The sequence below is a fragment of the Rhizobium sp. PK7-22 genome (genome assembly GCF_056530405.1).
This window is the reverse complement of sequence record NZ_CP096514.1, coordinates 855,491-911,561: the sequence shown is the minus strand read 5'-3', so window position 1 is coordinate 911,561 and position 56,071 is coordinate 855,491. Positions and strand designations below refer to the sequence as shown.

55 protein-coding genes and 1 other RNA gene (1 of these 56 only partly in view) are annotated in these 56,071 nt (G+C 63.7%); 41 read left to right on the top strand and 15 right to left on the bottom strand.

What is annotated here, in order from left to right; translation table 11 throughout:
* From M1E10_RS09075 to M1E10_RS09060, 4 genes are all read left to right on the top strand, one after another.
* On the top strand, positions 1–790 hold the 3' portion of the coding sequence (locus M1E10_RS09075) for a glucokinase (RefSeq protein ID WP_499176030.1). The gene continues 233 nt to the left of window position 1, outside the view; 790 of the gene's 1,023 nt are visible here — the last part of the coding sequence; its start codon lies beyond the left edge, outside the window; it ends in the stop codon at positions 788–790.
* A 69-nt stretch (positions 791–859) separates the two neighbouring features.
* Positions 860–2,695 carry an ABC transporter ATP-binding protein gene (locus tag M1E10_RS09070; RefSeq protein ID WP_499176029.1) on the top strand — a complete coding sequence of 612 codons (1,836 nt, stop codon included), beginning with the start codon at positions 860–862 and terminating at the stop codon, positions 2,693–2,695.
* Positions 2,696–2,714: 19 nt separating this feature from the next.
* Positions 2,715–3,536, top strand: a complete 822-nt coding sequence (gene dapB / locus M1E10_RS09065; RefSeq protein WP_499176028.1) for a 4-hydroxy-tetrahydrodipicolinate reductase — start codon at positions 2,715–2,717, stop codon at positions 3,534–3,536.
* A gap of 24 nt (positions 3,537–3,560) precedes the next feature.
* Positions 3,561–4,196, top strand: a complete 636-nt coding sequence (locus M1E10_RS09060; RefSeq protein WP_499176027.1) for a 2,3-bisphosphoglycerate-dependent phosphoglycerate mutase — start codon at positions 3,561–3,563, stop codon at positions 4,194–4,196.
* A 32-nt stretch (positions 4,197–4,228) separates the two neighbouring features.
* Here M1E10_RS09060 and phnF read toward each other — a convergent pair whose 3' ends face one another.
* Positions 4,229–4,966, bottom strand: coding sequence for a phosphonate metabolism transcriptional regulator PhnF (gene phnF / locus M1E10_RS09055; RefSeq protein ID WP_499176026.1), 738 nt, complete (start codon positions 4,964–4,966; stop codon positions 4,229–4,231).
* Between the two features lie 83 nt (positions 4,967–5,049).
* On the opposite strand from phnF, the gene phnG reads away from it, so the two are divergent.
* The 14 genes from phnG to phnN all read left to right on the top strand — a co-directional run bounded on the left by phnG (position 5,050) and on the right by phnN (position 17,459).
* Complete coding sequence (phnG, locus tag M1E10_RS09050; RefSeq protein ID WP_499176025.1) at positions 5,050–5,523, top strand: phosphonate C-P lyase system protein PhnG; 474 nt, start codon at positions 5,050–5,052, stop codon at positions 5,521–5,523.
* The gene (phnH, locus tag M1E10_RS09045) at positions 5,523–6,140 is read left to right on the top strand and encodes a phosphonate C-P lyase system protein PhnH (RefSeq protein ID WP_499176024.1); all 618 of its coding nucleotides are present in this window, start codon (positions 5,523–5,525) and stop codon (positions 6,138–6,140) included. The genes phnG and phnH overlap by 1 nt, the downstream gene beginning before the upstream one ends.
* Entirely contained in the window at positions 6,131–7,240 is a 1,110-nt protein-coding gene (locus tag M1E10_RS09040) for a carbon-phosphorus lyase complex subunit (protein ID WP_499176023.1), read from the top strand. The genes phnH and M1E10_RS09040 overlap by 10 nt, the downstream gene beginning before the upstream one ends.
* A 146-nt stretch (positions 7,241–7,386) precedes the next feature.
* Positions 7,387–8,286 (top strand): alpha-D-ribose 1-methylphosphonate 5-phosphate C-P-lyase PhnJ, encoded by a 900-nt coding sequence (locus M1E10_RS09035; RefSeq protein ID WP_499176022.1) that lies wholly within the window; start codon positions 7,387–7,389, stop codon positions 8,284–8,286.
* A complete protein-coding gene (phnK, locus tag M1E10_RS09030) occupies positions 8,283–9,059 on the top strand; it encodes a phosphonate C-P lyase system protein PhnK (RefSeq protein ID WP_499176021.1) in 777 nt (258 codons plus the stop codon). The genes M1E10_RS09035 and phnK overlap by 4 nt, the downstream gene beginning before the upstream one ends.
* Before the next feature lie 8 nt (positions 9,060–9,067).
* The gene (gene phnL, locus M1E10_RS09025; protein ID WP_499176020.1) at positions 9,068–9,775 is read left to right on the top strand and encodes a phosphonate C-P lyase system protein PhnL; all 708 of its coding nucleotides are present in this window, start codon (positions 9,068–9,070) and stop codon (positions 9,773–9,775) included.
* A complete protein-coding gene (locus tag M1E10_RS09020; RefSeq protein ID WP_499176019.1) occupies positions 9,772–10,389 on the top strand; it encodes an LbetaH domain-containing protein in 618 nt (205 codons plus the stop codon). The genes phnL and M1E10_RS09020 overlap by 4 nt, the downstream gene beginning before the upstream one ends.
* Before the next feature lie 112 nt (positions 10,390–10,501).
* Positions 10,502–11,356 carry a phosphonate ABC transporter ATP-binding protein gene (gene phnC, locus M1E10_RS09015; protein ID WP_499176018.1) on the top strand — a complete coding sequence of 285 codons (855 nt, stop codon included), beginning with the start codon at positions 10,502–10,504 and terminating at the stop codon, positions 11,354–11,356.
* Between the two features lie 82 nt (positions 11,357–11,438).
* Positions 11,439–12,347: a substrate-binding domain-containing protein gene (gene phnD, locus M1E10_RS09010; RefSeq protein ID WP_499176017.1), complete on the top strand. Its 909-nt coding sequence runs from the start codon at positions 11,439–11,441 to the stop codon at positions 12,345–12,347.
* A gap of 79 nt (positions 12,348–12,426) precedes the next feature.
* Positions 12,427–13,386 carry a PhnE/PtxC family ABC transporter permease gene (phnE, locus tag M1E10_RS09005; protein WP_499176016.1) on the top strand — a complete coding sequence of 320 codons (960 nt, stop codon included), beginning with the start codon at positions 12,427–12,429 and terminating at the stop codon, positions 13,384–13,386.
* Positions 13,387–13,398: 12 nt separating this feature from the next.
* The gene (gene phnE / locus M1E10_RS09000) at positions 13,399–14,904 is read left to right on the top strand and encodes a PhnE/PtxC family ABC transporter permease (RefSeq protein ID WP_499176015.1); all 1,506 of its coding nucleotides are present in this window, start codon (positions 13,399–13,401) and stop codon (positions 14,902–14,904) included.
* 109 nt (positions 14,905–15,013) lie between these two features.
* Complete coding sequence (locus M1E10_RS08995) at positions 15,014–15,727, top strand: DUF1045 domain-containing protein (RefSeq protein WP_499176014.1); 714 nt, start codon at positions 15,014–15,016, stop codon at positions 15,725–15,727.
* Positions 15,724–16,863, top strand: coding sequence for an alpha-D-ribose 1-methylphosphonate 5-triphosphate diphosphatase (locus tag M1E10_RS08990; RefSeq protein ID WP_499176013.1), 1,140 nt, complete (start codon positions 15,724–15,726; stop codon positions 16,861–16,863). The genes M1E10_RS08995 and M1E10_RS08990 overlap by 4 nt, the downstream gene beginning before the upstream one ends.
* A complete protein-coding gene (gene phnN, locus M1E10_RS08985) occupies positions 16,863–17,459 on the top strand; it encodes a ribose 1,5-bisphosphate phosphokinase PhnN (RefSeq protein ID WP_499177129.1) in 597 nt (198 codons plus the stop codon). Before M1E10_RS08990 ends, phnN begins: the two co-directional genes overlap by 1 nt.
* A gap of 7 nt (positions 17,460–17,466) precedes the next feature.
* Here the strand turns inward: phnN and polA are convergent, their stop codons facing one another.
* A complete protein-coding gene (gene polA / locus M1E10_RS08980; RefSeq protein WP_499176012.1) occupies positions 17,467–20,433 on the bottom strand; it encodes a DNA polymerase I in 2,967 nt (988 codons plus the stop codon).
* Between the two features lie 377 nt (positions 20,434–20,810).
* Between polA and M1E10_RS08975 the strand changes: the two genes are divergently transcribed.
* Positions 20,811–21,242 (top strand): MarR family winged helix-turn-helix transcriptional regulator, encoded by a 432-nt coding sequence (locus M1E10_RS08975; RefSeq protein ID WP_499176011.1) that lies wholly within the window; start codon positions 20,811–20,813, stop codon positions 21,240–21,242.
* A gap of 81 nt (positions 21,243–21,323) precedes the next feature.
* Positions 21,324–22,706 (top strand): M20/M25/M40 family metallo-hydrolase, encoded by a 1,383-nt coding sequence (locus tag M1E10_RS08970; RefSeq protein WP_499176010.1) that lies wholly within the window; start codon positions 21,324–21,326, stop codon positions 22,704–22,706.
* 372 nt (positions 22,707–23,078) lie between these two features.
* Here the strand turns inward: M1E10_RS08970 and M1E10_RS08965 are convergent, their stop codons facing one another.
* From M1E10_RS08965 to M1E10_RS08950, 4 genes are all read right to left on the bottom strand, one after another.
* Complete coding sequence (locus M1E10_RS08965) at positions 23,079–23,288, bottom strand: cold-shock protein (protein ID WP_029619029.1); 210 nt, start codon at positions 23,286–23,288, stop codon at positions 23,079–23,081.
* A 513-nt stretch (positions 23,289–23,801) separates the two neighbouring features.
* Positions 23,802–24,113 carry a hypothetical protein gene (locus tag M1E10_RS08960; protein WP_499176009.1) on the bottom strand — a complete coding sequence of 104 codons (312 nt, stop codon included), beginning with the start codon at positions 24,111–24,113 and terminating at the stop codon, positions 23,802–23,804.
* 95 nt (positions 24,114–24,208) lie between these two features.
* Positions 24,209–24,427 (bottom strand): hypothetical protein, encoded by a 219-nt coding sequence (locus M1E10_RS08955; protein ID WP_499176007.1) that lies wholly within the window; start codon positions 24,425–24,427, stop codon positions 24,209–24,211.
* A 238-nt stretch (positions 24,428–24,665) separates the two neighbouring features.
* The gene (locus M1E10_RS08950; protein WP_499176006.1) at positions 24,666–24,863 is read right to left on the bottom strand and encodes a hypothetical protein; all 198 of its coding nucleotides are present in this window, start codon (positions 24,861–24,863) and stop codon (positions 24,666–24,668) included.
* Positions 24,864–25,051: 188 nt separating this feature from the next.
* Between M1E10_RS08950 and M1E10_RS08945 the strand changes: the two genes are divergently transcribed.
* From M1E10_RS08945 to dnaJ, 4 genes are all read left to right on the top strand, one after another.
* Positions 25,052–25,309, top strand: a complete 258-nt coding sequence (locus tag M1E10_RS08945) for a YMGG-like glycine zipper-containing protein (protein ID WP_499176005.1) — start codon at positions 25,052–25,054, stop codon at positions 25,307–25,309.
* A 150-nt stretch (positions 25,310–25,459) separates the two neighbouring features.
* Positions 25,460–27,775: a transglycosylase domain-containing protein gene (locus M1E10_RS08940; protein ID WP_499176004.1), complete on the top strand. Its 2,316-nt coding sequence runs from the start codon at positions 25,460–25,462 to the stop codon at positions 27,773–27,775.
* Between the two features lie 204 nt (positions 27,776–27,979).
* A complete protein-coding gene (gene dnaK / locus M1E10_RS08935) occupies positions 27,980–29,887 on the top strand; it encodes an Hsp70 family protein (RefSeq protein ID WP_499176003.1) in 1,908 nt (635 codons plus the stop codon).
* Positions 29,888–29,976: 89 nt separating this feature from the next.
* Complete coding sequence (gene dnaJ, locus M1E10_RS08930; protein WP_499176002.1) at positions 29,977–31,110, top strand: molecular chaperone DnaJ; 1,134 nt, start codon at positions 29,977–29,979, stop codon at positions 31,108–31,110.
* A 77-nt stretch (positions 31,111–31,187) separates the two neighbouring features.
* Here the strand turns inward: dnaJ and M1E10_RS08925 are convergent, their stop codons facing one another.
* Together M1E10_RS08925 and M1E10_RS08920 are read right to left on the bottom strand one after the other, a co-directional pair.
* Positions 31,188–31,397, bottom strand: a complete 210-nt coding sequence (locus tag M1E10_RS08925; RefSeq protein WP_499176001.1) for a SlyX family protein — start codon at positions 31,395–31,397, stop codon at positions 31,188–31,190.
* 46 nt (positions 31,398–31,443) lie between these two features.
* Positions 31,444–31,728 (bottom strand): hypothetical protein, encoded by a 285-nt coding sequence (locus M1E10_RS08920; RefSeq protein ID WP_499176000.1) that lies wholly within the window; start codon positions 31,726–31,728, stop codon positions 31,444–31,446.
* Positions 31,729–31,934: 206 nt separating this feature from the next.
* Between M1E10_RS08920 and recF the strand changes: the two genes are divergently transcribed.
* From recF to M1E10_RS08905, 3 genes are read left to right on the top strand one after another with little or no spacing between them, the layout of a single operon-like run.
* Entirely contained in the window at positions 31,935–33,056 is a 1,122-nt protein-coding gene (gene recF / locus M1E10_RS08915) for a DNA replication/repair protein RecF (RefSeq protein WP_499175999.1), read from the top strand.
* Positions 33,057–33,097: 41 nt separating this feature from the next.
* A complete protein-coding gene (moeB, locus tag M1E10_RS08910; protein ID WP_499175998.1) occupies positions 33,098–33,865 on the top strand; it encodes a molybdopterin-synthase adenylyltransferase MoeB in 768 nt (255 codons plus the stop codon).
* On the top strand, positions 33,862–34,362 hold the full coding sequence (locus tag M1E10_RS08905) for a GNAT family N-acetyltransferase (RefSeq protein ID WP_499175997.1): 501 nt from the start codon (positions 33,862–33,864) through the stop codon (positions 34,360–34,362). Before moeB ends, M1E10_RS08905 begins: the two co-directional genes overlap by 4 nt.
* A 21-nt stretch (positions 34,363–34,383) precedes the next feature.
* Here M1E10_RS08905 and M1E10_RS08900 read toward each other — a convergent pair whose 3' ends face one another.
* Positions 34,384–35,388, bottom strand: a complete 1,005-nt coding sequence (locus tag M1E10_RS08900; protein ID WP_499175996.1) for a 2-hydroxyacid dehydrogenase — start codon at positions 35,386–35,388, stop codon at positions 34,384–34,386.
* Between the two features lie 180 nt (positions 35,389–35,568).
* Between M1E10_RS08900 and M1E10_RS08895 the strand changes: the two genes are divergently transcribed.
* Complete coding sequence (locus M1E10_RS08895; protein WP_499177128.1) at positions 35,569–36,108, top strand: SH3 domain-containing protein; 540 nt, start codon at positions 35,569–35,571, stop codon at positions 36,106–36,108.
* Between the two features lie 4 nt (positions 36,109–36,112).
* Here M1E10_RS08895 and M1E10_RS08890 read toward each other — a convergent pair whose 3' ends face one another.
* On the bottom strand, positions 36,113–37,105 hold the full coding sequence (locus M1E10_RS08890) for an adenosine kinase (protein ID WP_499175995.1): 993 nt from the start codon (positions 37,103–37,105) through the stop codon (positions 36,113–36,115).
* 182 nt (positions 37,106–37,287) lie between these two features.
* On the opposite strand from M1E10_RS08890, the gene M1E10_RS08885 reads away from it, so the two are divergent.
* Positions 37,288–38,232, top strand: coding sequence for an AEC family transporter (locus M1E10_RS08885; protein ID WP_499175994.1), 945 nt, complete (start codon positions 37,288–37,290; stop codon positions 38,230–38,232).
* Positions 38,233–38,326: 94 nt separating this feature from the next.
* Here M1E10_RS08885 and M1E10_RS08880 read toward each other — a convergent pair whose 3' ends face one another.
* Positions 38,327–39,148 carry a c-type cytochrome gene (locus tag M1E10_RS08880; protein WP_499175993.1) on the bottom strand — a complete coding sequence of 274 codons (822 nt, stop codon included), beginning with the start codon at positions 39,146–39,148 and terminating at the stop codon, positions 38,327–38,329.
* Between the two features lie 149 nt (positions 39,149–39,297).
* Between M1E10_RS08880 and M1E10_RS08875 the strand changes: the two genes are divergently transcribed.
* Positions 39,298–40,053: a 3-deoxy-manno-octulosonate cytidylyltransferase family protein gene (locus tag M1E10_RS08875; RefSeq protein WP_499175992.1), complete on the top strand. Its 756-nt coding sequence runs from the start codon at positions 39,298–39,300 to the stop codon at positions 40,051–40,053.
* A gap of 10 nt (positions 40,054–40,063) precedes the next feature.
* Positions 40,064–40,927: a prephenate dehydratase gene (locus tag M1E10_RS08870; RefSeq protein ID WP_499175991.1), complete on the top strand. Its 864-nt coding sequence runs from the start codon at positions 40,064–40,066 to the stop codon at positions 40,925–40,927.
* 18 nt (positions 40,928–40,945) lie between these two features.
* Here the strand turns inward: M1E10_RS08870 and nudC are convergent, their stop codons facing one another.
* On the bottom strand, positions 40,946–41,908 hold the full coding sequence (nudC, locus tag M1E10_RS08865; protein ID WP_499175990.1) for an NAD(+) diphosphatase: 963 nt from the start codon (positions 41,906–41,908) through the stop codon (positions 40,946–40,948).
* A 1-nt stretch (position 41,909) separates the two neighbouring features.
* Positions 41,910–42,317, bottom strand: coding sequence for an HIT family protein (locus M1E10_RS08860; protein ID WP_499175989.1), 408 nt, complete (start codon positions 42,315–42,317; stop codon positions 41,910–41,912).
* 84 nt (positions 42,318–42,401) lie between these two features.
* Between M1E10_RS08860 and ffs the strand changes: the two genes are divergently transcribed.
* The 3 genes from ffs to M1E10_RS08845 all read left to right on the top strand — a co-directional run bounded on the left by ffs (position 42,402) and on the right by M1E10_RS08845 (position 44,782).
* An RNA gene (ffs, locus tag M1E10_RS08855) (signal recognition particle sRNA small type) lies at positions 42,402–42,498 on the top strand.
* A 70-nt stretch (positions 42,499–42,568) separates the two neighbouring features.
* A complete protein-coding gene (locus M1E10_RS08850; RefSeq protein WP_499175988.1) occupies positions 42,569–44,443 on the top strand; it encodes a DNA polymerase III subunit gamma/tau in 1,875 nt (624 codons plus the stop codon).
* Between the two features lie 15 nt (positions 44,444–44,458).
* Positions 44,459–44,782: a YbaB/EbfC family nucleoid-associated protein gene (locus M1E10_RS08845; protein ID WP_499175987.1), complete on the top strand. Its 324-nt coding sequence runs from the start codon at positions 44,459–44,461 to the stop codon at positions 44,780–44,782.
* A gap of 7 nt (positions 44,783–44,789) precedes the next feature.
* Here M1E10_RS08845 and M1E10_RS08840 read toward each other — a convergent pair whose 3' ends face one another.
* Positions 44,790–45,407: an MOSC domain-containing protein gene (locus tag M1E10_RS08840; protein ID WP_499175985.1), complete on the bottom strand. Its 618-nt coding sequence runs from the start codon at positions 45,405–45,407 to the stop codon at positions 44,790–44,792.
* Positions 45,408–45,462: 55 nt separating this feature from the next.
* On the opposite strand from M1E10_RS08840, the gene recR reads away from it, so the two are divergent.
* Positions 45,463–46,068, top strand: coding sequence for a recombination mediator RecR (gene recR, locus M1E10_RS08835; protein ID WP_499175984.1), 606 nt, complete (start codon positions 45,463–45,465; stop codon positions 46,066–46,068).
* A gap of 9 nt (positions 46,069–46,077) precedes the next feature.
* On the top strand, positions 46,078–47,316 hold the full coding sequence (locus M1E10_RS08830; RefSeq protein ID WP_499175983.1) for a lytic murein transglycosylase: 1,239 nt from the start codon (positions 46,078–46,080) through the stop codon (positions 47,314–47,316).
* Between the two features lie 6 nt (positions 47,317–47,322).
* Here M1E10_RS08830 and M1E10_RS08825 read toward each other — a convergent pair whose 3' ends face one another.
* Positions 47,323–48,897, bottom strand: coding sequence for an MFS transporter (locus M1E10_RS08825; RefSeq protein WP_499177127.1), 1,575 nt, complete (start codon positions 48,895–48,897; stop codon positions 47,323–47,325).
* A 289-nt stretch (positions 48,898–49,186) separates the two neighbouring features.
* On the opposite strand from M1E10_RS08825, the gene rimP reads away from it, so the two are divergent.
* The 5 genes from rimP (at position 49,187) to kduD (ending at position 55,896) form a co-directional block, all read left to right on the top strand.
* Positions 49,187–49,777 (top strand): ribosome maturation factor RimP, encoded by a 591-nt coding sequence (gene rimP, locus M1E10_RS08820; protein ID WP_499175982.1) that lies wholly within the window; start codon positions 49,187–49,189, stop codon positions 49,775–49,777.
* 59 nt (positions 49,778–49,836) lie between these two features.
* Positions 49,837–51,444 carry a transcription termination/antitermination protein NusA gene (nusA, locus tag M1E10_RS08815; RefSeq protein WP_499175981.1) on the top strand — a complete coding sequence of 536 codons (1,608 nt, stop codon included), beginning with the start codon at positions 49,837–49,839 and terminating at the stop codon, positions 51,442–51,444.
* A complete protein-coding gene (locus tag M1E10_RS08810; protein ID WP_499175980.1) occupies positions 51,441–52,124 on the top strand; it encodes a YlxR family protein in 684 nt (227 codons plus the stop codon). The genes nusA and M1E10_RS08810 overlap by 4 nt, the downstream gene beginning before the upstream one ends.
* A 100-nt stretch (positions 52,125–52,224) precedes the next feature.
* Entirely contained in the window at positions 52,225–55,050 is a 2,826-nt protein-coding gene (gene infB / locus M1E10_RS08805) for a translation initiation factor IF-2 (protein ID WP_499175979.1), read from the top strand.
* 84 nt (positions 55,051–55,134) lie between these two features.
* Entirely contained in the window at positions 55,135–55,896 is a 762-nt protein-coding gene (gene kduD / locus M1E10_RS08800) for a Rossmann-fold NAD(P)-binding domain-containing protein (RefSeq protein ID WP_499175978.1), read from the top strand.
* Positions 55,897–56,071: the final 175 nt, after the last annotated feature.

The following is a 56,071-nucleotide window of genomic DNA, read 5'->3' as shown; positions in this document are numbered from 1 at the left end:
GGGCGACGAGATTGATCTGACCAATTGTGATTGGGTCGTCAGACCGCAGGCCCTGATCATGGAACTCGGCTTCGACGACGTCCTCGTGCTGAACGACTTCGAGGCACAGGCGCTTGCAGTCGCCTGCCTGGCCCAAGATTACCGTGAAGTCATCGGCTCCGCCGGCGAACCGGCGATCGCCTCGCGGGTGGTGCTCGGGCCCGGCACCGGCCTTGGCGTCGCCGGCCTCGTGCATGCCCGCGACACCTGGTTTCCGGTGCCCGGCGAAGGTGGTCATGTGGACATCGGGCCCCGGACGAAGCGCGATCTCGAGATCTTCCCGCATCTCGAGGCTATCGAGGGGCGGATTTCGGCCGAGCAGCTTCTTTGCGGCCGCGGCCTCGTCAACATCTACACGGCAATCTGCGCCGCAGACGGGGTAGAGCCTCGGCTGACCCTGCCCTCCGAGGTGACGGCCGGCTGGCAGTCCGGAGGCAATGCCGAGGCTGCCGAAACCATCTCGCTCTTTGCAACCTATCTCGGCCGGCTGGCGGGGGATCTGGCGCTGGTGTTCATGGCCAAGGGCGGCGTCTATCTGGCCGGGGGCATTTCGCAGAAGATCATCCCGGCGCTGAAACAGCCCGAATTCCGTGCTGCCTTCGAGGACAAGGCGCCGCATACGGAGCTGATGCGGCTAATCCCGACCTTCGTGGTCACGCATCCGCTGGCAGCCCTTGCCGGACTTGCCAGCTACGCCCGCACGCCCGGCGCCTACGGCATCTCAACCCAGGGACGCCGGTGGCAGCGCTGACCGCTTCCTTGGCAGGCGAGGTGTCTCTGCACTAGTCAAGTCGTACATCCCTCGGTATAGAGCCCGCAAATGCTGGCGGCACGCCTTCAGCGCTGTCTAGATACGGGATCATCCTTATTGGGCTCTGCTAAACACAAGAAGCGACACCACCTGGATTCGGGGACGGTGACAAGCGTGCTGAAGCGCGTGATCGCAGAAAACGGTCGCGAGCACGTGAAGGCCTATGCCTTTGCGATCTTCTGCCTCGTCGTGGTGGCCGCAACGACCGCCTTCACCGCCTGGATCATGGAAGCCGTCGTCAACGAGGCCTTCGCCAACCAGCGCGCGGACATCGTGTGGCTGATCTGCGGCGCCATCTTCCTTGCCTTCGTATTGCGCGGCCTTGCCACCTACGGCCAGTCGGTGACGCTGTCGAAGATCGGCAACAATATCGTCGCTGTCTACCAGCGCCGGCTCTACACGCATCTGATGTCGCTATCGGTCGGTTTCTTCAGCGAAAGCCGGTCCGCGCATCTTGCCGCTCAGATCAGCCAGAACGTCAACGGCATCCGGGACGTGCTGAACCTCACCGTCACCTCCACCGCCCGCGATTTCCTGACGCTGATCGCACTGATCGGCGTGATGTTCAGCAAGGACGCGGTGCTGTCGCTGATCGTCTTCGTCGTGGCGCCGCCGCTGATCTTCGCGCTGCGCTACGTCTCGCGCCGGCTGCGCAGCGCCACGCGTGAATCGATCGAGCTCAACAGCCATGTGCTGGGCGCCATGCAGGAGACGGTCCAGGGTATTGCCATCGTAAAGGCCTTCACGATGGAAGATCAGCTCGGGCGCAAGGTCGAGGACCTGATCTCGCAGGCCGAAAACCGCGCCAACCGGATCGCGCGGCTGACCGAGCGCACGGCGCCGCTGACGGAAACCTTCGCCGGGTTCGCGATTTCCAGCGTGCTTGCCTATGCCGCCTTCCGGTCGATCTATGACGGCGTACCGCCGGGTGCCTTCTTCGCCTTCGTCACCGCGCTTCTGCTGGCCTACGACCCGGCCCGCCGTTTGGCCAGGCTGCAGGTGCAGATGGAGCGTGCCGTCGTCAATGCGCGGATGATCTACGCGCTTCTCGACCAGGCGCCGCTCCAGCGCGACAAGCCCGGCGCCAAGGATCTGGTGGTTACCGAGGCAAGGATCGAGCTGCGCGGCGTCTCCTTCTCCTACGCCAGCGGCGACGCCATCCTGCGAGGTGTCGATCTCGTCGCCGAAGGCGGCAAGACAACGGCACTGGTGGGACCGTCGGGCGCCGGAAAGTCGACGATCATCAGCCTCATCCCCCGCTTCTACGACCCGTTGGCAGGCAGCATCTTGATCGACGGCCAGGACATCACCGACGTCACGAAGGCGTCGCTGCGGCGCCACCTCGCCTATGTTTCGCAGCAGCCCTATCTCTTCGAAGGGACAATCCGCGACAACATCCGCTACGGACGGCCGGAGGCGACGGATGCCGAGGTAGAGGAGGCTGCAAGGCTCGCCCATGCCCACGACTTCATCCTGGCGCAGCCCTTCGGCTACGACACGCCGGTTGGCGAGAACGGCGTGACGCTGTCGGGCGGCCAGCGTCAGCGTCTTTCGATTGCCCGGGCGCTGGTGCGCCAGGCGCCGATCCTGCTCCTCGACGAGGCGACGTCCGCGCTCGACAATGAATCGGAAGCCGCCGTTCAGAAGGCGCTGGAATCGGCCATGAGCGGACGCACCGTGCTGGTGATCGCGCATCGGCTGTCGACGGTGGTCAATGCAGACAAGATCATCGTCATGCACGAGGGCCGAGTGATCGAGGAAGGCACGCACGAGGTGCTTGCACAGCACAAGGACGGGCTTTACGCTCGCCTCAACAATCTGCAGGCGCCCGAAACCGCTGCATGAACATGAAAGCTACGCCGGCATGAGCGACAATCCGATGAAACTCGTGGTGGTGGGTGCCGGTGGCCGCATGGGACAGAGCCTCATCCGCGCGATCCACGAGACGAAGGGCGTCGTGCTGCACGCTGCCATCGGACGTGACGGTTCTCCCTTCATCGGCAAGGACGCAGGCGAACTTGCCGGTGTCGGAATGATCGGCGTGCCGATCACCATTGACCCGCTTCAGGCCTTCGTCGATGCCGAGGGCGTCCTCGATTTCACCCGCCCGGCCGCGACTGTGGAGTTTGCAGGCCTGGCCGCTCAGGCGCGCATCGTGCATGTGATCGGCACCACCGGCTGCTCGCTCTCGGACGACCAGAAGATCGAGGCGGCGTCTCGCCATGCCTGCATCGTCAAGTCCGGCAACATGAGCCTCGGCGTCAACCTGCTCGGCGTGCTCGTGGAGCAGGCGGCCCGGGCGCTTCCGGCTGACAGCTGGGACATCGAAGTGCTGGAGATGCACCACAAGCACAAGGTGGATGCACCTTCGGGTACCGCCCTTCTGCTCGGCGAGGCTGCGGCCAGGGGACGCGATATCCCGCTTCAGGCCAATGCCGTGAAGGTTCGCGACGGCCATACGGGCGCCCGTCCCGCCGGTACGATCGGCTTTGCGACGTTGCGCGGCGGCTCGGTCGTCGGCGACCATTCCGTCCTGCTAGCCGGCGAAGGCGAGCTGGTGACCCTCTCCCACAGCGCCCGCGACCGCTCCATCTTTGCCCGCGGCGCTGTCGCGGCGGCGCTCTGGGGCCGCGGCCAGAAGCCCGGCCTTTACGACATGCTCGACGTTCTCGGGCTTTCCCACTGATCATCATTCGGAGGATATGACTTCATGAGCGGCACCCTCGTCCTCGTTCGCCACGGCCAGAGCGAATGGAACCTCAAGAACCTCTTTACCGGCTGGCGCGATCCGGACCTCACCCCGCTCGGGATCCAGGAAGCCGAGACCGGCGGCCAGGCGCTCGCCGATGCAGGTCTCAAGTTCGACATCGCCTTCACCTCGGTGCTGAAGCGCGCCGAGGACACGCTGCGCATCGTTCTCGACAAGGTCGGCCAGCCGAACCTCGAAACGATCCGCGACGTGGCCCTAAACGAGCGCGACTACGGCGATCTTTCCGGCCTCAACAAGGATGACGCCCGCGAGAAATGGGGCGAAGAGCAGGTGCATATCTGGCGCCGCTCGTACGACGTCCCGCCGCCGGGCGGCGAAAGCCTGCGCGATACCGGCGCGCGCGTCTGGCCCTATTACATGACCGAGATCCTGCCGCGCGTGCTGCGGGGCGAGACGGTTCTGGTCGCCGCCCATGGGAATTCCCTGCGCGCCCTCGTCATGGTGCTCGACCGGATGAGCAAGGACGAGATCCTGAAGCTCAACCTCGCGACCGGCGTGCCGATGATCTACAAGCTGAATGCCGATTCCACCGTGGCCTCCAAGCAGGTGCTCGGGGACATGTCCGCCGCCCACTGAAGCTTCCAAGGGCGGCGCAACCGGCTCCGCCCTCAGTTCTCGATGGTGAACTGCACCCGGTCGGCCGGGAAGCGGCTGACCGCAAACTGGACGGGGACCCCCTCGGGGTCCGCGTTCAGGGAATGCGTGACGAGGACGATCGCGCCTGCAGACAGGCCCAATTCCTCCATCTCCGCTCCATCGGCATGGCTGGCGGTGATTTCCGTCGAGACCCGCACATAGTCCGATAGGCCGAGCACCCTGAAGGCAGCCGTGATCGAGCCGCTGGCACGATAGGCCTCCTGGATGCCGGCAAAGCGTTCTGCGGGAAACCAGGCAGTGGCCCGCGACACCGCCCGACCGTCCGCCTTGCGCAGCGTCTCCAGCCGGATGACCGCCGCGCCCGTCTCAAGCTGCAGGCGGCGCGCCAGATCGTCGGAGGCAGGCTCTTCGGCCGAGGCCAGCAGAAGCCCCTCCGTCTCTCGTGCCTGCGCGCCGATGCCCTCGTTGAAGCGGGTTCTTCGCGAGATCGGGAAGTTCAGCCGCTCCTTGCGCTCGATCATCGTGCCGATGCCCTGCACCGCCTTGACGATCCCCTCTTGCGCGAGGGCGGCAAGCGCGCTCCTTACCGTGTGCCGGTTAACGCCGAACTGCGCCGCCAGAATCATTTCCGGCGGCACGCGACCAGTCGCGTCGTATTCACCGCTGGCGATCGAGGCGCGGATGCGGTCGGCGATCTGGCGCCACAGGGCAACCCCGCTTTGTCGTTGAACGCTCGCCTGCACCGTCATGTCACACTCTTGTTATGTCTCGGCTGTAACTGTACAGTCAGATTGTATGGTTGTCTATAACAATAGACATTAGAAAGAGGCCGATGACTGTTCCCGCTCCCGACACTTCCCTCTCAGAGATCGAGGCCCGCAAGCGCGTAGCCGGCCTGCTTGCGCGTGCCAGTCGCGAAGAGCTGACCGGCGCCTGGGACGCGCTTGCCGCGAAACCGGACTATTCTCCGGTACGCGGTCCCGAAACCGGACTGGTAATGGTGCGCGGTCGCATTGGTGGCGGTGGCGGTCCTTTCAATCTGGGTGAGGCCACCGTGACGCGCGCCACGGTGCTGCTCGCCTCCGGCATTGCCGGACATGCTCATGCGCTGGGAACCGACAAGCCCAAGGTTCGGCTTGCGGCGATCTTCGATGCGCTCTGGCAGGACAATGATACCCGTCGCTTCGTCGAGGATGTGATTCTGACGCCGGTCGAAGCGCGGATCGCCGAGGAGGATCGCCAGCAGGCCGAAGAGACGGCGGCCACGCGCGTCGACTTCTTTACCATGGTGCGAGGAGACGACTGATGAGCATGAACGCGCAAGCCCTTGCCGGCGGCTTTTCCGACCCGGTCTTCGATTCGCAGGCGGTCTTTCGCCTCTTGATGGACGGCATGTCCCGCCCAGGCACGATCCAGACCGTCGGCATCGACGTGGAGCAGCCCCTGCCCCTCGGGCGGGCCGCAGGCGCCGTGGCGCTGGCGCTTTGCGATGCCGATACGCCGGTCTGGCTGCAACCGGGAATGGCCAAATCCGGTGCGCCACAATGGATCGCCTTCCACACCGGCGCGCCCATGGCAGCGGAAAAGAACGACGCCCGCTTCGCCTTCCTACAGGCGCCCGCCGGCATCTGCTCCTTCGGTCTCTTCGCGCTCGGCACACAGGAATATCCGGACCGGTCGACGACGCTGGTCATCGAAGTGGCCTCGCTTGCGGACGGACAGCCGCTGACGCTGTCGGGTCCCGGCATCAAGGACAGCGTCACCGTGAAGGTCACCGGCCTGCCGGAGGTCTTCCTCAGCATCTGGAATGACAACAGGGCGCTCTTCCCGCGGGGCGCCGACGTCATCCTCACCGCCGGCGATGCCCTGCTTTGCCTGCCCCGCACCACCAGGATTGCCGGAGGAGAAACCGCATGTATGTAGCCGTCAAGGGAGGCGAGGCCGCCATCAATGCAGCCCACCAACTGCTGGCCGACCGCCGGCGAGGTGACCGGTCGCTGCCGTCCGTCACCATCGAGCAGATCGTCGAGCAACTCGCGCTCGCCGTCGACAGGGTGATGGCCGAGGCATCGCTCTACGACCGGACGCTGGCGGCACTGGCCGTGCGGCAATCGCGCGGCGACATGATCGAGGCGATCTTCCTGCTCCGGGCCTACCGGACTACACTGCCTCGCTTTGGAAGCTCCGTGCCGATCGACACCGCGAAGATGCACATCGCCCGTCGGATCTCCGCGACCTACAAGGACCTGCCCGGCGGGCAGGTTCTGGGGCCGACCTTTGACTATACCCACCGCCTGCTCGACCCCTCGCTCCTTACGGACGAGGATGTCGACCTGCCATCGCGCAAGCAGCCGCTGCACGGCGCCTCCACCCGGGTGTCCGACATTCTGGCGACCGAAGGTCTGATCGAGGGAGACGGGCAACTGCCCGATGACCAGCCGCCGGGCGACCTGACGCGCGAGCCGATGGAATTCCCGATGGGACGCGATCTGCGCCTGCAGGCACTGGCGCGTGGTGACGAGGGCTTCCTGCTCGCGCTCGGCTATTCGACACAGCGCGGCTTCGGACGCAACCACCCGTTCGTCGGGGAAATCCGCATCGGCGAGGTGGAGGTGGAACTGGATGTACCGGAGCTCGGCTTTGCCGTTTCGCTGGGGCGCGCTCAGGTCACCGAATGCCAGATGGTGAACCAGTTCAAGGGGTCATCGAAGGCGCCGCCGCAGTTCACACGCGGTTACGGGCTGGTGTTCGGTCAGGGTGAGCGCAAGGCGATGAGCATGGCTCTGGTCGACAGGGCGCTAAGGGCGGAGGAACTGGGAGAAGATATCACTGCTCCGGCGCAGGACGAGGAATTCGTCATCTCGCATGCCGACAATGTTCAGGCCACCGGGTTCGTCGAGCACCTCAAGCTGCCACATTATGTCGACTTCCAGGCGGAGCTTGGTCTCGTCCGGAAAATGCGCGCCGATATCGAGGCGACACAAAAGATCAATACAGGCCCCATCCGCGATGCTGCGGAATAGACCTTCGCACGGCGACTAATTGTGGTCGGTTTCACCGTACCAATAGGCACAGCACAAACCGCTTGCTGCAAATACCGTAAAGAACATCGTGATCAGAAGGCCAGTATCCATGACTAATTGCTCCTTTTGCACTGGAGAAACACGCAATGCCTCCTGAGGTTCCGTCCGACAGTGGCCTGGCGACCTATAATTTCGCCTATCTCGACGAACAGACGAAGCGGATGATCCGCCGCGCCATCCTGAAGGCGATCGCCATTCCGGGCTATCAGGTGCCTTTTGCCTCGCGTGAAATGCCGATGCCCTACGGTTGGGGCACGGGCGGCGTGCAGGTGACGGCCTCCATCATCGGCCCTGCGGACGTGCTCAAGGTCATCGACCAGGGCGCTGACGATACCACCAATGCCGTCTCCATCCGCGCCTTCTTCCAGAAGGTCGCCAATGTTGCGGTGACCACGCATACGAAGGACGCCACCATCATTCAGACGCGCCACCGCATTCCGGAGCAGCCGCTTTCGGAAGGCCAGGTGCTGGTCTATCAGGTGCCGATCCCGGAGCCCCTGCGCTTTCTCGAGCCGCGCGAAACCGAGACGCGCAAGATGCATGCACTCGAGGAATACGGCCTCATGCACGTGAAGCTCTACGAGGACATCGCCCATAACGGTCGGATCTCGAAGACCTATGCCTATCCTGTCAAGGTTGCCGGGCGCTATGTGATGGATCCGTCGCCGACGCCGAAATTCGACAATCCGAAGATGCACATGTCGGATGCACTCCAGCTGTTTGGTGCCGGCCGCGAAAAGCGCATCTACGCCATCCCGCCCCATACGGAAGTGGTCAGCCTCGACTTCGAGGATCATCCCTTCGAGATCCAGAGCTTCGACAAGCCCTGTGCTCTGTGCGGTGCGGAGAACGTCTATCTCGACGAGGTCATCCTCGACGACCAGGGCGGCCGCATGTTCGTCTGCTCCGACACCGACCACTGCGAGGACCGGCGCGACCACGGCCATGCAGGGGCAATGCTGGGACGCCAGGAGGCTGCAGAATGAGCGATACACCGCTTCTGAAGGTGAAGTCCGTCTCGAAATTCTACGGCCAGCGGATCGGCTGCAAGGAGGTCTCCTTCGACCTCTGGCCGGGTGAGGTGCTGGCGATCGTCGGTGAATCCGGTTCCGGAAAGACGACGCTGCTGAACTGCATTTCCACGCGGCTGCTGCCGACGACGGGCAGCGTCGAATACACGATGCGCGACGGCAGCATCCGCGATCTCTACCACATGGCCGAGGCCGAGCGGCGCTTCCTGATGCGCACCGATTGGGGCTTCGTGCACCAGAATCCGGCCGATGGCCTGCGGATGACGGTCTCGGCCGGCGCCAATGTGGGCGAGCGGTTGATGGCGGTCGGCAACCGCCACTACGGCAACATCCGCGCCACCGCCACCGACTGGCTCGGCCGGGTCGAGATCGATGCCGATCGCATCGACGATGCTCCGCGCGCCTTTTCCGGCGGCATGCGCCAGCGCCTGCAGATTGCCCGCAACCTGGTGACTGGCCCGCGCCTGGTGTTCATGGACGAGCCGACCGGCGGCCTCGACGTCTCGGTTCAGGCTCGGCTGCTCGACCTGGTGCGGGGCCTCGTCAACGATCTCGGTCTCTCGGCGATCATCGTCACTCATGATCTTGCCGTCGCCCGGCTGCTGTCGCACCGGATGATGGTGATGAAGGACGGACATGTGATCGAGCAGGGCCTCACCGACCGGGTCCTCGACGATCCGCGCGAGCCCTACACGCAGTTGCTCGTCTCCTCCATCCTGCAGGTTTAGGACATCCCATGGCCACCCCCCTCGTCGTTTCGGAAGTGTTCAAGAGCTTCACCATGCATCTGCGCGACGGCATCAAGCTGCCGGTCGTCAACGACGTCAACTTCTCTGTCGCGAGCGGCGAATGCGTCGTGCTCGGCGGCCCGTCCGGCATCGGCAAGAGCTCGATCCTGAAGATGCTCTACGGCAATTATGCCGTGGACGCCGGCCAGATCCTGGTGGCGCACCGCGACCGGATCGTCGACCTTGCCCGCGCCGATCCGCGCACCGTGCTCGACGTCCGGCGCCAGACCATGGGCTATGTGAGCCAGTTCCTGCGCACCGTACCGCGGGTCTCAGCGCTCGACGTCGTGGCCGAGCCACTTCTGTCGCGCGGCATCGATGCCGCTGACGCGCGGAACAAGGCTGCCGCTCTGCTCTCCGAGCTCAACCTGCCGGAAGAGCTCTGGGGCCTGCCGCCCGCTACGTTTTCCGGCGGCGAACAGCAGCGCGTCAATATCGCCCGCGGCTTCATCACCGACCACAGCGTGCTGCTGCTCGACGAGCCGACCGCCTCGCTCGACGCGCGCAACCGCCGTGTGGTGATCGAGATGATCGCCGACAAGAAGCGCAAGGGCGTCGCGCTCCTCGGTATCTTCCATGACGAGGAAGTCCGCGAGGCGGTTTCCGACCGGGTGCTCGACGTGCTGCAGTTCTCACCACGAAGGGCTGCCGCATGAGCGTGAAGGTCGGTATCGAGCCCAGTATCCATCCGAGCGCCAGCGTCAACAACTCGAAGCTTGGCCGCTACACCGAGGTCTCCGAACGATGCCGCATCGACGAGGCGGAGATCGGTGATTACTCCTACATCATGCAGGACGGTTCGGTCTGGTGCGCCACGATCGGCAAGTTCGTCAACATCGCTGCGGCCGTTCGCATCAATGCCACCAACCACCCCACCTGGCGCGCCACGCTCCACCACTTCACCTATCGTGCCGCCAACTACTGGGATGATGCGGAGAACGAGGAAGAGTTCTTCGAATGGCGCCGCGAGAACCGGGTGACGATCGGCAACGATGTCTGGATCGGCCATGGCGCGACCGTTCTGCCGGGTGTCACCGTCGGCAATGGCGCGGTGATCGGGGCCGGCGCAGTCGTCTCCAAGGATGTCGCGCCCTATACGATCGTCGGCGGCGTGCCCGCCAGGCTTATCCGCGAGCGCTTTACGAAAGAAGTCGGAGAGCGGATGGACAGGCTTGCCTGGTGGAACTGGGACCATCTGAAACTGCGGACAGCGCTCGATGATTTCCGCGCCCTGACGGCCGAGGACTTCCTGTCCAGGCACGGCGGCTAAGGGTTTTTCCACCTGTCGCCAATTGTGACAACGGCGACATAAAACCGACATTCAGCCTTCATCTGCGGCCGCTAATGCCATCGCGAGATTAGACAGCGAGAAGGCCCCGAGCATGAAGTTCGAACTCAGGAACGTCACCCGCCGCTTCGGCGAACGAACGGCCGTCAACGACGTCACCCTCGAGATCCCGCAGGGGCAGATGGTCGGCATCATCGGCCGCTCCGGCGCCGGCAAGTCGACACTTCTTCGGATGATCAATCGCCTGACAGATCCCTCGTCCGGCTCGATCCATTTCGGCGATCTCGAGGTATCCCGCCTGCGCGGCAACGCGCTTCGTGGCTGGCAGCGCGATTGCGCCATGATCTTCCAGCAGTTCAACTTGGTGCCGCGGCTAGACGTGCTGACCAATGTCCTGCTCGGCCGCCTCAACCACCGTTCGACGGTGATGAGCCTCCTCAGCGTTTTCACCCGCGAAGAGCGCATCATGGCGATCGCCGCCCTGGAGCGGCTCGGCATCGAGCAGACCGCTCTCCAGCGCGCCGGCACGCTTTCGGGCGGCCAGCAGCAGCGCGTCGCGATCGCCCGCGCCCTGATGCAAGCCCCGAAGATGGTGCTGGCCGACGAGCCTATCGCCTCGCTTGACCCGCTCAACGCCAAGATCGTGATGGACGCGCTGCGCGACATCAACGAGCGCGAAGGCATCACCGTGATCACCAATCTCCACACGCTCGATACGGCGCGCGGCTACTGCGAACGGATCATCGGCATGGCCGACGGACATGTCGTCTTCGACGGAACGCCGTCCGAGCTGACGTCCGACGCCGTTCACGCAATCTACGGCTCGGACCGCGATGGTGCAGGCATCGACGAGTCGATGACCTCCACCAGCATCAATATTCCCGCAGCGGCCGAAAGGCCCGCCCGGCCATCTGTCAAGGTCAGCGCCCTGGCCGCCGCCAGCGTGTAACCCGACGTGAAATCGCATGCCTGCGTCAAAGGCAATTCACGCAAAGCCATCCGGACTGTCCGGACAAATAGGAGATGATCTCATGCTGAAGAAGACTCTGCTCGCCACAGCGGCCCTGGTTGCTCTTGCCGGCAACGTTATGGCCGAAGACCTCAAGGAATTCCGCATCGGCATTATCGGCGGCGAAAACGAAGCCGACCGTCTGCGCAACTTCCAGTGCATGACGGAACAGCTTCCCGCAGTTCTCGGCGTTGAAAAGGTCTCGCTTTTCCCGGCGGCCGACTACGACGGTACGATCCAGGGCCTTCTCGGCGGCACGCTTGACTACGCCGAGCTGGGCGCGTCCGGCTATGCCAAGATCTATCTCGAGAACCCCGATGTCGTGGAGCCGATCCTGACCACGGTGCAGACGGACGGCTCGATGGGCTATCACTCGATCATGGTCGCCCGCAAGGATTCCGGCATGACCAAGGTCCAAGACATCCAGGGCAAGAAGCTCGGCTTCGCCGATCCGGATTCGACCTCCGGCTACCTGATCCCGACCGTGACGCTCCCGGAAGCTTTCGGCGGCAAGCCCGTCAAGGAAGTCGTTGCCGAAACCGGCTTTGGCGGCGGACATGAGAACCTGGTCCTGGAAGTCCTGAAGGGCACTTTCGATGCCGGCACGACGTTCGGCTCGGGCGTTGGCGATTTCAAGGATGGTTACTCCTCGGGCAACCTCCGCAAGATGGTCGACAAGGGCGTTCTCAACATGGACGATCTGGTCGAACTCTGGAAGTCGCCGCTGATCCCGAACGGCCCGGTCGTCGTCCGCTCCTCCATGAACGATGACATGAAGGCGAAGTTCAAGGAATTCATGATGGGCTTGCCGAAGAGCGACCCGGCCTGCTTCTCCGCCATCCAGGGCGGTGACTTCACGGGCTTCGCCGAAGTCGACGTCGACTTCTACAAGCCGATCATCGACGCCCGCAAGGCAACGATCGGCGGCTGATCAGCCTCCTCGTCACAAGGCCGCCGGCGATACTCGTTCGGCGGCCTTTTCTTGAGCCGCAACATCCCGGGATAGCGCCATGTCGACCTCCGTCATCACCCCGACGCTCAGCGAGAGCGGAAAACTGGTCGAGCGCCACTGGCAACAGCTGGCGGGACAACGGCGCCTCTATACGGCACTCTCGGCCATTCTGTTGCTGGCTGTAGTTTCCGGATCCCTGTGGTTCGCGAACGAAACGAATTCCGGCAAGTTTCTGGACCGGCTCCCCTACTTCTTCGACTTCGTGGGACAACTCATTCCGCGCGACGGCATGGAGATCTGGCGGGCGCTGTTCGACCTGCCCTCCCCCTATGACGATGGCAGCCTGAAATACAATTATCCAGAGGGGCGGCTCTACCTCACGGAAAGTGTCTACCTTCCCGAATACTTTTACCAGATGCTGGTGACCGTCAACATTGCGATTGCTGCCACTGGTATCGGCGTATTCTTCGGCTTCATCCTGTCCTTCCTTGCGGCCAGGAACATGACTCCCAACCCCTGGATCCGCGGAACTGCACGCCGCCTGATGGAGCTGCTTCGCGCCTTTCCGGAGGTTGTCATCGCCGGCTTCTTCCTTGCCATCCTGTCGCTCGGGCCGCTGCCGGCCGTCATTGCCGTTGCCATCCATACCGTCGGGGCGCTCGGCAAGATGTTCTTCGAAGTGATCGAGAATGCCGACATGAAGCCGGACGAAGGCCTCAAGGCAGTGGGCGCCAATTGGGTGGAGCGGTCTTGGTTCGGCATGGTGCCGCAGGTCATGCCGAACTTCATGAGCTACTTCCTGCTGCGGCTGGAGATCAACGTCTGCGCCTCGACCATCATCGGCGCGGTCGGCGGAGGCGGCATCGGCGAACTGCTGCGCCTCTCGATCGGTCAGGGCCATGAAGCCAAGACGCTTGCCATCATCTTCCTCTTGCTGCTGACGATCATCGCGGTCGACCAGCTCTCCGCATGGCTCCGCCGCAAGCTGGTCGGCGACCAAGCATTTCAAGCAATCTGAACGGGGGTTGTCATGACCATTCTCAACACAGCCGAAATGGATGCCATCGCCGCCCGTCACCCGGCCCTCCTGCACCGTTCTGTGTGGCAGCGTTTTCGCGTGCCCATGATTGCTGCGGTCATCATCCTCTACTTCATGTTCGCCTGGTGGTTCTTTGCCGTCGGCAAGGTCCTCGGCACCGCCAACTGGGGCCTGGCCGGCAACTATCTGGCGGACTGGGTTTCCTACGAAATTCGCCCAGACCTCGAGATAGCCGCAGACGGAACGATCCAGATCGTCTATCCGCGCTTCGATCCCATCGGTCCGAAACCCAATCCGGACTGGCTCAAGGCGAAGCGCGAAACGGTCACGCGCACGATCGAGATCCCTGGCAGCACATCGACCGCTCCGGCACCATCTTCCTCGTCGAGCTTCAGCTTCATGGCGCCTGCCCCGGCGCAGCAACAGACGGCGGCGACAGCGCCGACGACGGAAAGACGCGTCGAAGAGGTCGTAACGGAAGCGCTTGTCGATATCGGACCGTCGCGCACCATCGATGTGAAGCCCTACCGGGTTGTACTGACACGTGGCGAAGAGACACTGACGCTGTTGCTCGACCGAAGTTCAGACGAAGTACGGGCGGAAGGTCCGCTTCCCGAATGGGCGGAGCAACGTTCTCCCGGAGCGCGGGTCATTGCCTATTTTGGCTTCTCCGGTTGGGCCGACATCAGCGCCGACCGCGTGCGTGTACGCAAGCGTTTCATTGGCTGGGAAAACTTCTTCTTCGACACGAACTCCGCCTTCTTCGGCAGGTCGCCGGGCGAGGTCGTCGACCTCGTGGTCAGCGGTGAGCGCCTTGATCCGGCGCAAAGCAATCTGTCGCTTGCCTGGAACGACATCCTCTACAATCCGTCCTGGCAGCATCTCGACGTCTGGACGAAGCTGCTGCAGACCATCGTGATGGCCTTCATCGGCACGCTGTTTGCCATGATCGTCGCCTTCCCGCTGTCGTTCATCGCAGCCCGCAACATCCTGCGCAACCGTCCGGTGAACCAGATCGCCAAGCGCTTCTTCGACTTCCTGCGGTCCGTCGACATGCTGATCTGGGCCCTGTTCTTCACCCGCGCCTTCGGACCTGGACCGCTCGCAGGTATCTCGGCGATCTTCTTTACCGACACCGGCACGCTCGGCAAGCTCTACGCCGAGGCGCTGGAAAACATCGACGACAAGCAGCGCGAGGGCGTGCGTTCCGTCGGCGCGCCGCCTGCTACGGTCCAGCGGTTCGGCGTGCTGCCGCAGGTCATGCCCATCTTCGCGTCCCAGGCGCTCTACTTCTGGGAATCCAACACCCGCTCGGCCACGATCATCGGTGCGGTTGGTGCGGGCGGCATCGGCCTGAAACTGTGGGAAGCGATGCGAACAAACTCCGACTGGGAGAATGTTGCCTACATGGTCCTGCTCATTCTTCTCGTGGTGTTCCTGTTCGACGGCATTTCCAATGCGTTGCGCTCTAGGCTGATGGGGACGCGATCCCATTAGTCTCGCCTTCCCCATCATCATTCTGTCATGGAAATCTTCTAGCGCAGGTCCTGTCTTGGCGCTCCTTCTCCGATAGGCTCCAACCAGCTCCCTGATTCTGGATATCACCTTGCGCTACGCCATCTATTTTGCACCGGCTCCCGAAAGCCTGTTGACGCAGGAAGCCAATCGCTGGCTTGGCCGCGACGCCTTCTCCGGCGAAATTCTTGGACCCCCGACCCCGCTCCCCTTCCCGGTCGAGGACTGGCAGGGTCTGGTGGCCGAACCCCAGCGCTACGGTTTCCACGCGACCCTGAAGGCGCCGTTCGAACTGCGCGAGGGACACTCCGAAGCCGAACTGGTGACCGCCTTCGAGCAGTTTACTGGTTCCGCGACGCCGCTGGAGATCCCGCGCATCGTCGTCGGTCAGCTGGGTCCGTTCTTTGCGCTCGTGCCGCATTCCCTCCATCCGCCGCTGCAGGAGTTTGTGGCGACCGTGGTGGAGGCCTTCGAGCCCTTCCGCGCGCCGCTGTCGGATGCGGATGTGGCGCGCCGTCGGCCCGATCGCCTGACGGAAACCCAGCGCGCTTACCTGATGCGGTGGGGCTATCCCTACGTCATGGACGAGCTGCGCTTTCACATGACGCTGACGGGCGCCGTCGAGAGCGAGATGGCGCCGCGGGTGCACAGTGAACTGCGACGGCGTTTTCGAGCCCACGAGGATGCGCCGCTCCCGATCGACGGGCTGGCGCTCTTCCGGGAGACGCGCCGGGGCGAACCCTTCACCATTCACAGCTGGCGACCGCTTGGCCTGCCGGACCAGAACAGAAAGATCCTTCCATGACCACCGAGACCGTTCTCTCGAACGCCCGCATCGTGCTTGACGACCGGATCCTCTCCGGGTCTCTCCTCATCCGCGACGGCAAGATCGTCGACATTTCCGAGGGGGCCGCTCGTTCCGGCGAAGATGTGGAAGGCGACTATATTATCCCCGGCCTGGTCGAACTTCACACGGACCACCTCGAACAGCACTACTCTCCTCGTCCCGGCGTTCGGTGGAACACCACGGCGGCCATTCAGGCCCATGACGCACAGGTTGCCACCTCCGGCATCACCACCGTCTTCGATTGCTTGCGGATGGGAGCCGACGAAGACGGTGGTTTCGAAGTCGGAGAAATGCGCGGCCTGGCGGACGCCATCCAGGCGGCGCAGAAGGATGGACGACTGCGCGCCGAGCACCTCTTCCACCTGCGCTGCGAAGTTTCTTCCGACAACGTGCTGGAGCACTTCGAGGATTTCAAACAGGACCCCAATGTCCGCCTCGTCTCGCTGATGGATCATGCCCCCGGCCAGCGTCAGTTCCAGTCGATGGATCAGTATGTCCTCTACTACAAGGAAAAGCGCGGCCTGAGCGATGAAGCCTTCGCCCATTTCGTCGCCCGCCGACAGGCGGCTTCCGCGCAGTATTCCGCACTTCACCGCGACGAACTCGCCCGCCTCTGCGCCGAGCGAGGCATCACGGTGGCGAGCCACGACGACGCCACCCTCGGCCACGTGGACGAAGCGATCGGCCACGGCGTGCGGCTTGCGGAGTTCCCAACCAGCTTCGAGGCTGCCGAGGCGTCCCACAAGGCCGGCATGAGCGTGCTGATGGGGGCGCCCAACATCGTGCGCGGCAAGTCCCACTCCGGCAATATCGCTGCCCGGGAACTGGCCGAGCGCGGCGTGCTCGACGTTCTGTCATCGGATTACGTGCCGCTCAGCCTGCTGCATGCACCCTTCGTGCTCTCCGACGATGTGGAGAGCATCTCGCTCCCGAAGGCCATGGCCATGGTGACCTCCACCCCGGCACGGACTGTCGGCCTCGACGACCGCGGCCGGATCGCGACGGGTCTGCGGGCCGATCTCGTTCGGGTGCAGCGCGACACCGGTGTGCCGGTTGTCCGCGCAACCTGGCGCGAAGGACGTCGGGTGGCGTGATGGATCGCGCGATCGCAGCCGAGGGCATCGCGGGCGGGCGCATGGTCGTCGTCGTCGGCCCCAGCGGCGCCGGCAAGGATACGCTGATGGCGTTCGCGGCCGAGCGGTTGCGCGGCCTTGCGCATATCGTGTTCGTCCGGCGCGTCATCACCCGTGACGGCGACGCCGGTGGCGAGGATCATCTCGCCGTCTCCGAAGCCGAATTCGAGCGCCGCGCACAATCCGGCGGCTTTGCGGTTTCCTGGGACGCGCACGGTCTGCGCTACGGTATTCCGGCTGGGACGCTGCAGCAGATCGCAGAGGGGCATGTGGTTATTGCCAATGGCTCGCGCTCGGCGCTGCCACACTTCCAGTCCGCCTTTCCATCGATGAAGGTGATCAACGTCACGGCGCGGCCGGACGTGCTTGCCGCGAGACTTGAAGCCCGCGGCCGCGAGAGCCGGGAGGAGATCCTGAGCCGTCTGCAGCGCAGCACGCCGACGCGCTTCGACGACTATGATGTCGTCACGATCGACAACAGCGGTTCGATCGAGGAGGCCGGCGAGGCCATGGTCGATGTCCTCGCCAAGTGTCTTCCGGTCAGTCACCCGCGCTAAAGCTTCCTCAGTGCGCCTCGTCCCAGTTGGACGCGGCGCGCGCATCCACCTTCAGCGGCACCCGCATCGAGATCGCCGGCATGGCGGCTTCTTCCATCGTGGCAACGATCACCGGAAGCGTCGCCGCGATCTCGCCGTCCTCGACCTCAAAGATCAATTCGTCATGCACCTGCAGCAGCATGCGGGCCGAAAGCTTGGCCGCCTGCAGCGTCGGCTCCATCCGGATCATGGCGCGCCGGATGATGTCTGCGGCCGAGCCCTGGATCGGCGCGTTGATGGCGGCGCGCTCGTTGAAGGCGCGTACCTGCGGATTGGACGAGCGGATCTCCGGATAATAGGCGCGGCGGCCGAAGATCGTTTCGACATAGCCATGGTCGCGCACGAAGGCCTTGGTGCTGTCCATGTAGTCGCGGATCCCGGGGAAGCGCTCGAAATACTTCTTGATGTATTCGCCTGCCTCGGAGCGCTCGATCGACAGCTGGTTGGCAAGCCCGAAGGCGGAGATGCCGTAGATGATGCCGAAGTTGATCGCCTTGGCGCGCCGGCGGATCTCGCTCGGCATGCCTTCGACGGGAACGCCGAACATCTCGGAAGCGGTCATCGCGTGGATGTCGATGCCGTCCGCAAAGGCCTGACGCAGCTGCGGGATGTCGGCGACATGCGCCAGCACCCGCAGTTCGATCTGGCTGTAGTCGGCCGAGACGAGCTTGTGGCCGGCAGTGGTAATGAAGGCGGTGCGGATCTTGCGGCCTTCGGTGGTGCGGATCGGAATGTTCTGCAGGTTCGGCTCGACCGAGGACAGACGCCCCGTGGTGGTCGAGGCGAGCGAATAGGAGGTGTGCACGCGCTTCGTCTGCGGGTGGATATAGCCGGGCAGCGCATCGGTGTAGGTGGATTTCAGCTTCGTCAGCTGCCGCCAGTCGACGATCTTGCGCGGCAGGTCGTGGCCCATGGCCGCCAGATCCTCCAGCACCTGCGCCGAGGTCGACCATTGGCCGGTCTTCGTCTTGGCGCCGCCGGGCAGGCCCATCTTGCCGAACAGGATGTCTCCGAGCTGCTTTGGCGAGCCGATGGTGAACCGTTCGCCGGCCGTCTCGTAGATCTCGTCCTCCAGCGCTGCAGCCTTCTGCGCCAGTTCCCCCGAGAGCCGCGACAGGATCTGCCGGTCCACGGTGATGCCGCGTTCCTCCATGCGTGCGAGCGTTGCGACCAGAGGCCGCTCCAGCCGCTCGTAGACCCGCGTCAGCTGATCTGAGGCCAGCCGCGGCTTCAGCACCATGGACAGGCGCAGGGTGAGATCGGCCTTCTCCGCCGCATAGGCGGAAGCGCGCTCGATCTCCACCATGTCGAAGCTGAGACCCGATTTGCCCGATCCCGCGACTTCCTTGAAGGAAGCCGGCATATGACCGAGCCAGCGATCCGACAAGGCGTCGAGGCTGTGGGGCCCCTTGCCTGCCTCCAGCACATAGGACATCAGCATCACGTCGTCGTAGCTGGCGATCTCGATGCCGTGCTGTTTCAGCAGCAGATAGGCGTATTTCAGGTTGTGCCCGACCTTCAGAACCGCCGCATCCTGCAGCAGAGGCTTGATCCGCTCCAACACCTCGCCGCTCGTCAGCTGATGTTCGGCAAGGCCGCTGCCGAGCAGGTCGTCGCTGCCGCTGCGGTGGCCGAAAGGAATATAGGCGGCGCGGATCTCGCGACCGGAAGGTGTGTGGGTGTTGTCGGCTAGCGCCAGGGAGAAGCCGGCAATCTCCGCCTGCATCGGATCGATCGACGTGCCCTCGGCCTCGAAGGCGATCACACCGGTCTCGCGCGCGGCGCGCATCCAGTCGTCGAGTTCTTCGACGTCGCGGATGGTGACGTAGCAGCTCCTGTCGATCTTCGCCGACGTGAAGGCCTCGGCCCGTGCCTTGGCGAGATCGGCCGGCGCCGCGGCAGCGTATATATCGGCGGCCACCGTCTTGCCCGAACCCACTCTCGCCGGCGCCTCTGAGGTGCCTGCGCCCGCGTCAAGGTCGGGACCGCGGGCCGCAGCACCCCATTGCACCTCGACATGGGAAGGCTCGATGGCGCTGGCGTCGCAGTCGCAGGCATCCGCGACGCGCCGCGTCAGACTGCCGAACTCCATCGCCTTCAGGAAGGCGATCAGCTTCGGCCCGTCCTGGGTTTCGAGCACCAGGCTGTCCAGCGGCATGTCGAGCGGCGTGTCGAGCCGCAGTTCGACAAGCCGGCGCGACAGGCGCGCGAGATCGGCATTGGCGATGATGCTTTCGCGCCGCTTGACCTGCTTGATCTCGCCGGCGCGGGCCAGGAGCGTTTCCAGGTCGCCGAATTCCTCCAGCAGCTGGGCAGCCGTTTTCGGGCCGATCCCCGGAATGCCCGGGACATTGTCGACCGAATCGCCGACCAGGGCCTGCAGGTCGATCATCTTTTCCGGCGGCACGCCCCATTTCTCGATCACCTCGGGAACGCCGATCTGCTTGTCCTTCATGCTGTCGTACATGTGGACATTGGGCGTCACGAGCTGCATCAGGTCCTTGTCAGACGAGATGATGGTGACGTCGGCACCGGTCGCCTCGGCCTGGCGGGCATAGGTGGCTATGATGTCGTCAGCTTCAAAACCTTCGGTCTCGATGCATGGCAGATTGAAGGCGCGGGTCGCCTGGCGGATCAGGCCGAACTGGGGAATGAGATCCTCCGGCGGCTCCGAGCGGTTTGCCTTGTAGGCGTCGTAGAGATCCTTGCGGAAGGTCTTGGACGAATAATCGAAGATCACCGCAAAATGCGTCGGCGTCACCCCGACCGAGGTGTCGCGCGCATCCGTCAGCAGCTTCCAGAGCATGTTGCAAAAGCCGGATACGGCGCCGATGGGCAGACCGTCCGACTTGCGGGTCAGCGGCGGCAGGGCGTGGAAGGCGCGGAAGATGAAACCGGAGCCGTCGACGAGGAAGAGGTGATCACCTTTTTTCATGGGCTATGGAATAGCTTGCAGCACTTCGCCAGTCCACGAAAACTTGATGGAAAACCGCAGCGCCGATGCCTGCCGCAGGCTCACCGGAACGTTACTGATTTGTAATTTGCGATTCCCTTGAAAAGCCGCGTTCGGCTGCGCATTTCCTGTCTACCGGCGAATGATCACGCCGCAGTCTGGCAGTCGGCTCATCCCCCGCCGCTCCAGACCGGACGAAGGCTCCATCCCCCCTCAGGGCCTCAGTCCATACATCGAACCGCTGCGGCCGATCCCCCTCCCGGCCGTGGCGGTTTTGCTTTTCTGCTCATCTGTTACGCAGGCTTGGCGAAAGCATGGAGCGCTATATATCGCCTGCATTCGTCAGGAAAGCTCCTCGCATGGCATTCAACCGCTCCCACTGCGCGACCTATCTCTCCGGCCAGCTGGCCAAGGGGTTCTCACGTTCCCTGCAGAGCCGGGCCGCAGACCTCGGCTTTTCTCCGGGCCAGTTTCCGGTGCTGCTGGAGCTTTGGCAGGAAGACGGCCTGACCCAGAAGCAGCTTCTCGATCGGCTGGAGGTCGAGCAGGCGACGCTTGCCAACACATTGGTGCGCATGGAACGCGGCGGACTGATCACGCGTGAGCCACACCCCCGCGATCGACGGGCCCAGATCATTCGACTGACGGAGCTCGGGCGCGAGCTCGAGCGGCAGGCCGTCGAGGCTGCGGCCGAAGCGGATGCTGTCCTGTTCGAGGGCTTCCGGCAATTCGAGCGCGAGCTGATGATGGAATACATGCGCATGGCCATCGACAACGCGCGCAAGCTCTAAGGACTTTCGCCCAACTCGGCTCTCGAAACGCAACAACCTTTGCACTAAGGTCGCCCCTGTTCTTGCAGACAGGATTTCCCCATGACCGAGCTTTCCCCCGTCCTCGACCGTGCCGACCAGAACCTCGAAAAAAGCCTTGAGCGGCTGTTCGAGCTGGTGCGCATCAAATCAATCTCCACCGATCCGGCCTACAAGGCCGATTGCCGACAGGCCGCCGAGTGGCTGGTTTCTACCCTTGCCGACATCGGCTTCGACGCCTCCGTGCGCGACACGACCGGCCATCCGATGGTGGTGGCCCATCACGCCGGCGCCACGCCGGATGCTCCGCATGTCCTCTTCTACGGCCATTACGACGTGCAGCCGGTGGATCCGGTGGATCTGTGGGAGAACGATCCCTTCGACCCGGCGATCAAGGACCTTGGCAATGGACGCAAGGTGATCACCGGCCGCGGTACGGCCGACGACAAGGGCCAGCTGATGACCTTCGTCGAGGCTTGCAGGGCCTATAAGGACGTTCACGGCAGCCTGCCGGTGCGCGTGACGATCCTGTTCGAGGGCGAGGAGGAATCCGGCTCGCCGTCGCTGAAGCCCTTCCTGGAAGCAAATGCCGCGGAACTGACCGCAAGCTGCGCGCTGGTCTGCGATACCGGCATGTGGGACGGGGAGACGCCGGCGATCGCCGCAGCACTTCGCGGTCTCGTCGGCGAGGAAATTACCATCACCGCCGCGGATCGCGACCTGCATTCCGGCCTCTTCGGTGGGGCGGCAGCCAACCCGATCCACATCCTGACGGAAATTCTGGCCGGGCTGCGCGACGAGACGGGCCGGATCACCCTTGAAGGCTTCTATGACGGCGTGGAGGAGACCCCCGCCAACATCAAGGCGAGCTGGGAGGCGCTCGGCCGCGATGCGGAAAGCTTCCTTGGCGAGGTCGGACTGTCGGTGCCCTCCGGCGAGAAGGGCCGTTCGGTTCTGGAGCTTACCTGGGCGCGGCCGACCTGTGAGGTCAACGGCATCTGGGGCGGCTATACCGGCGAAGGCTTCAAGACGGTGATTGCCGCCAAGGCTTCGGCGAAGATCTCCTTCCGGCTGGTCGGCGACCAGGATCCGGCCAAGGTTCGCGACGCGTTCCGGGCCTACGTCCGATCGCGCATCCCGGCGGACTGCACAGTAGAGTTCCATGAACACGGCGGCTCGCCGGCCATTCAGCTGTCCTATGATTCACCTGTGCTGACAAAGGCAAAGAATGCCCTCTCGGACGAATGGGAAAAGCCTGCCGTGGTCGTCGGCATGGGCGGCTCTATCCCGATCGTCGGCGATTTCCAGAAGATGCTCGGGATGGATTCCCTGCTGGTCGGCTTCGGCCTCGTCGATGACCGTATTCATTCCCCCAACGAGAAGTACGACCTGAAGTCGTTCCACAAGGGTATCCGGTCCTGGGCCCGGATCATGGCGGCGCTCTGAGCGTGACGAGAACGGGACCGGCTTGCCGGTCCCCAAAAACGAAAAAGGCCGGGCAAGCCCGACCTTTCTACTCTCGATTCTGTCTGTGCCAGTACATCCGTGGTCACCCAGGAATCGAGACAGGCATTTCCGGCGCGTCCGCTTCAGGCAATGTGCCCATTGCGGCCCTGGCGATCATCATCGCTCCAACTGGTTAACATCTCGTAAAAGACGAATATGGTAACCGTTTCATCGATGGCGCGGTTTCCCGCATTTGCTCACTGCGCCGGAAATGCTGATGATCAGCAGATGGTAGCCTGATCGTTAATTTGCAATAGCTAACATAAAAAAAGGCCGGACAAGCCGGCCTTTCCGATCGCGTCTGCGCCAGACTTATGCAGCCTGCAGGTTGTCTGCAGCGACCTTGCCGGAGCGGCGGTCTGTGACGAGTTCGTACGACAGCTTCTGGCCGTCGTTGAGTGAACTCATGCCAGCGCGTTCAACAGCGGAGATGTGAACGAAAATGTCTGCTGAGCCATCATCCGGCTGGATGAAGCCATAGCCCTTGGTTGCGTTAAACCACTTTACGGTACCGGTAGCCATGTCGATGTCTTTCTCTTGCAAATAGCGGCGATGTTCCAGCGAACCGGAACGGGGTGGTCTCGTATTTGAAGGAAGGGTGTCGAGAGCACCGGAGGTGCTTAGAGCAGTCTTGTCTACAAATAGCGATGCGGGGGAGATAGAAGCGAGGTGCCTCTCTGTCAAGGTTTGCGGCTTACGCTAATTCTCGAGGATTCACCCAAAAAGCAGAAAACCCGGCGCGGGAGGAGGTGCGCCGGGTTTCCGAAACTGACCAGCAACCGGGAGGAGGAGGTGTTGCTAGTCCCATCGAAGAACGCTGGGAGGAGGAGTGCGTGCTTCGATGTTCTGATCATACAGTGGGCATGCCTGAAAAACAGCCTTAATTTTGCAGCGCAGCAATGCGATTTACGCATAGCTTCAGCTCTGACGTCGGGACGGCACCAAAGGCACAGGTCTTAAGCCGAAGCGGCGCAACGAAAAAGGCGGACGTCGATAGCGCCGGCGTCCGCCTTTCAAGGAGATAATCTATAGACGCTAAGTGTAGCGACGGTACCAGGCACTGCGGTTTTCGACCGACTGCGCGCCGACGAGATAACCGATCGCAAATCCGATCGTGCCGATCAGCGTAAAGAGCGTCGTTGCCGTGGCAGGATGTTCGCGGATCGCACCGGCGACTGTCGCGGCTTCGTCCTGGACATAGGAGGCGGCGGTTCCGGCACGCTCACTCAAGCGCGCGCTCAACGAAGCGATCTCGGCGCGCAAGGTGGCGATTTCCTGGCCCATCCTGTCGCTGTCGAGCTGGTCCAAGCTGCCCATCGGCTTCACGTTTCCTGTAGATTCGGCCATCGAAAGCCTCCATTTTGTTCCAGTTGATCCGTAAACGGGTCAACTGGCGATAGGTTCCACTTCAGGAACATTGCTCCATTCGCCAAGAACGAAGGTCATGCGCCGCGGCTCTCCGCGAGGATGTGAGCAAGTGACTCCAGCTTTTCCTTTTCGCTTAGCCCCTTTTGCATGGAATGCACCAGGATAAGGGCCAGAGCCTCGCCGTCTGGACTGGACTTGCTGATGTTGTGTTCAACACATGCTTGATCGAACACCTGCTGCAGCATGTTCAGTTGATCCGGATTGACCGGATTGCGAACCAGTTGTGTCGGCACACCAACCTCCCCATGCTGTTAAGCCGTGCAGGCTTTTTCGGACCCAGTCCCTGAGATATAAATGATCGCGCGAAAATTGGCTTTATAAAGGCCGTCTTGTGTAGAACTTACGCATGATGCGCAGCAATGTAAAATTGCCGTTACGAGCTGTCGCAGATCCCGAAGCTCGCTACCATTGTGATCCGAGCGACAGGACGGCAACAGACGGATCGCCGCCTGTTGCCGAATATAAGATCCGTTAAGCTGCTCCAGCGGGATCGCCGATCGGCATCAGGGCGGGATCGAGATTGGGGTCCTGCGGGTTCTTGGTGTCACCGGGATCCTGGGCAGGCGTGAGGGGCGGCTTGCCCTGTGTTCGGTCGGGAATGCCTGGCGTAGAGGTTGGCCCGCGAGGGGTTTCCGGCGCTGGGTTCTGGATGGGGTCTCTGTTCGGCATCGTCGTTCTCCCTTGTTGCTTATGCAGCCGAACGGTGCCGCCCGAGCATTGTTCCGAAATACCGTCTCGGGTTTTCTCAAACCCGCACAAGATCCCGCGGCGTTGTGACCATGGAACTTTTTCCAGCCCGAATGAAACTACCAGACGCCCGGGCGGTTATCTCCATCGTCAACCAAGGGAGAAAATCCATGAAAAACATTCTCGCAATCAGCTTTATGAGCTTGTCGCTGGCTGCCTGCACGGCGACCGAACGCGGCGCCGGCATTGGCGCGGCGACCGGAGCAGTGGTCGGCGGCGTCGCAACCGGCGACGTCCGTGGAGCCGCGGTTGGCGCAGCGGTGGGCGGTGCCGGCGGCGCACTGATCGGCAGCGTTCAGGACCAGCCAGGGCGCTGCTACTACCGCGACCGCTACGGCAACCGCTACGTGGATGAATGCCGCCGTTAGTCCTTTATTCGGGCCGACCACTTTGGTCGGCCCGGCCAGTCTCCCTTAACACCCCCTTAAATCGCCGCATTTAGAGTCCAGCGAAAGCTTGGGCGAATATCTGATCACCGGCCTTGGCCGGCTTTGAGAATTGGGGGCTACCGACGCGGCATGGCAGCCAAGGGCAAATCGCGACACAGGGTCGAACCGTCTTTCGAAGACGAGGACGATCACTTCGAGGACGATCTGCGGCTGGGGTCTGACGATCGGATTGTCGGCGGCCGCCCCAAGCGCAAGTCTGGCCCGCCGAAAAAGTCCACCGCCCCCAACTCCCGGAAGAAAAGCAAGGCGCGCCGCCAATCACGGGGCCTTTTTGCGCCGGTGCGCTCGCTCCTCTACTGGTGCGTGGTGCTTGGGATCTGGGCAGGCATCGCAGTTGGTGGTCTTGTCCTTTACTACGGCGCGCAGATGCCTGCCGCCAGCGCCTGGTCGATTCCCGATCGGCCGCCCAACATCAAGATCGTCTCTACCAACGGCTCGGTCATTGCCAACCGCGGCGCCACCGGCGGCGAAGCGCTGTCGCTGGAGGAGATGTCTCCGTTCATTCCGCAGGCGGTGATGGCGATCGAAGATCGACGTTTCTATTCGCATTTTGGCGTCGACCCGTTTGGACTGGCTCGCGCCTTCGTCAACAATCTGACCGGCCAGCCCATCCAGGGCGGCTCCACGATCACTCAGCAATTGGCGAAAAACCTGTTCCTGTCGCCGGAGCGCACCTTCGAGCGCAAGATCCAGGAAGTCCTCCTCGCCTTCTGGCTGGAACACAAGTTCAACAAGGACCAGATCCTGGCGATGTACCTGAACCGGGTCTTCTTCGGGTCGAATGCCTATGGCGTCGAGGCAGCCTCGCGCCGCTATTTCAATACATCGGCACGTGAGGTCAATCTCGGCCAGGCAGCATTGCTGGCAGGTCTTCTGAAGGCCCCATCGCGGCTGTCGCCGGCGCGCGATCCGGAGGCTGCCGAAGCGCGTGCCCAGGTGGTTCTCGGCGCGATGCAGGAAGAGGGCTATGTCACCGAGGACGAGATCAAGTCGGCGATGTCGCAGCCGCCGACGAAAGCGCGCAGCTACTGGTCCGGGGCCGAGCACTACGCCGCCGACATGGTTCTCGACGAGGTGACGAAACTCGTCGGCGAGGTGAAGCAGGATCTTGTCGTCGAGACGACGATCGACCTGTCGCTGGAGCGGAAGGCGGAGGAGACCCTGACGGACATCCTCGACGACGAGGGCAAGACGCTCAATGCGTCGCAGGCCGCACTCGTCTCGATGGATGCGACCGGTGCGATCCGCGCGCTTGTCGGCGGCAAGGATTATGCCCAGAGCCAGTTCAATCGGGCCGTGACGGCAAAGCGCCAGCCTGGTTCGGCCTTCAAGCCTTTCGTCTATGCCGCCGCGCTGGAAGCCGGCATCCGGCCGGATTCGATTCGCAACGACGCACCGGTGCGGATCGGTAAATGGACCCCGGAAAACTACGATCAGAAGTATCGTGGCGAGGTGACTGTTTCATCCGCGCTTGCCCAGTCGCTGAACACCATCGCTGCACAGCTCGTCATGGAGGTGGGACCCCAGGAGGTCGTCAGCCTCGCGCACCGGATGGGGATCGAGCAGGAGCTGCAGCCGAATGCCTCTATCGCGCTTGGAACATCTGAAGTGCCGCTGGTGGAACTGACGGCGGCCTATGCGCCCTTCATGAACGGCGGCTACAAGGCAACGCCGCACATCGTCCGCCGCATCCTCGATGCCGAGGGCAACACGATCTACGAGACGGGCTACGACAGCCCGCCGCGGGTGCTGAGCGAAACGGTAGTTGCCACGATGAACAGCATGTTGACGCGGGTCATCGAGAACGGAACCGGCAAGGCGGCAAAGCTCAAGGACTGGCAGGCGGCGGGCAAGACGGGCACCACCCAATCCTTCCGGGACGCGCTCTTCGTTGGCTACACCAGCGTCATGACCACCGGCATCTGGTTCGGCAATGACGACGGCACCTCGATGAAGAAGGTGACAGGAGGCGGCCTCCCCGCCAAGGCCTGGAAAGAATACATGACGGCAGCGCTGGACGGCTATTCGCCAACTCCACTGTTTGGAAGCCATGGCGGCTTCGACCTGCCGCCTGCGGCCGTCGAGCCGGAGCGCGAGCCGCCCAGCATCGGCGACATCATCTCCGGAGTGCTGCCCGGCGTCGGTCGGCAGGACGAGTATCCCGCTCCGCCGGCGGACGATGTCTATGTGGAAGGCCTGACGCCGGACCAGATGCCGGTGCGGGACTACCGCGAGTATCGCGGCCCCTATGATGATTTCGATGGTCGCCCCGTGCCACCCGCGGAGGTCGGCGGCAGGCCGATGCCGCCAGCGGATGTCGGCACGACCGCGTCCACACGTCCGCCGCGCCAGACGACGCTCTACGACCTGATCATGGGTCAGTGAGCCACAGGCTGCCGTGTTCACATTCCCGTGTTTTTTTGCAGACATCAGAGGCTTGTCCTGCCTTGCAGTCCAAAAAACCCGTCCTTATATACGCCGCATGACGCAGCGCATGCTGCGAGAATACAGTAGACCATCCCAGTCGAGGAACTGTCAGCGGAATGCCTGAGCGGGGTTCCGACGGTTCGCTTAAAGGAGAGAGAAAAAATGGCTAAAGTAATTGGCATCGACCTTGGTACGACGAACTCCTGCGTTGCCATCATGGATGGCAAGGACTCCAAGGTGATCGAGAACGCCGAAGGCGCTCGCACCACCCCTTCCATGGTCGCCTTCACCGAAGACGGTGAGCGTCTCGTCGGCCAGCCGGCGAAGCGTCAGGCCGTGACCAACCCGACCAACACCTTGTTTGCCGTCAAGCGCCTGATCGGGCGCCGCTATGAAGATCCGACCGTCGAGAAGGACAAGGGCCTTGTTCCGTTCGAGATCGTCAAGGGCGACAATGGCGACGCTTGGGTTCAGGCCCAGGGCAAGTCCTACTCCCCGGCCGAAATCTCCGCGATGATCCTTCAGAAGATGAAGGAAACCGCTGAATCCTATCTCGGCGAAAAGGTCCAGAAGGCCGTCATCACGGTTCCGGCCTACTTCAACGACGCCCAGCGCCAGGCCACGAAGGATGCCGGTCGTATTGCCGGTCTCGAAGTGCTGCGCATCATCAACGAGCCGACCGCGGCAGCGCTTGCCTATGGCCTGGACAAGACCGAAGGCAAGACGATCGCCGTCTACGACCTTGGCGGCGGTACCTTCGATATCTCGGTTCTCGAAATCGGTGACGGCGTCTTCGAAGTGAAGTCGACCAACGGCGACACCTTCCTCGGTGGCGAAGACTTCGACATGCGTCTCGTCGAGTATCTGGCGGCCGAGTTCAAGAAGGACAACGGCATCGACCTGAAGAACGACAAGCTTGCCCTGCAGCGCCTCAAGGAAGCTGCGGAAAAGGCGAAGATCGAACTGTCGTCCTCGCAGCAGACCGAAATCAACCTGCCATTCATCACCGCCGATGCTTCCGGTCCCAAGCACCTGACCATGAAGCTGACCCGCTCGAAGTTCGAAAACCTGGTCGACGACCTCGTTCAGCGCACCGTTGCTCCTTGCAAGGCAGCGCTGAAAGATGCCGGCGTCACGGCTGCAGAGATCGATGAAGTCGTGCTCGTCGGCGGCATGAGCCGCATGCCGAAGGTCCAGGAAGTCGTCAAGCAGCTGTTCGGCAAGGAGCCTCACAAGGGTGTTAACCCGGATGAAGTTGTCGCCATGGGCGCTGCCATCCAGGCCGGCGTTCTGCAGGGCGACGTCAAAGACGTTCTGCTTCTCGACGTGACGCCGCTCTCGCTCGGCATCGAAACGCTCGGTGGCGTCTTCACCCGCCTGATCGACCGCAACACGACGATCCCGACGAAGAAGTCGCAGACCTTCTCGACCGCCGACGACAACCAGTCGGCCGTGACGATCCGCGTTTCCCAGGGCGAGCGTGAAATGGCGCAGGACAACAAGCTGCTCGGTCAGTTCGACCTCGTCGGCCTGCCTCCGTCGCCGCGCGGCGTGCCGCAGATCGAAGTAACCTTCGACATCGACGCCAACGGCATCGTCCAGGTGTCGGCCAAGGACAAGGGTACCGGCAAGGAGCAGCAGATCCGCATCCAGGCCTCCGGTGGTCTCTCCGATGCCGACATCGAGCAGATGGTCAAGGATGCCGAGGCGCATGCCGAGGAAGACAAGAAGCGTCGTGCCGGCGTCGAGGCCAAGAACCAGGCCGAAAGCTTGATCCACTCGACCGAGAAGTCGCTGGCTGATTACGGCGACAAGGTATCCGAGACCGACCGCAAGGCGATCGAGGATGCCCTGGGCTCGCTCAAGAGCGCCGTCGAAGCGTCCGAGCCGGATGCCGACGACATTCAGGCGAAGACGCAGACGCTGATGGAAGTGTCGATGAAGCTCGGCCAGGCGATCTATGAAGCCAGCCAGGCGGAAGGTGCCGAAGGCTCCGAGGGCGGCCAGAACGACGACGGTGTCGTCGATGCCGACTACGAGGAAATCAAGGACGACAAGAAGTCGGCCTGAGGTTTCCCGATGGCAAAGCTCAGAACATAGTCGACTAGAAATCCGGCTGCCATCGTGCAGCCGGAATCCTTTCGGGAGCCGTTACCTCCATGGCAAAAGCAGATTATTACGAAACCTTGGGTGTCGGCAGAACCGCTGACGAGAAGGAGCTGAAGAGCGCCTTTCGCAAACTCGCGCTGAAGTGTCACCCGGACAAGAATCCCGGCGACGCGGATGCCGAGAAGAAATTCAAGGAGATCAACGAGGCCTATGAGACCTTGAAGGATCCCCAGAAGCGTGCCGCCTACGACCGCTTCGGCCACGCGGCCTTCGAGTCAGGCGGAATGGGCGCCGCTGGCGGCGGCTTCGGCTCGGCCGGCCCCGGCGGCTTTTCCGACATCTTCGAAGACATCTTCGGCGAGATGATGGGCGGCGGTCGTGCGCGCCGGTCTTCGGGTGGCCGTGAACGCGGCGCCGACCTGCGCTACAACATGGAAATCACGCTTGAGGAAGCCTATGCCGGCAAGACGGCGCAGATCCGGGTTCCGACCTCGATCACCTGCGACCTCTGCTCCGGTTCCGGCGCCAAGCCCGGGACGCAGCCGAAGACCTGCGCCACCTGCCACGGCTCCGGGCGTGTCCGTGCCAGCCAGGGCTTCTTTTCCGTCGAGCGCACCTGTCCGACCTGCCACGGTCGTGGCCAGACGATCACCGACCCCTGCACCAAGTGCCACGGCCAGGGCCGCATCGCCGAAGAACGGTCGCTGTCGGTCAACATTCCGTCGGGCATCGAGGACGGCACCCGCATCCGCCTGCAGGGCGAGGGCGAGGCTGGAACGCGCGGCGGACCGACCGGCGACCTCTACATCTTCCTGTCGGTGAAGCCGCACGAATTCTTCCAGCGGGACGGAGCGGATCTCTTCTGCACCGTGCCGATCTCGATGACGACGGCAGCCCTCGGCGGCACCTTCGACGTCGGCACGCTGGACGGCACGAAGTCGCGGGTCACGGTTCCGGAGGGCACGCAGCCGGGCAAGCAGTTCCGTCTCAAGGGCAAGGGCATGCCGGTGCTGCGCTCTGCGCAGACGGGTGATCTCTACATCCAGATCCAGATCGAGACGCCGCAGAAGCTGACGAAGCGCCAGCGAGAACTGCTGCAGGAATTCGACGAGATCTCCTCGAAGGAAAACAATCCGGAATCCACCGGCTTCTTCGCCCGGATGAAGGAATTTTTCGAAGGCTGAGGTCGTACGGTCCCAAGCCTGAATATCATGCCGAAAAGGGCAGCCCGGAGCTGCCCTTTTTCAGATCGGTCTTCCGGTCAGTAATGCGGCGGCCGGGTGTTGGCCGGCGCGTCGAGCGAGCTTTCCTCGATGGCCTGGAAGCGTTCCACCAGGCGATCGAGCTTTGCCCGCATCTGTTCGACGATCCTCCACTGGTCGGCCAACTGATCGGACAGTTCGTCGATCACCTTTGCCTGATGGGCGGCAAGCTCTTCCAGCCGCATGATCCGTTCGTCATGGTCCGCCACAGCATGTCCTTCGCATTGCCCGCTGGTGCCGCCTTCGTTCAGGCGCTCAAGATCGCGTCTTGCGCTCGTAGGGCATCAGCATGATGGCCGAGGCTGTTACAGCACCGCCGAAGGTAAATGCAAGCGGCGCCGCCATCATCGCGAAGGACAGCACCGGCATCTGTGCCCGGACGATGTGGGTTCCGAGCCCATAGAGATTGAACCAGACGAGGGCAGAGGCCAACGCCACTCCGAGCCCCATTCCGAAGGCCGCGTTGATTGCCAGGAACCACAGCATCTCCCGATGGTCGCGCCGCGCTTCCTCCGGGGTCATGTCGTCATGTTCCAGCATGGTTGCCTCCTTGACAGATAACTGAGCCTATCCCTCCACCCTACCCGTGTCGCGCGTGAAACCGGCCAGTCTGAAAGAAGTTCCCGGGAGTTCGACCGGGTTCTCGTCAAGCGCGTCGTTGCGGCATCGAAAGAGACCATGGCGGTGCATGCTTGCCATGGCGACGGATAACGCTTAGCTCCCTCTGAGGACGCAAGCAGACATTCATGGCCCAGAAGATCTTTCTCTCGCAGTTGAAGCTTACCGACTTCCGGAACTACACGGAGGCGAGCCTGACGCTCGACGAACGGCATGTGGTGCTGACCGGCGAAAACGGCGCCGGCAAGACCAACCTGATGGAAGCCGTTTCCTTCCTTTCTCCCGGACGGGGTCTTCGCCGGGCGGTTCTCGCCGACGTGACGCGGGTCGGCGCCGAGGGCGGCTTCTCCATCTTCACGCGGCTTGACGGCATGGAGGGCGAGGTGGCGCTCGGAACCGGGATCGATGGCGAGGGTGAGACCTCCGTGCGCCGGCTGCGGATCAACGGCACCCCGGCGAAATCGACAGAGGAGCTGTCGGACCATCTCAGCGTGCTGTGGCTGACGCCGGCCATGGATGGTCTCTTCACCGGCCCGGCCGCCGACCGCCGTCGGTTTCTCGACCGCCTCGTCCTGTCGATCGATCCGTCTCATGGGCGCCGTGCAGGCGATTTCGAACGGACGATGCGCAACCGCAATCGTCTTTTGTCGGAGGGGCGCTACGACCCCTCCTGGCTTTCCGCTATCGAAGCGCAGATGGCGGGTCTGGGGATCGCCATGGCCGCCGCCCGGCAGGAAATGCTCGGCCTGTTGCGGACCCTGTCGGCCGCCTCGGAAGAAACGCCTTTCCCCTCCCCGGTGCTGGCACTGGAAGGCTTCCTGGATGATGTCCCCGAGGGACCGGCGGCCGATCTGGAAGACCTCTATCTCGCCATGCTGCGCGACGGCCGCGGGCGCGACGCTGCGGCAGGCCGGACGCTGGAGGGGCCGCACCGGAGCGACCTGCAGGTCCGTCACCGGGAAAAGGACATGGATGCCGCACGCTGTTCCACCGGCGAACAGAAGGCCCTGCTGATCGGTCTTGTCCTGGCGCATGCGCGTCTTACCGCCAATATGACGGGCTTTGCACCTGTCCTTCTCCTCGACGAAATTGCCGCGCATCTGGACGAGGGGCGTCGGACCGCCCTGTTCAACCTGATCCATGACCTCGGTGGCCAGTCCTTCATGACCGGGACCGACCGGTCGATGTTTTCGACGCTCGCAGACCGGGCGCAATTCTTTACGGTCGATGGCGGCAGCGTCCGCTCCTAGCAACCGCTTCCCCGTGACCGGCAGGGCTGCTAGGAACAAGCATGGAACTGACCCCGGACGAAATCGAACGCTATCGTCGCCACATCCTGCTGCCTGAGATCGGCGGCGCGGGACAACAGCGCCTCAAGAGTGCCCGCGTGCTGGTGATCGGCGCCGGCGGCCTCGGAGCGCCGGTGCTCGAGTATCTGGCGGCTGCGGGCGTAGGGACGCTCGGCATCGTCGACGACGACGTCGTCTCGCTTTCCAACCTGCAGCGGCAGGTCATCCACGACACCGGCACAGTGGGTGCGGCCAAGACCGCCAGCGCGCGGGCCGCCATCGCCAGGCTCAACCCCGCCATCCGGGTCCTCGATTACGAGGAGCGGTTCTCCCTGGACTGGGCGTCCTTGCATCTGCCGCGATTCGACCTGCTGATCGACGGCTCCGACAATTTCGATACCCGCTATGCCGCGGCAGACGCCGCAGCAGAGGCGCGCATACCGCTGGTGACGGGCGCTGTCGGCCGCTTCGACGGTTCGCTGACGGTGCTGATGCCCTATGCAGCCTCGCCCGACGGAACTGCCCATCCGCATTACCGTGACCTTTTCCCGGAGAAGCCGCCGGAGGGGCTGATCCCTTCCTGCGCCGAGACCGGCGTGATCGGCGCGCTGACCGGCGTCATGGGAACACTGATGGCCATGGAGGCGATCAAGCTCATCACCGGCATCGGCGAGCCGCTGGTCGGGCGACTCCTTCTCTATGATTCGCTGACGGCCCGGTTCGACACGATCCGCTACAAGCGACGGCCTGCGGAGACGGGCAAGACATGATCGAGATTGTCCGCATAGGTTCCGGTTTCGACCGCTGGGACGAGCTCCTGGCGCTCGTCCATTCCGCGTTCGCCTCCATGGACGGCGTCATCGATCCACCCTCGTCTGCCAAGGGACTGACGCCTGTTTCGCTGGCGGAGAAGGCAAGAACGGAGATCGCCTTCCTCGCCGTGGAGGACGGGCAACTGCGGGGCTGCATCTTCTGTCGGCCGGAGCTTCCGGACTGCCTCTATATCGGCAAGCTTGCGGTTCACCCGGACGCCCAGGGCAAGGGGCTTGGGCGGCGGTTCTTGGCAGAAGCCGAAGCGGCAGCGCAAGAGCGCGGGTGCAGCCGGCTGCGTCTGGAGACCCGCATCGAACTCACCGGCAATCATGCGACGTTTGCCCATTGGGGCTTCGTGAAGACGGCGGAGAAGTCTCATCCCGGCTATGACCGCGTGACCTTCATCGAAATGGTGAGAACACTGGACGCCACGCCACCGGTATCGGCCGACTGACATCCGCGCCGGCCAATTGCCTCAGGACCGTCCCGGCAGGACGCGGTTGGGAGGCCTGTGGCCGTCGAAGAAGGTGCGGATGTTGATGATCACCTTGTCGCCCATGTCGATCCGGCCTTCGATCGTCGCCGAGCCCATATGCGGCAGGAGAACCACCCGGCCCTCGTTGGCAAGCTTGATCAGCTTCGGATCGATGGCCGGCTCGTTCTGGTAGACGTCGAGCCCTGCCCCGGCAATCTCGCCGTCGCGCAGAAGCTGGATCATCGCCGCCTCGTCGATGATGTCGCCGCGGGCGGTGTTGACGATCAGGGCGGTCGGCTGGATCAGCGCCAGTCGTCGCGCCGACAGCAGATGGAAGGTCGCCGGGGTCGAGGGGCAGTTCACCGAGACGATGTCGACGCGCGCCAGCATCTGGTCGAGGCTGTCCCAATAGGTCGCCTCCAGTTCTTCCTCCGTCTCCGGATTGGCGCGCTTGCGGTTGTGGTAGTGGATGGCGAGGCCGAAGGCCTTGGCGCGGCGTGCAACCGCCGTGCCGATGCGGCCCATGCCGACGATGCCGATGCGCTTGCCCCAGATCCGGCGACCCAGCATCCAGGTCGGCGACCAGCCGGCCCAGTCACCGGGATGGTCGGTCAGGATTCGCGCGCCTTCCGTCAGTCGCCGGGAAACGGCGAGGATCAGCGCCATCGTCATGTCGGCGGTATCTTCGGTCAGCACATTGGGGGTGTTGGTGACGGTGATGCCCTTCTTCGCCGCGGCATCGACATCGATGTGGTCGGTGCCGTTGGAGAAACTGGCGATGAGCTTGAGGTTCGGGCCCGCTTCGTCGATCAGAGCCTGGTCGATGCGATCCGTGACCGTCGGCACCAGCACGTCCGCAGCCTTCATCGCCGCCGCCAATTCAGCGCGGGTGCGCGGCGTGTCGTCGATGTTCAGCTCCGCGTCGAAGAGCTCGCGCATGCGCGTTTCGACGGCGTCCGGCAGCTTCCGGGTGATGTAGACCTTGGGCTTCTTCTTGGGCGTCATGGCGTCGTGTTCAGAGGTCCTTAACCAAGTGGCGCGATATTCAGTCTATCCAGGGCGTTTCTACCAGACCCGTCGCCGAAGACAAACAAAACCTCTTGCGAGGCGGCTGTCTTGGCTGCGCCCGCCAACGATCCCTCCATCACCGGCGCAACCGGTGCGGCAGAAGCTGGAACGGCACGCATGCGAAGCGTCATTCTGAAAATACTCATGGCAACCCTGATCGGCCTCGGCCCTGCGGCCTTCGGGTCTGCGCCGGCAATGGCCCAGGGCGCGGCCAAGGGCGCCAGCGGGCTGCCGCTTCCCCGGTTTGTCAGCCTGAAGTCGGCGCGGGTCAACATCCGCATCGGTCCGAGCACCGATTACCCCGTTGCCTGGATGTACATGAAATCGGGCACGCCGATGGAGATCATTCAGGAATACGACAACTGGCGCCGGGTGCGCGACGCCGACGGGACCGAAGGCTGGGTCAACCAGGCGCTGCTCTCGGGCGAGAGGACGGCCGTTGCAGCGCCATGGATGCGCGAGAAGGGCGAGGTCTTCGTCAACATGCGCCGAGAGCCCCAGAGTTCGGCAGCAGTCGTCGCCAAGCTTCAGCCCGGTGTCGTGATCGTGATGGACGAGTGCAACGGCGACTGGTGCCATGCCTCGGCCGGAGGCGCCGAGGGCTGGGTCAGCCAGGAAGAGGTCTGGGGGGCCTATCCTGGGGAAGCCTTCAAGTAGCCCCCTATAGGAGCCCTTCGCGGGCCGCGGCATCCTTCAGCGATTCCATCGGCCGCGGGCCGATCTGCTGGATGACGATGGCCGCCGCCAGGCAACCGAGCTTGCCGCAATCTTCGAGCGAGCGTCCCTGGGTGTAGCCAAAGAGGAAGCCGCCGGCGAAGAGATCGCCCGCTCCCGTCGTGTCGACAACGTCGGGGACCTTGAAGGCATCGATCTTGATGCGCTCCTCGCCCCGCACGATGATGGCCCCCTCCTCGCTGAGGGTCACGGCGGCGAGCTTGCAGTCTGCAGCGATCTTCGTCAGCGCCAGCTCGAAATCCTCGGTCTCATAGAGCGACAAGGCTTCCTGCTTGTTGGCGAAAACGATGTCGACCGTGCCTGAGCGCATGAGGTCGAGGAACTCGGCACGGTAGCGCCCGACGCAGAAGGGATCCGAAAGCGTCATCGACACTTCACGACCATTCTCGTGGGCAATGCGGGCGCATTCGAGGATCGCTTCCTTGGCGCGCGGCGGATCCCAGAGATAGCCTTCGAAATAGGTCACCTTGGAATCGGCCACCACCTGCGGCTCTACATCCTGCGGCCCCAGTTCGACGCAGGCGCCGAGATAGGTGTTCATCGACCGCTCGCCATCAGGCGTCACAAAAATCATCGATCGTGCCGTGGGCGGATGGATGCCGTCGGGCTTGGTCTCGTAATGCACGCCCTGGGCGCGGATATCATGCTGGAAGATGGTGCCCAACTGGTCCTCGGCCACTTTGCCGAAATAGGCAGCCTTGCCGCCCAGTCCGGCGATGCCGGCAGCGGTATTGCCCGCCGACCCGCCCGACGCTTCAACAGCGGGACCCATCTTCGAATACAGCAGTTCGGCGCGCTCGGCATCAATGAGGTTCATCGCGCCCTTGATGATGTCGTTTTCGCTGAGAAAACGGTCATCGCAACGTGCGATGATGTCGACAATGGCGTTGCCGACCGCGAGAACGTCGAATTTGGACATCCAGTCAAGCCCTTCCTGATTTGCTCTTACCAATCCTGCCCTCTTCTCGCACATGCGAAGCAAAAACCCTAGAGGCGGCCGATAGGAATTGGCGCGGCAGCCGTCTCTCGCCGGCTGCACATTTGTGACGTTCGTTGAGATGGTTTAAAGGCCGTAGACCCTCCCCTTGAAAGTCTCCCCCCGTGTCCTCCACTATCGTCAACGTTGCCCCTGTCTTCCTGCTCATCCTGATCGGCTGGCTCGTCGCCCGCTTGCGCGTCCTCAACGAGGCGACCGGCGATGCGCTGGGCGAATTCGTCTTCAAAATCGCCGTGCCGATGCTGATCTTCCACACGCTGGCAGATGCGCATTTCCAAGGCGCTTCACCCTTCCGGCTCTGGGGCGCCTATTTCGCTGGCGTCGCCGTCACCTGGACGGCAGGGCATCTGGTCGCCAGGCATGTGTTCGGGCGCGACGCCAAGATCGGCGTCATATCCGGAATGTCGGCGGCCTTCGCCAACAACGTCTTCATCGGCCTTCCACTGGTCGGTCGCTCCGTCGGCGAGGACGGACTGGTGGCCCTGTCCATCCTGCTTGCCATCCACCTGCCGCTGATGATGATCGTCGGAACGATCCTGATGGAACGCGCCGCCGTCCTGGTCAGTGGCGGCGAAAGGCGCGGCCTGCGGGCCATCCTGAAGCAGGTGGGCTCGAACCTCGTCCGCAACCCGCTGGTGATCGCGCTGGCCGCGGGGCTTGTGTTCAATCTCTCCGGACTGACGCTAACACCGGTCCTCAGCACTGTGGTGACGCAGCTGTCGAGCGCTGCCGGGCCGGCCGCCCTGATCTCGATCGGCATGGCGCTGACAAAATACCCGGTGCGCGGCAACATCGGGCTGACCGGCGCCATCGCCGCCCTGAAACTGTTGCTGCTGCCGGCTGCGGTCTACGCCATGAGCCGGCTTCTGGGCTTGAGCCCGGAATGGACGGCGGCAATGGTCCTCACCTCCTCGGTGCCCACGGGCATCAATGCCTGGCTGATTGCCCACCGCTTCCAGTCCGGCCAGAACATCGCCGCCTCGACGATCAGCGTGACGACGGCTTTCGGAATCATATCCGTCAGCTTCTGGGCCTGGCTCCTGGGGTGAGGCGAGCCGACGCCGCGTGATCGACTTGCTCAGGCCAGACGCAAAAAAGCCCGGCACGATGGCCGGGCTCAATTCCAAGATGATGATGGAAACCTTAGTTGTTCGGAGCCGGCTGCTGGCCAGTTGCCGTGCCGGGCTGCGTGATCGGCGGGGCCTGATCTGCAGTGGGCTCGGCCTGCTGAACGGCAGGCGCCGGAGCTTCCCCGCCTGGGCCAGGTGCCTGCGCGGCAGGCTGCACGTCGCCGGCGGCAGGAGCCGCGCCTTCGGCAGCTGGTGCAGCACCCTCGGCGGCCGGTGCCTCGGCTGCAGGGGCAGCGCCCTCAGCGGCAGGCGGGGCACCCTCAGCAGGTGCGGCTGCTTCTGCTGCGACCGGTTCCGGAAGAGGAGCGGGACTGTCAGCCTGACCACGGAGGTAGGCGATGACGTTGGCGCGTTCCTCGTCAGCTTTCAGGCCGGCAAAGCCCATGGACGTGCCCGGAACATGCTGCTTCGGCGCTTCTAGGAAATAGCTCAGGTGGTCATAGTCCCAGACGACAGAGCCGCCCTCGGAAAAGTCGCGCATACCGGCGGAGTAGCTGAAGCCTTCATGCGAGGCGATCGGACGGTTGACCACACCCCAGAGGTTCGGACCGACCTTGTTTGCGCCCCCCTGTTCGGAGGTGTGACAGCTCTGACACTTCCTGAAGGACGACTCACCGGCAGCAGCATCGGCGCTGGCCAGAAGCGTTGCAATCGGAACCGCAGCCACTTCTTCAGCGGCGCCGGCGTCAGCTCCGGATTCCGCAGCGACGATGGCAAAGCCTTCCTGTTCCGGCGCTTCCGAATGCCAGATGCCTTCAGAAGCAATCGAAACCGTCATCATGACGAAAACGGTGGCAAGAAATGCTCCTACCGCCATGTTCACGTATGAGTTCATTTGCAAACGCTCCTTTGCCACCGCCAGGTACAGGCGGGCCATCTTGAAATCGCGCGGAACCTATGTCTTTTGCATTGCCGTTGCAACACGATTATAGGCGGGCGCCTGAGACTTTTTGACACTGTTCGCCGCGCTTTTGAAGGCTCTTGATGACTGAAATTGCTCCTGAACGGACCCTTGTGCTGATTCCGGCACGCATGGCTTCCACAAGACTGCCCGGCAAGCCGCTTGCCGACATCGCAGGACTGCCGATGATCGTCCAGGTCGCCCGACGGGCGCAGGAGGCGAGGGTCGGGCGAATCATCGTCGCCGTCGACCATCAGGAGACCTACGATGTCGTGGCGGCGGCAGGTTTCGAGGTGGTCATGACGCGAGAGGATCACCAGTCGGGCTCGGATCGCATCTTCGAGGCGATGCAGAAGGCCGATCCCGAGGGCCGGGTGGAATTTGTCATCAACGTCCAGGGCGACCTGCCGACGATCGATCCCGAATCGGTGCGTGCCGCCCTGCGCCCCCTCGAGGATGCGAAGGTGGATATCGCAACGCTTGCGGTCGCAATCAGCGACGAACACGAGAAAACCAATCCGAATGTCGTGAAGGTGGTCGGTTCGCCGACGTCCGACACACGATTGCGCGCACTCTATTTCACCCGCGCCACCGCACCCCATGGCCCCGGCCCCCTCTACCATCATATTGGCCTCTATGCTTATCGCCGTGCAGCGTTGGAGCGTTTCGTCTCGCTGGGTCCCTCGCCGCTGGAAAAACGCGAGTCGCTGGAGCAGTTGCGCGCGCTCGAAGCCGGCATGCGTATCGATGTCGAGATCGTTGACTCGGTTCCGCTCGGTGTCGATACTCCGGCCGATCTTGAAAAGGCCCGCGCGATCCTCGCCAGCCGATCCTCCTGAGGCGCTCCCCATGATGCAGACCACCAACAAGATCGCCTTCCAGGGCGACTTCGGCGCCAATTCCGACATGGCCTGCCGGGACATGTTTCCCGCCATGGAGCCGCTCCCCTGCCCGACCTTCGAGGATGCCTTCACGGCGCTCGAAACCGGCGAGGCGGATCTGGCGATGATCCCCATCGAGAACACGATTGCCGGGCGCGTCGCGGACATCCACTACCTGCTGCCGGACTCGCGCCTGCACATTGTCGGCGAGTATTTCATGCCGATCCGCTTCCAGTTGATGGTGCTGCCGGGCGTGATGCGCGACGAGATCCGCACCGTCCACAGCCATATCCATGCGCTGGGCCAGTGCCGAAAGATCATCCGCTCGAACGGCTGGAAGGCGGTGGTGGCGGGCGACACCGCCGGCGCGGCCAAGCTGGTCTCAGAGGCCGGCGACCGTTCGATGGCAGCCCTTGCGCCACGCCTTGCTGCCGACCTCTACGGGCTGGAGATCCTGGCGGAGAACGTCGAGGACACCGAAAACAACGTGACGCGGTTCGTCGTGCTGTCGCGGGACGAGACATGGGTGGCGCGGGAGGACGACCACGAAGTGATCGTCACCACCTTCGTCTTCAACGTCCGCAATATTCCGGCGGCGCTCTACAAGGCCATGGGCGGGTTTGCCACCAACGGCGTCAACATGACGAAGCTGGAAAGCTACCAGCTCGGCGGCAAGTTCGTGGCCACGCAGTTCTATGCGGACATCGAAGGCCATCCGGACGACGCGGCGGTGCGCCGGGCACTCGAGGAGCTGCGCTTCTTCTCCGAGAAGGTCCGCATCCTCGGCGTCTACAAGGGCCACCCCATGCGCGGAGCGCTGCAGAAGCCCTGATGGGCGGATCCGACCGGCCTAGCGTGGCCAGTCGATCCAGTCGCGGATCAGGCGGTGCGCAATGGCGCCGGCCGGCGGAGCGAAGGTGGTGCCGTCACCCGGCTGAGCCTCCAGGATGCGCGCCACCTCTTCGCGGGAGAACCAGCGGCAGTCGGCGATTTCCTGTTCGTCGATCTTGATCTCGGTCGACGCCGCCTCGGCAAAGCAGCCGATCATCAGCGAATGCGGCATCGGCCAGGGCTGCGAGGCGTGGTAGCGGACGCGCCCGGTGCGAATGCCGGCCTCCTCGAAAGTTTCCCGACGCACCGCATGCTCGATGGTCTCGCCCGGTTCGACGAAGCCCGCCAGACAGGAATACATGCCCTCCTGGAAATGATGGCTGCGCCCGAGCAGGCATCGGTCCTGCTCCTCGTCCACCGTCAGCATGATGACGACGGGATCGGTGCGGGGAAAGGTCATGTTCTCGCAGGCGGTGCAGACGCGGCGATAGCCTCCGATCCGGCTTTCGGTTTTTCCGCCGCACTTGCCACAGAAACGATTGCCGGCGTTCCAGTTGATGAGGGCCACTCCCTGCGCCGCCTCGCCGAGGAGCTCCTCGTCCAGCAGGCCGTCGCGAAAGAGCGCGCGCGCCTCGGTGGGCTTGAAATGCGCCGCGAGCTCTTCAGGGGGAATGCCCACGGGGACCGCGATGCGCGGTTCGCCGTTCTCGCGGTAGCCCAAAAGGACCGCATTTTCCAGATCCGGCTGCAGTTCCGGCAGTTCGTAAGCCGCAAAAAGGGGATCGAGGATCAGGCCGTCGTGCTTCAGGATCAGCCGGCTGCCGGTGAAGGCGAGAATGTGGGTGCCCTCGACCTTCAAAGCCGCTTCGAGGCAGCCCTCGTCGCGATATTCCGACTGCCTGTCGAGCGTGTTGCCCGCAAAGGCCGTGAGGCGGCTTGGTTCAGGGTGTGGGGTGTCGGTGGCAAAAAGGGATGCAGTCATGTCAGAGGGCTTCAACCAGTTTCTTGAGGAGGTCCTGCTTCTTTGCGTCGTCGGCGTAGGGCTCGGCGCTGCCGTAGCCCCAGATCGGACCCGGCCAGTTCGGATCGCCTTCCTGTCGCGCAATGATATGAACGTGCAGCTGCCCGACGATATTGCCCAGCGCGCCGACGTTGATCTTGCCGGCGCCGGTTGCTTTCTTCAAAGCGGCGGCCACGGAATTGGTCTCGAAGGTCAACAGCGTCTGATCGAGCGGCGTGAGTTCGAAGATCTCGCTGATGCCTTGCCGCTGCGGCACCAGCATCATCCACGGCCAGCGGCTGTCCTTCATCAGGCGCAGCTGGCAAAGACCCAGGACAGTCACCCGTTCCGAATCCCGCTCGAGCCTCTCGTCCAGCGCAAAATCCTTCAACGTCCGTTCTCCTCTCTCTAAAGCCTAGCAGTTTTTTACAGGCTTCGCTTGCATTTGCGAGCGTAATCGCCGATATGTGCGGCGGGAGGTTGGTGGTGGACGAGCCACTCGCCAACCGGGTCAGGTCCGGAAGGAAGCAGCCCTAACGAGCCCGGCACGGGTCACCGTGCCAGCCTCCCACCTTCTACCATCTTGGTCAGCTTCCGGTCCGGTCAAGAGGCTGGAACGGCCCGCGCAGGCTGGCAGGACTCATGAACGACACCGGCCCCACCTCGACGGCATTTCCACCCCCAGGCAGCGGCTACCGCGTTCTGGCGCGGAAGTACCGCCCCAAGGACTTCTCCGACCTGATGGTCGGCCAGGAGCCGATGGTGCGCACGCTCACCAACGCCTTCGAGACCGGGCGCATCGCGCAGGCCTATATGCTGACGGGCGTTCGCGGCGTCGGCAAGACGACCACTGCCCGCATCCTGGCCCGCGCGCTCAATTACAAGACGGACGACATCGACCGGCCGACGATCGACCTGCGCATCCCGGGCGAACACTGCCAGGCGATCATGGACGGTCGCCATGTCGACGTCATCGAGATGGACGCCGCCTCGCACACGGGCATCGACGATATCCGCGAGATCATCGAGCAGGTGCGCTATCGCCCGGTTTCGGCGCGCTACAAGGTCTATATCATCGACGAAGTCCACATGCTCTCGACGCAGGCCTTCAACGGCTTGCTGAAGACGCTGGAAGAGCCGCCGGAGCATGTGAAGTTCATCTTCGCGACCACCGAGATCCGCAAGGTGCCGATCACCGTCCTGTCGCGCTGCCAGCGATTCGACCTGCGCCGCATCAGTGCCGCCGACCTCGTCCACCTGTTTTCGACCATTGCCAAGATGGAGGGCATTGCCGCGGAGCCGGAGGCCCTGTCGATGATCGCCCGTGCTGCGGAAGGGTCTGCGCGCGACGGCCTGTCGCTGCTCGACCAGGCGATCGCCCACGGCGGCGGCAGTGTCGAGGCGGAGACCGTGCGCAGCATGCTGGGCCTCGCCGACCGGGCGCGGATCGTCGATCTTTTCGAACATATCGTCCGGGGCGATGTCGCGGCGGCGCTCTCCGAATTCGCCATCCAGTACCAGGCAGGCGCCAACCCGGTGGTGGTGCTGAGCGATCTCGCCGACTTCACGCATCTCGTGACCCGCTTCAAATATATTCCGGAAGCCGCGCAGGACCCTTCGCTGAGCGAGGTCGAGCGTGTGCGCGGGGAAGAATTCGCCAATGCCGTGGCGGTCAGCACGCTGTCCAGGATCTGGCAGATGTTGCTCAAGGGCATTCCCGAAGCCGAGAATTCCTCACGCCCTGCCGGCGCCACCGAAATGGTGCTGATCCGGCTCAGCCATGCCGCGCATCTGCCGCCACCGGAGGATGCCGCCCGGCGGCTGAGCGACTTCAGCAATGGAGAGGCGCGCGGATCGGCTTCACCCCCCGCCAACGGCGGCGGCGCCCGGGCCCAGCTTGCCGCACCGCCTTCGCTGACGGCGCAGCCCATGGCCATGCCCTCGGCGCAACGCGGCAACGGCGGGCCGACGGCCATGCTGAAGACCGTTCCGACCCCGGAAGCGCATGTCATGCCGGTCGGCCGCACCGAGGCCCAGCCTGCCGACAAGCCGGCGCCGAAGGTGGCGGTCAACTCCATCCAGGACATCGTCGACCTCTGCGCCAAGAACCGCGACGCCAAGCTGAAGGCTCTGGTGCGCAACTTCGTGCGGCTGGTGAAGATCGATCCCGGCCGTCTCGAGATCCGCATGACCGAGGGCGGCCCCGGCACGCTGCCGGGCGAACTCGGCGTCAAGCTCAAGGAATGGACCGGCATCCACTGGATCGTCAGCCTGAGCAAGGAAGCGGGCGAACCGACGCTTGTCGAAGCCGACAATTCTGCTCGGGAGGCAAGGCTCACCGATGCGCGGGCCGATCCGGACGTGGCCGCCATCCTGGCGCAGTTCCCGGGCTCACGCATCACCGATGTGCGCATCCGTGTGACCGAAGACGAGATCGAAGAGGGTGACGTTGTGCCACCGGCTGCGGCCGAATCCGCCGAGGGGGACATCCTGCCCGGCGACGACATCGAATTGTAAGAGAAGGATATCCCGATGCGCGACATCATGGGCATGATGGGCAAGGTCAAGGAAATGCAGGCCAAGATGGAGAAGGTGCAGGCAGACATCGCCGCCCTCGAAGTCGAAGGCAAGTCCGGCGGCGGCCTCGTGACCGTGCGCCTGAACGGCAAGGGCGAAATGCTCGGCGTCAAGATTGATCCGTCGCTCTTCAAGGAAGAAGACGTGGAGATCCTCGAGGACCTCGTGGTTGCGGCCCATCAGGACGCCAAGGGCAAGGCGGAAACGGCCGCGGCCGAGATGACCAAGGACCTGACGGCCGGCCTGCCGATCCCGCCCGGCATGAAGCTGCCGTTCTAAAGGCGCCTCAGGCGGCCTCCACCAGGGTTCGCAAACGGCTGGCAATGGGTGCGGCCATGAAGCGGTCGCGCACGTCGGCCGGCATCTTTCGGCCAAAAGTCGCCAGAACTTCCGGCATCAGCACCCGTTCACCGTCATAGGGCTCCCAGCGAACGGCTTCGCCTGCGGCAAGCATGCCGCTCTGCAGGACGCGGCAGTAGATGCCGGGACGGCCGGCGGCGGCATAGCGCTTGACGAACATCGGGTCGCTCATCTTGGCGGCGAAAGTGGCGCAGGGTATCCGGGCGGAGCTTGCCTCCAGCACGACGCCGCCTTCAAAGTGGAAGCGGTCTCCCACCGAGACCTCCCGGTTGTCGAGACCTTCGACGACCAGGTTTTCGCCGAACAAGCCGGGCGGCAGATCGCGCCCGAGCTCCGCGGCCCACCAGTCCAATGTCAGCGAGCCCTCCAGCAGGACGGCCTGATCCGGCCCGCCGTGATGCTTGCGGTTGCAGACCGCATCGCCCACCAGCCCCTCCGCATCCACCACGATCGGCACATTGAGCGCCGTCTTGTTGATCCCGGTCTTGTAGCTCTTGCCGGGCAGAACCTCCGGACGTCCGAGACAAATGGCGGTGAGTTTCATCAATGCGGCCTTTCGGGCGATTCCGTTCCGGCAAGTTATCAGCTAAAAGCCCCGCATGGCAAAACGCGTGACCGGTCCCGAAATCGAGAAACTCATCCAGCTGCTGGCAAAAGTGCCGGGCCTTGGGCCCCGCTCCGCCCGCCGCGCCGCCCTTCACCTGATCAAGAAGAAGGAGCAGTTGCTCGGCCCTCTGGGGCTGGCGATGGGCGACGCCTACGACAAGGTCAAGGTCTGCTCGCGCTGCGGCAATGTCGATACGGTCGACCCCTGCACCGTCTGCACCGATACCCGGCGCGACCAGACGATGATCATCGTCGTCGAGGATGTCTCCGACCTCTGGGCGCTGGAGCGGGCCGGCGCGATGAACGCGGCCTACCATGTGCTCGGCGGCACGCTGTCGCCGCTCGACGGGATCGGCCCCGACGATCTCAACATCCGCGGACTGATCGACCGGGTGCAGGAGGGCGGCATCAAGGAGATCATCATCGCCGTAAATGCGACCGTCGAGGGGCAGACCACAGCCCACTATATAACCGACCAGCTGGCCGGTCTGGAGATCAAGATCACGCGGCTTGCGCACGGGGTCCCGGTGGGCGGCGAGCTCGACTATCTCGACGAGGGAACATTGACGGCTGCATTGCGCGCCCGAACCGTGATCTGAGGAGACCCCATGAGCAAGTTTATCCGGGCGTTCGCCGTCCTGCTCGCCCTGCTTCCGCTTCCGGCGACCGCTGCATCGCGAGCGGAGGTAGAAAACCAGTTCCAGCGATGGATCGCCGGCGATCTTGCGGCCGAGGCCAAGCGCAGCGGCATTTCCGACGGGACGCTGAGGGCCGCCCTGAACGGCGTGTCGCTCGACTGGGACCTGCCGGATCTGGTGCCGCCGGGAAGCACGCCGCCGCGGCAGCAGAACCAGAGCCAGGCGGAGTTCTCGTCACCCGGCGCCTATTTTGCCGAGAACCGACTGCAGGGGCTGGCCGCCACGGGGCGCAGCCTTGCGGCCCAGCATGCGGCGACGCTCCAGCGGATCGAGGCCACCTATGGCGTGCCGGGCGAGATCATCGTCGCCGTCTGGGGCCGCGAATCCGGCTTCGGACGCGCCAAGCTCCCGCATCCCGCGATCGAGGTGCTGGCAACGAAGGCCTTCATGTCGACGCGCCGGGACATGTTCCGCTCGGAACTGATCGCGGCCCTGCACATGATCGAGGGCGGCGACATCTCCGCGGCACGGATGATGGGATCCTGGGCCGGCGCTTTGGGCCAGCCGCAGTTCCTGCCCTCCAGCTACCTGAAATACGCCGTGGATTTCGATGGCGACGGCCGCCGCGACATTTGGAACTCGGTGCCCGATTCGCTGGCCTCCATCGCCAACTACCTGGCGCAGGAGGGCTGGCAGCGCGGACGCGACTGGGGCTTCGAGGTCACTATCCCCGCTGGCGTCTCCTGCGCACAGGAAGGGCCGGATCTGGCAAAGCCGATCTCCGCCTGGGCGGCGTCGGGCATCGGACGCATCTCCGGGCGCCCCTTCCCCGACGCCGAACAGAGAGCCGAGGGGATGATGCTGGTGCCCGCCGGGCGTCACGGCCCGGAATTCATCGTCACGCCGAACTTCTACGTCATCAAGCAGTACAACAACTCCGACCTCTACGCGCTCTTCATCGGCAACCTCGCCGATCGGATCGCCTATGGCAGCGGCGCCTTCCAGGCGACATGGGGCAATGTCGGCAAGATGCTGCGGTCGGATGTGCTCGCCATGCAGAAGGCGCTCGTCGCCCAGGGCTACGACGTCGGCACCGTGGACGGCTTGGCGGGCTACAAGACCCGGCGTTCGTTGGGCGACTGGCAGGCGAAGAACGGCCTGCCGCCGACCTGCTTTCCCGATGCTTCGCTCAAAGCCCGGCTGAGATAGCGAGCGTCAGTGCGGATCGATATGCGGCTGGTGGAAGACGTCGTCGCGCGTTGCCGGAATTGCCTGCCGCTCGATCATGCGGTGGACGCGTACCTTGTCGCCGCGGTGTAGAGCCAGGATCCGGTCGGTCGTCTCCGCATCCGCCTGGGTGCGGCGCTGGTTGTGACGGACGTATTCCACCCAGGTCGGCACGTGGTAGGTCTCCGTCCAGATCTCGGGGATCTCCAGGTCGCGCATCAGCGCCCAGTTGCGGGCGCCGTCGCGCAGGCGGATGCGCCGCCGTTCGGCCATCAGCGACAGGAATTCCATCAGGTCCTCGTCGTGGATCTCGTAGTCGATCTGGATCACGATCGGGCCGCTGCGAGGCTGGATCTCCAGCCCGAGCGCCGGCTCGACGAAGCGGTTCAGCGGGTCGAGGTTCAACGACTGGAAGTCCGGCATCGGCAGGCGCAGGCCGACGGCAGCACCACCGAGCATCAGGAGGCTGGAGGCGACCAGCGCCGAAGACGGGCTGATGGCTTCGGCCCAGGAACCCCAGAGCCAGCTGCCGGCGGCGATGCCCCCAAAAGCCGCCGTCTGGTAAAGCGACAGGGCCCGTCCGACCACCCAGCGCGGCGTTGAGAGCTGCACCACGGTGTTGAGAAGCGAGAGCGTCACCACCCAGCAGACGCCGGCCAGAACCAGGGCGAGGAAGGTGACGACCGTGCTCGTGCTGGTTCCGATGACCGCAGCGCTCAGCGCAAAGCCGGCGAAACTGGTGCGGACGATCTGCTCGCTCTTCAGCCATTCGCGGATGCGGGCGTTCAGGAAGGCCCCGACGATGCCGCCGACGCCGAAAGCGCCGAACATGATGCCGTAGGTGAGCGGGCCGCCCTCAAGAATGTCGCGGGCGACGATCGGCAGGAGTGCAAGGACCGAGCCCGCAGACACGCCAAAGAGGAAGGCCCGCAGGATGACCTTCCCGAGGTTCGGTGACATCGAGACATAGCGGAGCCCGGCGAAGACCGCTCCGGCCAGCCGTTCCCGCGGCAGCGGGTTCTTCGGAAAGTTCGGCTCCCAGCGCAGCAGCACGTAGATCAGCGAAAAATAGCTGAGCGCGTTGATGGCGAAGGCCGCGGCCGCGCCGGCCGCCGCCACGATGACACCGCCGAGCGCCGGGCCGACACTGCGGGTGATGTTGAATCCGGCGCTGTTGAGAGAGACGGCCGCCGGAAGATCGATCCGCGGGACGATGTCTCCCACAGACGCCTGCCAGGAGGGATTGTGGAGCGCCGTTCCGGTGCCGATCACGAAGGTGAAGCTGAGCAGCAGCCAGGGCGTCAGCCAGCCGGACCAGGCAAAGAAGGCCAGCAGGATCGACGCCGTCAGCATCAGGAACTGGGCGGTCAGCATCACCCTGCGGCGATCGAAGCTGTCGGCCAGCGCCCCGGAGACGACGGAGAACAGCATGATCGGCAGCGCCGTGGAGGCCTGCACCAGCGCCACCAGATTTTCCGAACTCGTCAACGCCGTCATCATCCAGGCCGCCCCGACAGCCTGGATCAGTCCGCCGAGATTGGAGGCAAGACTCGCCAACCACATGTTGCGATAGTTGTGGTGGCGCAAGGGGGCAAAGGGCGATGAGGGGGCTATCACGCGTATTCCAACTTGGCTGCGTCAGTTCGCTCATGAGTATAGAGCGGCTCTGCCCGGAAGCCAGTCCGAAGGGGCATCCTTACCAAAGACTTGCAAACTCCAGCCACAGCGCGTATATGCAAATCATATTCTTGATCGTTTGATGAAGGGTGGGGCCTGACCGGGACCCGCTCTTTTTTGTTAGGCGATCGACAAACCACAGGCTCACCTGGAGCCGGAATGTCGGAACCACTTCATGTCGCAGACCGAAAAAGAACCGCGCATCATTGTCGAGACCGGAGTAGAGCTCCGGATTGCCGAGATCATCGATCCGGTTCTCGTTTCCATGGACTATCGCCTGGTCCGCGTGCGGCTGCTGAACCAGAACGGCCTAACGCTGCAGGTGATGGCAGAGCGCGACGACGCGACCATGACCGTCGAGGACTGCGAAAAGGTGTCGACGGCGATTTCGCCTGTTCTCGACGTGGAAGATCCGGTAGATAAGGCATACCATCTCGAGGTATCGTCCCCGGGGATCGACCGCCCGATGGTGCGCAAGTCCGATTTCACCCGCTGGCATGGCCATATCGTGAAATGCGAGACCTCGATCATGGTCGACAATCGCAAGCGGTTCCGCGGCAAGATCGCCGAGACGAATGATGAGGGCTTTACGATCGAGCGCGATCAGGTGGCATACGGCGAAGCGCCGAGCGTCACCATCCCGTTCACGGCGCTCTCGGAAGCCAAGCTGATCCTGACGGACGATCTGATCCGGGACGCGCTGCGGGCCGACAAGCTCGCCAAGGCCCAGGCCGCCAACCAGAACGGCGAAGAAGACGACGAATAGCAATGGATTGATCGGCCCGCAGAGGCCGGAAACCTTTCGACTGACGGAGACGAACGACAATGGCAGTGAGTGCAAACCGGCTTGAGCTTCTGCAAATTGCGGATGCAGTGGCACGCGAAAAGGTCATCGACCGCGAGATCGTGCTGGCCGCGATGGCCGACGCCATCCAGAAGGCGGCGCGCTCCCGTTACGGTTCGGAAACGAACATCCGCGCCGACATCAACTCCAAGACCGGCGAGATTCGCCTGCAGCGCCTGCTCGAAGTGGTCGAACAGGTCGAGGACTACGGCACCCAGATCGCTCTGGAGCTTGCCCGCGACCGTAACGTCGACGCCAAGCTCGGCGACTTTATCGCCGATCCGCTGCCGCCCATGGATTTCGGCCGTATCGCGGCCCAGTCCGCCAAGCAGGTGATCGTCCAGAAGGTGCGTGAAGCCGAGCGCGACCGCCAGTTCGATGAGTTCAAGGACCGCGTCGGCGAGATCATCAACGGTACCGTCAAGCGCGTCGAATACGGCAACGTCATCGTCGACCTCGGCCGCGGCGAAGGCATCATCCGTCGCGACGAGATGATCCCGCGCGAAACCATGCGCTACGGCGACCGCGTGCGTGCCTATGTCTACGACGTGCGCCGCGAACAACGCGGCCCGCAGATCTTCCTGTCCCGAACCCATCCGCAGTTCATGGTGAAGCTCTTCACCATGGAAGTGCCTGAAATCTACGACGGCATCATCGAGATCCGCTCGGTTGCCCGCGACCCCGGTTCGCGTGCCAAGATCGCCGTCATCTCCAACGACTCGTCGATCGATCCCGTCGGCGCGTGCGTCGGTATGCGCGGTTCGCGCGTCCAGGCGGTCGTCGGCGAACTGCAGGGCGAGAAGATCGACATCATTCCATGGTCGAACGATCCGGCCTCGTTCATCGTCAACGCCCTGCAGCCGGCAGAAGTCGCCAAGGTCGTTCTGGACGAAGATGCCGAGCGCATCGAAGTCGTCGTTCCTGACGAACAGCTGTCGCTGGCCATCGGTCGTCGCGGCCAGAACGTGCGCCTCGCCTCGCAGCTCACCGGCTGGGATATCGACATCCTGACGGAAGCCGAAGAATCCGAGCGCCGCCAGAAGGAATTCAACGAGCGCACCAACCTGTTCATGGATGCACTCGACGTCGACGAGATGGTCGGCCAGGTACTGGCCTCGGAAGGCTTCGCAGCCGTCGAGGAACTGGCCTATGTCGAACTCGACGAAATCGCCTCGATCGAGGGCTTCGACGAGGATACGGCGCAGGAAATCCAGACCCGCGCCCGCGAGTTCCTGGAGAAGATCGAAGCCGAGATGGATGCCAAGCGCAGGGAACTGGGCGTTCTGGATGAGCTGCGCCAGATCGACGGTCTCACTGGCCAGATGCTGGTCGCGCTTGGTGAGGACGGCATCAAGTCGGTGGAAGACTTTGCCGGCTGCGCCGCAGACGACCTGGTCGGCTGGAGCGAGCGCAAGGACGGCGAGACGAAGAAGTTCGAGGGTCTGTTCTCCAAGTTCGACGTCTCGCGCACCGAGGCGGAAACCATGATCGTCCAGGCGCGTTTGATGGCCGGGTGGATCACCGAAGAAGACCTGGCCGCCGAACAGACTGAAGAAGTCGAGGAGGCGGAAGCCGTCGCCGAAGAATGATGCCCGAAGGTCTAACGCAGGAGCCGGACGATGATGGGGACTTCCCCGTGAACGACCGTACCTGCATCGTCACACGCGAAGCGGAGGCGCCGGAAGGCCTGATCCGCTTCGTCGCCGGCCCTGACGGGCAGGTGGTGCCGGACCTGAAGCGGCAGCTTCCCGGACGGGGATGCTGGGTCAAGGTCGACCGGGCGCTCGTTGATCGTGCCGTTCAGCGCAAGATATTTGCGCGCGCACTGAAGCGGGACGTGACGGCGGACCCGGATCTTGGCGCCCTCGTCGACCGGCTAATTGCGGCCGACCTCGTCGGCATGATGAACATGGCGCGCAAGGCTGGCCAGTTCATCAGTGGCGCGACGAAGGTGGATGCTGCAGTCCGCTCAGGCGCGGCGCTTGCGGTGTTCCATGCGGTGGATGCGGCAGCCGACGGTGTCCGCAAGATAGACCAGGCGAGAAAGGCCTGGAAGTTCGGCAGCAATGCCGAAGAAGACATACCGTCCTTTTCGTTCTTCACGAGCGCGGAAATGGACGACCTGATGGGCCAGAATGCGTTTATCCATGCCTGCGCGCTTGCAGGGCAGGCGGGTGACGGTGTAGTGAAGCGCGCAACAATGCTCGATAAGTACCGCGGTGCCGGTCAGTCTGGAGCAGTTGGCGGCGCCCGCCGGCCAAACCTATGACGCGGCCACCGGCACCAGCCGGCCGCCGTACCGAGAGACATGTATTGATAGACGAGGTCTGATGTCGCCATCCGTCCTCGTTCGAAGGAACAGGACCGGAATGACCGACAACAAAGACGACAAGACGCTTGGGGTTAAGAAGACCCTCACCCTGAAACCCTCAGGAGTGAGCCAGGGGACCGTGCGCCAGGACATGGGGCGTGGCCGCACCAAGGCGGTTGTGGTCGAAACCCGCAAGCGCCGCCCGATCCGCCCGGAAGACGACAAGCCTGTCTTCAACGCGCCAGCACCAGCGCCGGCCTCACCTGTGGCAGCACCGGCAGCCGCTCAGGCACCTGCGCCCGTCGCTGCTGCACCTCAGGCCGCTGCAGAGCCGGTAGTTCAGGCTCCACGTCCGCCGCAGCCGGCCCAGGCACCGGTCGCCCGTGCCCCGCAGCCTGCGCCGCAAGGCCAGCGCCCGGCACCGCAGGGTCAGCGTCCTGCGCCACAAGGCCAGCGTCCATCCTCTTATGGTCAGCAGCGTCCCGGCGCCCAGAGCCAGCGCCCCGCACCCTCGGCACCGCAGCCACGCCAGCCGGAGCGCCCACGTGGCACCGTCCTGCACGACCTCTCGGCCAGCGAAATGGATGCGCGTCGCCGCGCACTTGTGGAGGCGCAGGCGCGCGAAGTGATCGAAGCCAAGCAGCGCGTCGAGGACGAAGCGCGCCGCAAGGTCGAAGACGAGCGTCGCAAGGTCGAGGAAGCCGCTGAGGCTGCCCGCCGTGCGGCAGAACCGGCACCGGTCGAGCCGACTCCGGAAGAAGCGCCGGCACCCGTTGCCGCTCCGGCAGCGGACCGTCCCGGCGCCGCACGTCCGGCCGTCACCCGTACCCAGCCTGGTGCCCCGGCACAGCCGGTCCTCGGCCGTGGCCGCAAGGGCGGCGAAGAAGACGACGATCGTGGCCCGCCACGTGGTGCTCCGGTTCGTGGCCGCGTTGCCACACCGGCACCTGCCAAGGTTCCTGCTCGCCCGAAGACGGAAGACGAACGTCGTCGCGGCAAGCTGACGGTCACGACGGTCAGCGTCGACGAGGAAGGCGGCCCGGCACGCGGTCGCTCGCTCTCGGCTATGCGCCGCCGGCAGGAAAAGTTCCGCCGCAGCCAGATGCAGGAACCGCGTGAAAAGGTCATGCGCGAAGTCATCCTGCCTGAGACCATCACCATTCAGGAACTGTCGCAGCGCATGTCGGAACGCGCCGTCGAAGTGATCAAGTTCCTGATGAAGGAAGGCCAGATGATGAAGCCGGGCGACGTCATCGACGCCGATCTGGCGGAACTGATTGCCGTGGAATTCGGTCATACGGTCAGACGCGTTTCGGAATCCGACGTCGAGGAAGGCATTTTCAACGTCTCCGACGACGCCGGCGAAATGGTGTCGCGCCCGCCGGTCGTGACCATCATGGGCCACGTCGACCACGGCAAGACCTCGCTTCTCGACGCGATCCGCCATGCCAACGTGGTCTCCGGCGAAGCCGGTGGCATCACCCAGCACATCGGTGCCTATCAGGTCGAGCAGAACGGCCAGAAGATCACCTTCATCGACACCCCCGGCCACGCCGCCTTCACGGCCATGCGTGCCCGTGGTGCGCAGGCTACCGACATCGCCATCCTGGTGGTGGCAGCCGACGACAGCGTGATGCCCCAGACGATCGAGTCCATCAACCACGCCAAGGCGGCCGGTGTGCCGATCATCGTGGCGATCAACAAGATCGACAAGCCGACGGCCAACCCGGAAAAGGTTCGCCAGCAGCTGCTGCAGCACGAAGTCTTCGTGGAATCCATGGGTGGCGAAGTCCTCGACGTCGAGGTCTCCGCCAAGAACCGCACCAACCTGGACAAGCTGCTCGAGGCAATCCTGCTGCAGTCCGAAATCCTCGACCTGAAGGCCAATCCAAACCGGACGGCCGAAGGTATGGTGATCGAGGCCCAGCTCGACCGCGGTCGCGGTCCGGTGGCCACTGTCCTGGTCCAGAAGGGTACCCTGCGGCCGGGTCAGATCCTCGTTGCCGGCGACCAGTGGGGCCGTGTTCGTGCCCTCGTCGACGACAAGGGCGAGCAGCTCAAGGAAGCCGGTCCGGCAACACCGGTCGAGGTTCTCGGCCTTTCGGGCACACCCTCTGCCGGCGATCGCTTTGCGGTCGTCGATAGCGAAAGCCGTGCTCGCGAGATCTCCGAGTATCGCCAGCGCCTCACCCGTGACAAGGCGGCTGCCCGCCAGTCCGGCTCGCGCGGTTCGCTCGAACAGATGATGAGCCAGCTGCAGGCCTCCGGCCTTAAGGAGTTCCCGCTGCTCATCAAGGGCGACGTGCAGGGCTCGATCGAAGCCATCATCGGCGCGCTCGACAAGCTCGGCACCGACGAAGTCCGCGCCCGTATCGTGCACTCCGGTGCCGGCGGAATCACGGAATCGGATATCTCGCTCGCCGAGGCCTCCAACGCCGCGATCATCGGCTTCAACGTCCGCGCAAACGCACAGGCTCGCACCTTTGCCGAACGTTCGGGCATCGAGATCCGCTACTACAACATCATCTACGATCTGGTGGACGACGTGAAGGCGGCCATGTCCGGCCTGCTGTCGCCGGAGCGCCGCGAGACCTTCCTCGGCAATGCCGAGATCCTCGAGGTGTTCAACATCACCAAGACCGGCAAGGTTGCGGGTTGCCGCGTCATCGAAGGCAAGGTCGAACGTGGAGCCGGTGTCCGCCTGGTGCGCGACAACGTCGTCATCCACGAAGGCAAGCTCAAGACGCTCAAGCGCTTCAAGGACGAAGTCAACGAAGTGCCCATGGGACAGGAGTGCGGCATGGCCTTCGAGAACTACGAGGATATTCGCGCCGGCGACACCATCGAGTGCTTCCGCGTGGAACACATCACCCGGACGCTCTAAGCGACCGGAAACAGTATCAGGAGCCGCTGGAGAGAAATTTCCGGCGGCTTTTTCTTGTCACACACATCCTGGGAGGAGCGACACGTGACCATTTCATTCGATCTCGGCGGCAAGACCGCCATCGTGACCGGTGCCAACACCGGACTGGGACAGGCCATTGCGGTCGCCCTCGCCGGTGCCGGCGCCGATGTGGCCCTCGTCGGCCGCTCCTCCATGGCCGAGACGGAAGAGGCGATCGCATCCGCCGGCGGTGGCCGCACCCTCGCGATCAAGGCCGACCTTTCCACCATCGCCCCCGTCCAGGACGTGATCGACCAGGTGCTGGCCTGGTCGGGCCGCGCCGACGTTCTGGTCAATAATGCCGGCATCATCCGTCGCGCCGACGCCGTCGATTTCTCCGAAGCCGACTGGGATGCGGTGATGGACGTCAACCTGAAATCTGTGTTCTTTCTCTCGCAGGCCTTCGCCCGTCATCTCATCGCCGAAGAACGACCGGGCAAGATCATCAATATCGCCTCGCTCCTGTCCTTCCAGGGTGGCATCCGCATTCCTTCCTACACCGCGTCGAAGAGTGGCCTTGCGGGGCTGACGCGCCTGCTTGCCTGCGAATGGGCCGGCAAGGGCATCAACGTCAACGCCATCGCGCCCGGCTACTTCGAGACCAACAACACCGAAGCGTTGCGCAACGACGATGACCGCAATGCCGCCATCCTGGCGCGTATCCCGGCCGGTCACTGGGGCCGTCCGGAGGAAATCGGCGGCGCCGCCGTCTTCCTCGCCTCCCCGGCTTCCGACTATGTCCACGGCGTCGTCATGCCGGTGGATGGGGGCTGGCTCGCCCGCTGACCGGCAGGCGTCCCATCAATCCGTCACCAACGCATGTCGGCGGTCGGCCGATTGCGCCGGCCTCACCTTCCTGATGCTCCAGGCTGCGGTTGATGATGCAAATCTGATGCCGCGGCTCAGGATTTAATTGTTGCCAAGTGCAGTCATGTTTATTATCGAAGGCTCGTGATCGGGG

Excerpts from the sequence above, each read along its gene's own strand:
- M1E10_RS08900 (WP_499175996.1), bottom strand. The coding sequence starts at position 35,388 with ATGACGCCCAAGAAGAAGCCCAAGGTCTACATCACCCGGAAGCTGCCG.
- moeB (WP_499175998.1), top strand. The coding sequence starts at position 33,098 with ATGGAACTGACCCCGGACGAAATCGAACGCTATCGTCGCCACATCCTG.
- M1E10_RS08880 (WP_499175993.1), bottom strand. The coding sequence starts at position 39,148 with ATGAACTCATACGTGAACATGGCGGTAGGAGCATTTCTTGCCACCGTT.
- M1E10_RS08890 (WP_499175995.1), bottom strand. The coding sequence starts at position 37,105 with ATGTCCAAATTCGACGTTCTCGCGGTCGGCAACGCCATTGTCGACATC.
- nusA (WP_499175981.1), top strand. The coding sequence starts at position 49,837 with ATGGCAGTGAGTGCAAACCGGCTTGAGCTTCTGCAAATTGCGGATGCA.
- M1E10_RS09020 (WP_499176019.1), top strand. The coding sequence starts at position 9,772 with ATGAGCGTGAAGGTCGGTATCGAGCCCAGTATCCATCCGAGCGCCAGC.
- phnE (WP_499176016.1), top strand. The coding sequence starts at position 12,427 with ATGTCGACCTCCGTCATCACCCCGACGCTCAGCGAGAGCGGAAAACTG.
- phnE (WP_499176015.1), top strand. The coding sequence starts at position 13,399 with ATGACCATTCTCAACACAGCCGAAATGGATGCCATCGCCGCCCGTCAC.
- rimP (WP_499175982.1), top strand. The coding sequence starts at position 49,187 with ATGTCGCAGACCGAAAAAGAACCGCGCATCATTGTCGAGACCGGAGTA.
- M1E10_RS08940 (WP_499176004.1), top strand. The coding sequence starts at position 25,460 with ATGGCAGCCAAGGGCAAATCGCGACACAGGGTCGAACCGTCTTTCGAA.
- M1E10_RS08825 (WP_499177127.1), bottom strand. The coding sequence starts at position 48,897 with ATGTGGTTGGCGAGTCTTGCCTCCAATCTCGGCGGACTGATCCAGGCT.
- phnF (WP_499176026.1), bottom strand. The coding sequence starts at position 4,966 with ATGACGGTGCAGGCGAGCGTTCAACGACAAAGCGGGGTTGCCCTGTGG.
- M1E10_RS09040 (WP_499176023.1), top strand. The coding sequence starts at position 6,131 with ATGTATGTAGCCGTCAAGGGAGGCGAGGCCGCCATCAATGCAGCCCAC.
- M1E10_RS08945 (WP_499176005.1), top strand. The coding sequence starts at position 25,052 with ATGAAAAACATTCTCGCAATCAGCTTTATGAGCTTGTCGCTGGCTGCC.
- M1E10_RS08845 (WP_499175987.1), top strand. The coding sequence starts at position 44,459 with ATGCGCGACATCATGGGCATGATGGGCAAGGTCAAGGAAATGCAGGCC.
- M1E10_RS08950 (WP_499176006.1), bottom strand. The coding sequence starts at position 24,863 with ATGCCGAACAGAGACCCCATCCAGAACCCAGCGCCGGAAACCCCTCGC.
- M1E10_RS08905 (WP_499175997.1), top strand. The coding sequence starts at position 33,862 with ATGATCGAGATTGTCCGCATAGGTTCCGGTTTCGACCGCTGGGACGAG.
- M1E10_RS08960 (WP_499176009.1), bottom strand. The coding sequence starts at position 24,113 with ATGGCCGAATCTACAGGAAACGTGAAGCCGATGGGCAGCTTGGACCAG.
- phnN (WP_499177129.1), top strand. The coding sequence starts at position 16,863 with ATGGATCGCGCGATCGCAGCCGAGGGCATCGCGGGCGGGCGCATGGTC.
- nudC (WP_499175990.1), bottom strand. The coding sequence starts at position 41,908 with ATGACTGCATCCCTTTTTGCCACCGACACCCCACACCCTGAACCAAGC.
- M1E10_RS09035 (WP_499176022.1), top strand. The coding sequence starts at position 7,387 with ATGCCTCCTGAGGTTCCGTCCGACAGTGGCCTGGCGACCTATAATTTC.
- M1E10_RS08870 (WP_499175991.1), top strand. The coding sequence starts at position 40,064 with ATGATGCAGACCACCAACAAGATCGCCTTCCAGGGCGACTTCGGCGCC.
- M1E10_RS08850 (WP_499175988.1), top strand. The coding sequence starts at position 42,569 with ATGAACGACACCGGCCCCACCTCGACGGCATTTCCACCCCCAGGCAGC.
- polA (WP_499176012.1), bottom strand. The coding sequence starts at position 20,433 with ATGAAAAAAGGTGATCACCTCTTCCTCGTCGACGGCTCCGGTTTCATC.
- M1E10_RS08990 (WP_499176013.1), top strand. The coding sequence starts at position 15,724 with ATGACCACCGAGACCGTTCTCTCGAACGCCCGCATCGTGCTTGACGAC.
- dapB (WP_499176028.1), top strand. The coding sequence starts at position 2,715 with ATGAGCGACAATCCGATGAAACTCGTGGTGGTGGGTGCCGGTGGCCGC.
- M1E10_RS08810 (WP_499175980.1), top strand. The coding sequence starts at position 51,441 with ATGATGCCCGAAGGTCTAACGCAGGAGCCGGACGATGATGGGGACTTC.
- dnaJ (WP_499176002.1), top strand. The coding sequence starts at position 29,977 with ATGGCAAAAGCAGATTATTACGAAACCTTGGGTGTCGGCAGAACCGCT.
- M1E10_RS08875 (WP_499175992.1), top strand. The coding sequence starts at position 39,298 with ATGACTGAAATTGCTCCTGAACGGACCCTTGTGCTGATTCCGGCACGC.
- M1E10_RS08975 (WP_499176011.1), top strand. The coding sequence starts at position 20,811 with ATGGCATTCAACCGCTCCCACTGCGCGACCTATCTCTCCGGCCAGCTG.
- phnH (WP_499176024.1), top strand. The coding sequence starts at position 5,523 with ATGAGCATGAACGCGCAAGCCCTTGCCGGCGGCTTTTCCGACCCGGTC.
- phnG (WP_499176025.1), top strand. The coding sequence starts at position 5,050 with ATGACTGTTCCCGCTCCCGACACTTCCCTCTCAGAGATCGAGGCCCGC.
- M1E10_RS08965 (WP_029619029.1), bottom strand. The coding sequence starts at position 23,288 with ATGGCTACCGGTACCGTAAAGTGGTTTAACGCAACCAAGGGCTATGGC.
- M1E10_RS09060 (WP_499176027.1), top strand. The coding sequence starts at position 3,561 with ATGAGCGGCACCCTCGTCCTCGTTCGCCACGGCCAGAGCGAATGGAAC.
- M1E10_RS08840 (WP_499175985.1), bottom strand. The coding sequence starts at position 45,407 with ATGAAACTCACCGCCATTTGTCTCGGACGTCCGGAGGTTCTGCCCGGC.
- phnC (WP_499176018.1), top strand. The coding sequence starts at position 10,502 with ATGAAGTTCGAACTCAGGAACGTCACCCGCCGCTTCGGCGAACGAACG.
- M1E10_RS09070 (WP_499176029.1), top strand. The coding sequence starts at position 860 with ATGCTGGCGGCACGCCTTCAGCGCTGTCTAGATACGGGATCATCCTTA.
- phnL (WP_499176020.1), top strand. The coding sequence starts at position 9,068 with ATGGCCACCCCCCTCGTCGTTTCGGAAGTGTTCAAGAGCTTCACCATG.
- phnK (WP_499176021.1), top strand. The coding sequence starts at position 8,283 with ATGAGCGATACACCGCTTCTGAAGGTGAAGTCCGTCTCGAAATTCTAC.
- M1E10_RS08970 (WP_499176010.1), top strand. The coding sequence starts at position 21,324 with ATGACCGAGCTTTCCCCCGTCCTCGACCGTGCCGACCAGAACCTCGAA.
- M1E10_RS08830 (WP_499175983.1), top strand. The coding sequence starts at position 46,078 with ATGAGCAAGTTTATCCGGGCGTTCGCCGTCCTGCTCGCCCTGCTTCCG.
- dnaK (WP_499176003.1), top strand. The coding sequence starts at position 27,980 with ATGGCTAAAGTAATTGGCATCGACCTTGGTACGACGAACTCCTGCGTT.
- recF (WP_499175999.1), top strand. The coding sequence starts at position 31,935 with ATGGCCCAGAAGATCTTTCTCTCGCAGTTGAAGCTTACCGACTTCCGG.
- M1E10_RS08920 (WP_499176000.1), bottom strand. The coding sequence starts at position 31,728 with ATGCTGGAACATGACGACATGACCCCGGAGGAAGCGCGGCGCGACCAT.
- phnD (WP_499176017.1), top strand. The coding sequence starts at position 11,439 with ATGCTGAAGAAGACTCTGCTCGCCACAGCGGCCCTGGTTGCTCTTGCC.
- M1E10_RS08895 (WP_499177128.1), top strand. The coding sequence starts at position 35,569 with ATGCGAAGCGTCATTCTGAAAATACTCATGGCAACCCTGATCGGCCTC.
- infB (WP_499175979.1), top strand. The coding sequence starts at position 52,225 with ATGACCGACAACAAAGACGACAAGACGCTTGGGGTTAAGAAGACCCTC.
- recR (WP_499175984.1), top strand. The coding sequence starts at position 45,463 with ATGGCAAAACGCGTGACCGGTCCCGAAATCGAGAAACTCATCCAGCTG.